The sequence below is a fragment of the Bacillus cereus group sp. BfR-BA-01492 genome, from assembly GCF_022662815.1.
In the GTDB taxonomy this organism is placed as follows: Bacteria; Bacillota; Bacilli; order Bacillales; family Bacillaceae_G; genus Bacillus_A; species Bacillus_A cereus_BD.
The window spans coordinates 1-56966 of record NZ_JAKUEH010000013.1; the positions used below are offsets into that span (position 1 = coordinate 1).

The window sequence follows — 56966 nt, forward strand, 5'->3', positions numbered from 1 at the left end:
TTGTCCCTGTGAGAGTAGGACGTTGCCAGGCAAATGGAGGATTAGCTCAGCTGGGAGAGCACCTGCCTTACAAGCAGGGGGTCGGCGGTTCGATCCCGTCATCCTCCACCACAATATGTCGGAGGGGTAGCGAAGTGGCTAAACGCGGCGGACTGTAAATCCGCTCCTTCGGGTTCGGCAGTTCGAATCTGCCCCCCTCCACCATTCTTAATTATTGGGCTATAGCCAAGCGGTAAGGCAACGGACTTTGACTCCGTCATGCGCTGGTTCGAATCCAGCTAGCCCAGCCATTTAAGAGCCATTAGCTCAGTTGGTAGAGCATCTGACTTTTAATCAGAGGGTCGAAGGTTCGAGTCCTTCATGGCTCACCATTTAAAAGAATATGCGGGTGTGGCGGAATTGGCAGACGCACCAGACTTAGGATCTGGCGCCTTTGGCGTGGGGGTTCGACTCCCTTCACCCGCACTTTTAATAAAATATTTATAACATGTCTTGCGGAAGTAGTTCAGTGGTAGAATACAACCTTGCCAAGGTTGGGGTCGCGGGTTCGAATCCCGTCTTCCGCTCCAAACATGACATGCCGGGGTGGCGGAACAGGCAGACGCACAGGACTTAAAATCCTGCGGTGGGTGACCACCGTGCGGGTTCGACTCCCGCCCTCGGCACCATGTGCGCCCGTAGCTCAATTGGATAGAGCGTTTGACTACGGATCAAGAGGTTAGGGGTTCGACTCCTCTCGGGCGCGTTTTCTTTCGGGAAGTGGCTCAGCTTGGTAGAGCACCTGGTTTGGGACCAGGGGGTCGCAGGTTCAAATCCTGTCTTCCCGATATTTTAAAATATTATGGGGCCTTAGCTCAGCTGGGAGAGCGCCTGCCTTGCACGCAGGAGGTCAGCGGTTCGATCCCGCTAGGCTCCACTTTTCTTATTATTGGAGGTATACCCAAGTCTGGCTGAAGGGATCGGTCTTGAAAACCGACAGGCGGTGAGAGCCGTGCGGGGGTTCGAATCCCTCTACCTCCTCCATTTTATTGTTATTGAAATGGAATCATTAATAGTTTATAAAGATTATTATATAATGTATATTACCTTCATGGAGGTATACCCAAGTCTGGCTGAAGGGATCGGTCTTGAAAACCGACAGGCGGCGAGAGTCGCGCGGGGGTTCGAATCCCTCTACCTCCTTATTTTTAAAATTTATATTGTCGCGGGGTGGAGCAGTCTGGTAGCTCGTCGGGCTCATAACCCGAAGGTCGCAGGTTCAAATCCTGTCCCCGCAACCAAATGGTCCCGTGGTGTAGTGGTTAACATGCCTGCCTGTCACGCAGGAGATCGCCGGTTCGACCCCGGTCGGGACCGCCATTACATAAGGCTCGGTAGCTCAGTCGGTAGAGCAGAGGACTGAAAATCCTCGTGTCGGCGGTTCGATTCCGTCCCGAGCCATTATTTTGAATTAGCGAGCCGGCTTAGCTCAATTGGTAGAGCAACTGACTTGTAATCAGTAGGTTGGGGGTTCAAGTCCTCTAGCCGGCATCGTTTAGGGGCATAGTTTAACGGTAGAACAGAGGTCTCCAAAACCTCCGGTGTGGGTTCGATTCCTACTGCCCCTGTTTAGAAATATGGGCCTATAGCTCAGCTGGTTAGAGCGCACGCCTGATAAGCGTGAGGTCGATGGTTCGAGTCCATTTAGGCCCATCATCATATTCCGCAGTAGCTCAGTGGTAGAGCTATCGGCTGTTAACCGATCGGTCGTAGGTTCGAGTCCTACCTGCGGAGCCATGGCCCGTTGGTCAAGTGGTTAAGACACCGCCCTTTCACGGCGGTAACACGGGTTCGAATCCCGTACGGGTCATAAAAAGAGTCAGCATAATTGCTGACTCTTTTTTCTTATGTTACGTATACTTTCTCCTTTTACATACGATGTTGTAAATCTAAACAAATATGAAGTTGAAGTATTTGAAATAAATAAAGGGATTTTGGGAAAACTATGGTATGTATTAAAAGGAGGGAACAAATAATATGCCATTTGTAAGAGATCTGATGAGTACAAATATTGTACAATGTACGCCTTTAGATAATGTGTATGAAGCAGCTGTTAAAATGAAAGAAGAAGAAATTGGTATGATTCCGGTCGTCGATAACAATCAAGTTGTTGGTCTTGTTACAGATCGCGATTTAGTTGTTCGTGGAATTGCCGAGAAGCATCCAGGGTCTAATAAAATTACAAATGTGATGACCACAAATATTGTTTCAGTAGCACCTAACGACCCGGTTGAGAAGGCAACAGAGTTAATGGCAAGACATCAAGTGAGAAGATTGCCAGTAGTAGAGAACGGGATACTCGTTGGAATGTTAGCGTTAGGAGATTTAGCAACAGTAGAAGCAGCTGATGATCAAGCTGGTTTTGCCTTAGGTGAAATATCAGAGCATACAAAAGGATCACACGAACTTTAAGATAATTATGGAAACTTTGGTGAATGAAAAATGAGAATCAGATACATTATTCTTGCAATTAGAATGAAAAGGAATTGTGAGTGTAATGTATCTGAAATAAAATTCAAAGATCATTGCTATATTTGAAAAGTTTTTTAAAATTTTTATTCTTAATTTTTATCACGATAAAAAATGATATACTAATAGATATAAGGGTTATGAGTGATTTTGAATATAGCAATATTTGTTGAGTTTTTATTATTAACAAACTTTAGCGTGTTTATATAGAAAGGAAAACTGGAAGGGGAGTTATATGAAAGCTGTGCAGGGCAATCCGAATTGGAATTTGGTGATTGATACATATGTGGAACCAAAAGATTTTGCTGATTTATTTTCTTTACTTGTACCTTGTCGTCCGAAAGGTGAGGAGAAAGAGAGAACACTTCTAGTATGGAAAGAAAAAGAGTTTTACAAAGAAGAAAATTTAATTCCATTCATTTTATATGGAATGAACAAAGTAAAAGAATTACCTCAATTTCATAAAGATGAGATTCCTACATTGGTGCGTATCGTTCGTTTATGCCAAGAGATTGGTTGGTATCAAGAAGCATATACATTTATGGTAAATCAAAGGTTAGATGAATTTGTACATACTTCAATGGAGTATGAAACGTGGGATTCTATAACACAAATTGTTGCTTTAAACTATTTAATTATTAAGTACCGTGTTGGGGAATTAAAAAATGAAGATGCAGTGATTTGGAAAAGAGTAAAATTTAATGAAAAATGTATAGAAGAATATCGAGAATTAGTATCTCATAAAGAAGTTTTAGAGTTCACATTCTTTTACCTATGTAAACAAGCAAAATCTCTTTCTAAAAAAGAACTAAATGATGATATGATGAATCTAGCAATATATTGCAATACATATTTAGGTGATTTATACACATTTGATTTATTAAGAAAATATCGTAAATGCACAGATTTTCTTTCGTACTATGGTCCTAATCATGCTGTTATTGCATGTCAAAGAGCTGTCATTTCACAAATATCAGATCGGCTTGACCCATTAAAAACAACACATGTCGATGATTATTTATATGTTATGAAAGAAATGATGGAACATATGACAATAGAGATTATGAACCGCTATGGACACTTTATTGGTAAGCTATTATCTTACATACCATTCTTTGAAATGATTCAAGTTCCTCAGCATGCATATTATTATGAAGAACTCTTGCATGTATGTAAAGGGATTGAATATAAGGAAGAAATCTTACGGAATTATATTTTTATACAGTTACATGATTGTTTACCATCATTCTTTAAGGTGTTTTTAAAGAACAAACGTTATGCAACTATCCATGATATTTTATTTTACTGGTGTGACGATGAACAGAGAATGAGTCTAGAGAAAAAGTATAACTTAAGCTTCATTTATGAGAAATATGCGTGTGGCTAAAATAAAGTGAAACTTTAATTAGTGGGTGGTTCTTCATCCCCCACTGATTATGAGCCCTCACCAATCGGGCTGCCCGTTAATGCGGGATAAATATATAAGCAAAAAGGATCTCAATTTACATGAGATCCTTTTTGCTTAGTAGTATGAACTAGCAGCCTGTATTTTCTTATACATCAAAGAAAGTGAGTTGTCTCCTCTTTCTAGATTCCTTGATGCTTTTGTTTTTCTTGTTTCTTTTGTTTATCAGGAACATTAATATATTGGGACACAACTAGTAAGACTCCTAAGAAGAACACAGGGAATATGGAAGATAGATAAAAGCCACCACTTACTACGTTTGTTATAAAAGCACTTAAAAGAAAAAGTATAACGTAAATATGAGCAATTTTTTGTTTCAGACGAATTTGAAATGCTTCCATCATAATTTCTAAAATAACAAAAGTAATAATAATAGATAAAAATACAATACTTGTATTATAAATAATTAAACAACAAATTAAGCCAAAGAAGGCTATAGATTCAATCATGAATGGGATATTGCGTGGCATAGTATTTACCTAACTAAATATGGCAGTGGATCAACTGCATTCGTTTTTTCAAAATTCCATTCTCCATTATGTAATTCAAAATGAAGATGTTGTCCAAAGGAATGTCCTGTATTTCCCATATGTCCTAATAGTTGTCCAACTTGTACTGTGTCTCCGATTTTTACAGCGCGATCTTTCATATGAGCATAAACGGTTGTATACAATTTTCCATTGATCCGATGAGCAACGAAAACAACATTACCATAACTCGCTGAATAATAAGACTTCACAACTTTTCCTGAAGCAGCTGCATGAATAGAAACATTCCCTTGTGCAGCAATATCTACTCCATAGTGCATTTGTTCCCAGCGCATATCAAACGTTGAACTAATTTTTCCTTGTGTCGGAAATTTAAAAACAGCTGGGATAGAAGGATTTGTCTTTTTGTTTTGCGCTTGATTTTGGATGATATAATGTTTGGCTACATAGCCATACGCTGTGCCGAAGCGAATTTTATACCAAGTTCCGACTGTTTCTACAACCTGAACTTGTGTACCGTTTTGTAAAGAGCCGATAATCGTACTATTCGATCCTGCATTACTACGTACGTTCAGTTTTGGAGTAGCAACGGTATAGGTAGGTTTGTTTTGCACGGTAATTCCTTTTACTAAAGGTTTTGAACCGCTAGATACAAAATCTTTTTGTACATATCCAATTTGGCCGTTGTGAAAAATTTTATACCAATTTCCTTCTGTTCCTTGAACTGCAACGAACTTACCATTCGGTAATACGTCAAGAATAGAAGATTCTGTATTCGGTTCAGAACGAACATTTAACGCATTTGCATGTACAATATATTGCTCGTTTTGCTTACTAGATTTTGTAAATGTAATAGCATCTTTTTTTATGTAACCGATCTGATTATGAATATTTACTTTATACCAGTCGTGAACTGCTTCAAGAATGGTAACAGGAGTGTTATAGGGGATGCTACCGATTGAATCATTGTTAACATTTGTAGTTGGATATAAGTCTACTTTATCTACTTTCACATAGCCAGTCTTTGCTTTTGATGTTTGCTGTGCAGCAGCTGTCTGCGTATCTACTTCTGTTACAGAAGGAAGTAAGGAAGCAATTGCGACAGTAGTTGCTGTTAAAGCTGTAGCTCTCAAGTTCATATAATCAAGGCCTCCTCTAGATGTAATACTGTACCTTTTATTATAGTATAAAGATAGAATCGAGTGGGGCTTATTCACATAAATGTAATATGAAATCAATAGAAAAATAATGTTAAGTGTATGGAAGTTTGCTTTTTAATGAGAAAATTGTGCGATGCCATGTGAAATCAAAAAAGAGGAGAATAATAACAGGGATGGAGAACCTCAACTGATTTATGTTTCTAGCAACAGTATATTAAGTAGATAATTAAGAAAATTAAAATAGTTGCTGAAGCTTGATGACGGTGTTATACTGACAATGGTAATTTTATATTGTGCTAGGAGAGTTGGTGTTGCCAACTGAGAGTAAGGCCGTAAGTCTTTGATCCTTTTATTACCTGATCTAGGTTATGCTAGCGTAGGGAAGCAATTTGGACGAAAGTATAAGTCCCCGTTTCTTTGCGCATGGAAACGGGGCTTTTTTATTTTATAATTTCATAACGGATACCACTAGGGGTGCTTGATAGGCTGAGAGAGGAATGAACCTTAACCCTTATGGACCTGATCTAGGTAATACTAGCGAAGGGAAGTGGAGCAATGCATATGTATATTTTTATTTGCTATAGCCACTTCTTATATAGGAGTGGTTTTTTATTTGGATAAAAAGATATAAAGGAAGGGGAAATATATATGAAATTTTGTGACAGATTATTTGAAGCAGTGCAGCCTGTTTGGGAAAAAAGTCATAATCATCCTTTTGTAACGGGGATGGGAGATGGCACGTTACAAAAGGATAAGTTCCAATATTACATCATACAAGATTATTTATATTTGCTAGATTATGCAAAAATTTATGCAATTGGTGTTGTAAAAGCAACGAATCCACAAGTGATGGCAAAATTTGCGGAACAAATCGATGGCATTTTAAATGGAGAAATGACAATTCATAAACAGTATGCAAAGCGTCTTGGAATTTCTATAGAAGAGATAGAAGCAGCGAAGCCATCAGCTAAAAACTTAGCGTACACAAACTATATGATGTCAGTATCGCAAAATGGTACATTGGCTGAGCTTATTGCAGCGCTGCTTCCGTGTATGTGGAGTTATTGGGAAATTGGAAAACGTTTAAATGATATTCCAGGAGCAAGAGATCATGAGTTCTTTGGGGAATGGATTCAAGGGTATAGCTCAGAAGAGTATGGGAATCTTTGCATTTGGTTAATCGATTTATTAAACGAACTAGCTGAAGGAAAAACAGAACAAGAATTATCCCGCTTAGAAGAGATTTTCCTATATTCCAGCCGCTTTGAATATTTATTCTGGGATATGGCATATCGCAAGGAGATGTGGGGTTTTGAAGACAAAGAGCATACTACAGTTTCATAATGTTTCCTTTCATTATGATGAAAAGCCTATTATAAAGGACTTAGATGCTTCCATCAAGGAACAAGAATTTGTTAGCATCATCGGGCCGAGTGGTTGTGGCAAAAGTACATTATTTCGCTTAATTACAGGATTAGAAGATGCAGCGGCTGGAACAATTCAACTGATGGAAACAAAGAGTCATCCTGTAGGATATATGCCACAAAAAGATATGCTCTTGCCATGGAGAACGATTATTGAAAATGCAGCCCTTCCTTTAGAATGTCAAGGAATTAAGAAAACAGAAGCTGAAAGAAGAGCGAAAGAACTTTTAGAGCAATTTGGATTACAAGGATACGCACAAAAGTACCCGAAAGACTTGTCGGGAGGAATGCGACAACGAGTATCGTTTATTCGAACATTACTAACAGGTGGAGATATTTTATTGTTAGATGAACCTTTTAGTGCGCTGGATGCATTAACAAAGGCAACATTGCAAGAATGGTTATTTGAACAATGGAAACAGTGGGAAAAAACAATTTTATTTATTACACACGATGTAGAGGAGGCGCTGTTTCTTTCGAATCGAATCTTCATTGTGACAACGCAGCCCCTTACAACGTTAACAGAGCGTGTTGTTCCACTTGAGAAAGACCGGACAAGAAAAGACTTACACAGGCCAGAGGTACTAGCGTTAAAGGATGAACTACTTAGCATGTTAAAAGGGCAGGTGCTCATATGAAGAAAATGAGAGAGCTACTGCCTGCATGTATATTAAGTGGCATATTGCTCGTAAGTTGGGAAGTGGGAGCTAGAATTGTAGATGAAATGTATATTTTGCCAGCACCGACTGCAATTATAGCGAAAATGTGGGCGCTGCGTGACATACTCTTTACGGTTCATTTACCAGCAACGTTGTATGTCGTTTTTATCGGTGTCGCAATTTCTGTTGTCCTTGGTGTTGGGCTTGCAATGGCAATGAATGCGAGTAAATGGATGGAAAGAGCTTTTTATCCGTTACTCGTTGCCTCACAAACAATACCGATTACCGCTTTGGCCCCATTATTTGTTTTATGGTTTGGATATTCTATTTGGAGCAAAGTTGTTGTGACGGTTTTAATTACCTTTTTCCCGATTGCGGTCAATATGTACGATGGATTGCGCAGTACGAAAAAGGATTGGGAAGAGCTGTTAGTTACATACGGCGCAACGAAAAAAGATATTTTTTTAAAATTAAAGTTGCCATCTGCACTTCCTTATTTTTTCTCAGCGCTTAAGATTGCTGTTCCGCTTAGCGTTATCGGTGCAGCAATTGGTGAGTGGCTTGGAGCGCAAGCTGGCTTAGGCTACTTTAGTAAGCGAATGATGACGCAGTTAGATGGGGCGGGAGTCTTTGCGCCAATTGTCCTTTTATCATTACTTGCTATTTTATTTGTCCTACTTGTTTCTATATTAGAAAAGAAATTTATTAGTTGGAGGAAACATTCATGAAATTATTCAAATACATCTTTGTGTTTACTTTATTCATTGCAATGATTGCGGGATGTTCTACTGATTCATCGTCAGATAAGCAAAAAAAGGAGAAAGAAGTTACGGTGATGCTCGATTGGTATCCAAATGCGGTGCATAGTTTTATCTATGCAGCAATCGAGAAGGGGTATTTTAAAGAAGAAGGTGTAAAAGTAAATATAAAATTCCCTTCTAATCCAACTGATCCTTTAACATTACCAGCAACAGGAAAAGTGACAGTGGGCTTATATTATCAACCAGATGTAATTATTGCAAAGGCAAATGAACAAATTCCTGTGAAATCAATTGGGGCGGTTGTTCGCTCACCGTTAAACCATATTGTTTCATTAAAGTCAGCAGGTATTCAGTCACCAAAAGATTTAGCGGGAAAAACAGTTGGTTATTCTGGAACACCTTTAAGTGAAGCGTATTTAAAAGCAATGGTAAAAGAAGATGGTGGGAATCCGGGCGATGTAAAAGTAGTCGATGTAGGATTTGATTTAGTACCAGCATTAATTACGAAAAAAGTAGATGCTGTCACAGGGGCATATATTAACCATGAAGTTCCTGTCATGCGTCATCAAGGTCACGAGCCAGCATACTTTAATCCAGCTGACTACGGCGTGCCAAATTATCATGAGCTTGTGTTTGTTACAGGAGAGAAAACGTTGAAAAAGGATAAAGAAGCTCTGCAAGCTTTCTTACGTGGTACGAAAAAAGGATATGAATTTATGAAAAAAAATCCAGATGAGGCTCTTAACATTTTATTAGATCATCAAGAAAAGGAAAACTTCCCACTCGTCCCTGAAGTTGAGAAGGAGAGCATGAAAATTTTATTAGAAAAAATGGGAACAAAAGATGAGCCATTTTTATCAGATTCAAAAGAGTCATGGGAAAAACAAAATAAATGGTTGAAAGAAAAAGGAATGACAAAAGAGATTGTTCCAGCTGATGAATTATTTGAAAACATTTTAAAGTAGGCGAATGTGTATGAAAAATGAACTTCATGTCATTTCAAATGGTCAAATGACATTTGAAGAGCTGACGAATGTAGCGATGCAAATGGAGAGTGAGATTGATTATTTGCATATTCGTGAACGGGAGAAAAGTACGAAAGAGTTGTATGAAGGTGTGGAAGGTCTCTTAAAAAGAGGCTTTCCCGCATCTAAACTGGTAATCAATGACCGAATTGATATTGCAATTTTATTACATATTCCGCGCGTACAATTAGGATACCGCAGCGCAGATGTGAAATCTGTGAAAGAGAAATTTTCTTATTTGCATGTTGGTTATTCTGTACATTCTTTAGAAGAAGCAATCGTAGCGTTCAAAAATGGAGCGGATTCACTTGTTTATGGTCATGTATTTCCAACGAGCTGTAAGAAAGGCGTTCCAGCAAGAGGACTCGAAGAAATTTCAGATATGGCAAGGCGGTTAACAATACCGATTACAGCTATTGGAGGAATAACACCTGAAAATACAGCAAAAGTTCTTAAATCTGGCGTGAGTGGTATTGCAGTTATGTCTGGAATTGTAAGCGATCGTAATCCATACGAGAAAGCAAGATTGTACAAGGAAATCATAAGAAAGTGGGCGGAAAATCATGAATAAGAAGTATGATGTAGCTATTATTGGCGGTGGTGTAATTGGTAGTTCAATTGCACATTTTCTAGCAGAAAGAGGTTACGAAGTTGCAATTGTTGAGAAGCAAAGAATTGCTTCGGAAGCATCAAAAGCAGCGGCAGGACTTCTTGGGGTACAGGCGGAATGGGATGCATACGATCCGCTCTTTGAACTTGCTAGAGAAAGCCGTGCAATATTTCCGCAACTTGCAAAGGCTTTACGAGAAAAAACGGGAATTGATATTGGATATGAAGAGAAAGGGATATATCGGATTGCTCAAAATGAAGAGGAGAAAACGAGAATACGAAATATAATGAACTGGCAACAAGAAACAGGTGAGGAATCTTATTTTCTAACAGGAGATGAGCTTCGCCAAAAGGAACCGTTTCTTTCTTCCTCCATTATCGGCGCTGTCTACTATCCAAAAGATGGTCATGTGATTGCGCCAGAACTAACGAAAGCGTTCACACACTCTGCGGCCATTTCTGGTGCTGATATATATGAACAAACAGAAGTACTTGATATTCAAGTTGACAAAAATAGAGTGTCTGGAATTGTTACGAGCGAGGGCTTTATTTCATGTGAAAAAGTAGTCATTGCAGGTGGTTCATGGAGTACAAAACTACTTCAATATTTTCATAGAGATTGGGGTACTTATCCTGTAAAAGGGGAAGTAGTCGCAGTAAAAAGTCAGAAGCCATTAGTAAGGGCTCCGGTTTTCCAAGAAAGATTTTACATCGCGCCAAAACGTGGTGGTCGCTATGTAATTGGAGCAACAATGAAACCTTATACATTTAACAAATCTGTACAATCAGAAAGTATCACTTCGATATTAGAACGTGCTTATTCAATTTTACCAGCTTTAAAAGATGCGGAGTGGGAAACCACATGGGCAGGGCTTCGTCCGCAATCAAATCATGACGTTCCTTATATGGGGGAGCATGAGGAAATAAAAGGATTATATGCTTGTACAGGTCATTACCGAAATGGGATTTTATTAAGTCCTATTTCTGGACAATATATGGCCGATATCATAGAAGGAAAACAAAATAATCATTTGTTAGATTCATTGCTTTCAAAGTCAGTTTAGAAGGGGGATGGAAGCGTGTATTTGAAAATTAATGGTAGGCAAGTAGAGGTGCCAGAACATATTAAAACGGTAGCAGAATTGCTTACTCACTTAGGATTGGATACAAAGATTGTTGTGGTAGAGCGCAATAAAGATATTCTGCAAAAAGAAGACCATCAAGACACTTCCGTTTTTGATGGCGATCAAATTGAGATTGTAACTTTCGTAGGAGGCGGTTGATTATGTTAAACATTGGACCATTCACATTCAAATCTAGACTTTTATTAGGAACAGGAAAATTTTCTGATTATGACGTGCAAAGAAAAGCAATCGAAGTATCAGAAGCGGAAATTTTAACATTTGCAGTGCGCCGGATGGATATATTTGATGCACAGCAACCGAATTTATTAGAAAAAATTGATGTAAAAAACTACACATTACTTCCAAATACAGCAGGGGCAAAAACGGCTGAAGAAGCGGTTCGTATTGCAAAGTTAGCAAAAGCGTCAGGTCTATGTGACATGGTAAAAGTAGAAGTGATTGGTGATGATAAAACGTTATTGCCAGATCCAGTAGAGACGTTAAAAGCATCTGAAATGCTTCTTGAAGAAGGATTTATCGTTCTTCCTTATACATCAGATGATGTTGTATTAGCTCGCAAACTACAAGAACTTGGTGTTCATGCGATTATGCCTGGTGCGTCACCAATTGGTTCAGGACTTGGTATTGTAAATCCATTAAATATAAGTTTTATTATTGAACAAGCAACTGTACCCGTTATTGTAGATGCAGGTGTTGGGAGTCCAGCTGACGCAGCATTTGCGATGGAATTAGGGGCAGACGGTGTGTTATTAAATACAGCTGTATCTGGTGCGAAAGATCCTATTAAAATGGCGGAAGCAATGAAACTAGGTATTCATGCAGGACGTTTAGGATTTGAAGCAGGACGTATTGCACGGAAACGCTTTGCAACAGCAAGCAGTCCTTTAGAAGGAATGAGTGTAGTTGAATAATCGATATTCTCGTCAAGAGCTATTCTCCTCAATTGGAGAAAAGGGGCAACAAAAGATAGGAGAAAAGCATGTATTCATTATCGGTGCAGGAGCACTTGGTAGCGCCAATGCAGAAATGCTTGTAAGAGCGGGGGTTGGCAAGGTAACGATTGTGGACCGCGATTATATTGATTGGAGTAATTTGCAAAGGCAGCAACTATACGCTGAAGAAGATGTGAAGAACCATCTTCCGAAAGCTGTCGCGGCAAAACAGCGTTTGAAAGCGATTAATAGTAGTGTAGTGGTAGAAGCTTTTGTCAAAGATGTAACTGCAGAAGAGCTAGAAGAACTTGTCACAAATGTCGATGTCATCATTGATGCGACTGATAATTTTGAAACACGTTTTATTGTAAATGATATATCACAAAAATATTCGATCCCATGGATTTATGGTGCTTGTGTAGGGAGTTATGGTCTTTCTTATACTATTTTGCCCGGAAAGACACCGTGTTTATCTTGCTTACTACAATCCATCCCACTTGGCGGAGCAACATGTGATACAGCAGGTATTATTTCACCTGCTGTATCGATCGTTGTTTCGCATCAAGTAACAGAAACTCTTAAACTTTTAGTAGAAGATTATAAAGCGCTTCGGGACGGTCTCGTGTCATTTGATGTATGGAAAAATGAATATTCCTGTATGAATGTACAGAAGTTGAAAAAGGATCATTGTCCATCTTGTGGTGAGAAAGCAATCTATCCATATTTAAATAAAGAGAATACGTCAAAAACGGCTGTTTTATGCGGTAGAAATACAGTTCAAATTCGTCCGCCTCATAAAGAACAGCTTGATTTTCATAGATATAAAGAACTGTTACATGACCGCGTAGCTGATTTAACAGTGAACCCATATTTATTATCATTTCGTGCAGACGGAAAGCGGCTTGTTGCTTTTCAAGACGGGCGCGTTCTTGTGCACGGAACGAAAGAGATAGCAGAAGCGAAAACAATCTATCATCGTTATTTTGGATAAAAGGAGTGAATGAGATGAAAGTAAATAAAGCATTAACTATTGCTGGATCTGATAGCGGTGGCGGTGCCGGAATTCAAGCGGATTTGAAAACGTTCCAAGAGCTTGGTGTGTACGGAATGACGGCGATTACAGCCATTACTGCTCAAAATACACTCGGTGTTCAAGGGGTATATCCTGTTTCGCTTGAAGGAATTATAGAGCAATTGAATTCAATTGGTGACGATTTAACACCAGATGCAGTGAAACTTGGAATGTTATTTAGTGGTAAAATTATTCAAGTTGTTGCAGAGCATATTAAAAAATTCGGCTGGAATAATATTGTTCTAGATCCTGTTATGATTGCAAAAGGCGGAGCTTCACTATTACAGCAAGAAGCGGTCAATGCATTGAAAGAACATTTACTACCGATCGCCACTGTTATAACGCCAAATGTACCAGAAGCAGAAGTGTTAACAGGTATTAAGATTCATAATATAGAAGATAGCAAAGAGGCTGCAAAAGTATTGCATACATTAGGTGCTCAGTATGTTCTTATGAAAGGTGGACATGCAGAGTATCAAGGAAGTGAAGTTATTGATTTCTTATTCGATGGCGAGCAATTCATTGAATTTAAAAGCGAAAGAATTGCTTCAAAACAAACACACGGTAGCGGTTGCACATTTGCCTCTGCTGTAACGGCAGGACTCGCCAAAGGATACGATATGAAAGATGCCGTTCAAGAAGCGAAACAATTTATTAGTAGTGCCATTGCAGAGCCATTAAACATTGGCAACGGTCATGGACCAACGAACCATTTTGCATATAAACGTCGAGAAGTACGCATGTAAATATTTCAGATGAGAGTGCTAGAAAACAGGAGCTAATTGGTTCCTGTTTTTTTATGATGACGAATAACTTTTGTTAAATAATATATTAAAAAATTTTATTTGTTTTCGAGGATATTCAGAACATCGTTCACTATTTTTAATTGTTTACAATTTCCATATTTAGGAGTATGATATCAGCCAAAATCTGTTTTTGTAACGCTGAGTCCAATGATTTGGAGCGGAGGGAGCGGAAATGAAAGTATTATTACTTGCCGATATAGCAAATCGCTGGGCGGTATCATTAGAGAGAATTCAAGAATTAGCTGCGCTAGATCCTCTTTTTCCAAGGCCGTATATGATATTGCTATCAAGAGATAATTTGTATTTAGAGAAGGATATTATCGAATATGAGCAGTTACATGCAGAATTGTCACAAGTTTATATTCGAGGGAGAAGTTTACGAGCATTTTTATGGAGTAAATAAAGGGTTGAGCGACTATAAAGTGTCTTTATAGTCGCTCTTTTCTTTTTTATGTAACAAGCTATTTTCACGAAAAAGAAAGAAAAGATAAGAAAACAGATGATAAAATAATCATATTAAGTAATGTAAACGCTTAAATGATAAGAAATTTTACTATTTTCAGTAATTTCGTCCTTTACAAGTCAAAAATAGAGGAGTATATTTACTCTCATAAATTATTTATAAAAATTTCCAAAAACAACCTTATATCGCTGAGTCCAATGATTTGGAGCGGGGGAACCAATTTTGTGCATTGTCACTTGGGGTGAATCTTTCTTTATGAAAGTAGGGCTACTCTTTAGGCCCGAATCCGACAGCTAACTTCGTAAGCGTTTGGAGAGGAGGTTTACTTTTGTGTTGTTCATTTTTGAACACTGAGTAGAGCCTCAGTGTTCTTTTTTGATGATTTAATGGTAAAAAAATACATTTTGTGAGGGATAAACATGTTAGATATTCTGATAATTGGATTTTGTATTCTACTCGTATTCTCCATGATTGGTCTAGCAAAATGGTCGGATAAAGTTGTGAAAGAAGGGAAATCGAAATGACGATTATACTTTCGGCCGTAGTACTTTTTATTACAGGTTACTTAGTTTATGCGTTATTAAATCCAGAAAAGTTCTAAGCTAGGAGGAAGAAGTAATGGTAACATGGGTTGCAGCTATCGTAACGATAGTATTGTTTATACTACTTGCAAAGCCAATGGGAACATATGTAGAAAAGGCGTTTCAAGGGAATAGAACGTTAGAGAAAGTGTTTGGTCCGATAGAGGGTATCATCTTTAAAGTAGGTGGCATTCAGAAAAAGAATCAAACTTGGATCCAATACGTATTTGCGATGTTATTTACGAATGCTTGTATGATTTTGTTTGTATATCTTGTTTTTAGGTTGCAAGGCATTCTTCCATTAAACCCAAGTAAAGTAGAGGGAATGGAACCGACACTTGCATTTCATACAGCGATTAGCTTTATGACGAATACGAATTTACAGCATTATAGCGGTGAAAGTGGATTATCATACTTAGCGCAGATGATTGGGATTACGTTCATGATGTTTACAGCGCCAGCGACAACATTGGCATTTGCAATTGCATTTATTCGAGGGTTAGCTGGAAAAGAAGTAGGAAACTTCTTTGTTGATTTTGTTCGAGCGATTATAAGGGTGTTAATGCCACTTGCATTTATTATGGCACTTATATTCGTCGCGCAAGGAATGCCGCAAACATTGAGCGGCAGCGCAGTTGCTCAAACGATTGAAGGAGCAAAGCAAGTGATTCCGAGAGGACCAATTGCTTCATTAGAATCTATAAAAATGCTAGGAAATAATGGTGGTGGATTTTTTGGAGTAAACTCTGCACATCCTTTTGAAAATCCAACAGCAATTACGAATGTGTTACAGATGATGCTTATGATGCTTATTACAACATCACTGCCATTCACATATGGAAGAATGATTGGTAGTAAGAAGCAAGGAAGAATTTTATTTGTATCAATGCTCATGATGTTTGTCATTGGATTTGGTATGGTTGTTACAACTGAATTACAAGGAAACCCCGTTTTAAATCAAGTTGGCATGAATCATGAACAAGGCAATATGGAAGGAAAAGAAGTTCGATTCGGTACAATCATGACAGCACTCTTTGCAACGGTTACGACAGCATCGGAAACAGGTGGTGTGAACGCGATGCATGATACGTTTACCCCGCTTGGAGGGATGCTTACACTTGTGAACATGCTTTTAAATACGGTGTTTGGCGGCGTTGGAGCAGGATTTATTAACGTGATGATGTATGCGATGATTGCTGTCTTTATTTCAGGGTTGATGGTTGGACGTACGCCAGAGTTTCTTGGGAAAAAGCTAGAGGGAAAAGAGATGAAACTTATTGCTGTTACATTATTATTTCAACCGTTATTAATTCTTGGGGCATCGGCAGTTGCGTTTTCTACCCATTTTGGTACAGAAGCGATTACAAATTCAGGATTTCATGGTATTACACAAGTAATCTATGAATTTACTTCATCAGCAGCAAATAATGGTTCTGGTTTTGAAGGGTTGGCAGATAATACACCATTTTGGAATATTTCAACTGGACTTGTGATGTATGGAGCACGTTTCTTCAGCTTAATAACAATGCTCGCTGTTTCGGTATCTTTAAAAGAAAAAACAGTTGTACCAGAAACAGTCGGAACATTCAGAACGGATAATGGGTTATTTGGAGGGATTTTTGTTGGCACAATCTTTATCGTCGGTGCGTTAACGTTCTTTCCAATATTCGTTTTAGGACCAATTGCAGAGTTTCTGACTCTATAAGAACGAAGCGAGGGGAATCAATATGAGGCCAGTGATAGCAAAAGGGAAGCATGTACAGGTTATGCCATCTTCAAAAAGAGAAGATGGTGAAGTAAGGAGTGCGAAAACAATGGATCGTGATATTGTATTAAATGCTTTCAAACAAGCAGTTTTGAAATTAAATCCAAAGCAAATGATAAAGAATCCAATTATGTTTGTTGTCGAAATCGGATTTTTTATTACACTTCTTTTATCGGTTGTACCGAGTTTATCAACAAATGTTCCGTTATGGTTCAATATAACAGTTACATTTGTCCTTTTATTCACAGTTCTTTTTGCAAATTTTGCAGAAGCATTGGCAGAAGGACGCGGGAAAGCGCAAGCGGATTCATTAAAGCAATCGAAAAAGGATGTTTATGCGAATGTCGTAAAGGAAAATGGGGAAATTACTCGGGTTTCAGCATCTCGTTTAAAAAAAGGTGATATCGTTCTTGTAAAACAAGGAGAAATGATTCCAGGTGATGGGGAAGTTATTCGTGGTTTAGCATCTGTAGATGAATCGGCAATTACAGGTGAATCAGCACCAGTAATGAAGGAAGCGGGCGGTGATTTTTGCTCTGTGACAGGCGGTACGATGGTTGTGAGTGATGAAATTACGATTCAAATTACAAGTAATCCTGGCGAATCTTTCTTAGATAAAATGATTTCATTAGTAGAAGGGGCAACGCGTCAAAAAGCGCCGAATGAAATAGCATTAAATACAGTATTAATAAGTTTAACATTCATCTTTCTCATTGTAGTTGTAACGCTTCCATTATTTACAAATTATTTAGGATTTCAAATTGATACTTCCATTCTTGTTGCGTTACTCGTTTGTTTAATTCCAACAACAATAGGCGGACTATTATCCGCAATTGGGATTGCTGGCATGGATCGTGTAACAAAGTTTAATGTACTCGCAATGAGCGGAAAAGCAGTGGAAGCAGCAGGGGATATTAATACAATCATTTTAGATAAGACAGGTACGATTACATTTGGGAACCGGATGGCACATGCTTTACTGCCTGTCGGAAATGAGACAATGGAACAATTAGCGAAATGGGCGGCACTTAGCTCGGTGTTAGATGAAACACCGGAAGGACGTTCCGTTATGGATTACGTACAATCAAAAGGAATTTCTTACAATGCATCTGAGGCAGAGACAGGAGAATTTGTTCCTTTTAAAGCTGAAACGAGGATGAGCGGCATGGATCTAAATAGCGGGGAAAAAGTAAGAAAAGGGGCAGTTGGGGCCGTTATTGAGTGGGTGCAGTCTCAAGGAGGAAAGGTTCCAAACGATTTACATCAAAAAGCAGATGTAATCGCCAAAGAGGGTGGTACACCACTTGTAGTTGCAGTGGGAAATCGAATTTTCGGTTTAATCTATTTAAAAGATACTGTGAAACCTGGTATGCGTGAACGTTTTGAACAGCTTCGACAAATGGGGATAAAAACGGTGATGTGTACGGGGGATAATCCGTTAACAGCGGCAACGATTGCAAAAGAAGCAGGGGTAGATGAATTTGTGGCTGAATGTAAACCGGAGGATAAAATAGCTGTTATTAAAGCAGAGCAAAAATTAGGTAAATTAGTTGCGATGACAGGTGATGGGACAAATGATGCACCAGCGCTCGCACAAGCGGATGTTGGTCTTGCAATGAATAGCGGTACCGCAGCAGCAAAAGAAGCGGCAAATATGATTGATTTAGATTCTAATCCAACAAAAATTATTGAAGTGGTTGCGATTGGAAAACAGTTATTAATGACGCGCGGTGCATTAACGACATTTAGTATTGCAAATGATGTAGCAAAATACTTTGCGATTATTCCAGCGATGTTTACAGTTGCGATTCCGCAAATGGAGGCACTTAATATAATGGGACTGCACTCACCGCTTTCTGCCATTCTGTCAGCGCTCATTTTTAACGCAATCATCATTCCGATGTTGATTCCACTCGCAATGAAAGGAATTGCATATAAACCGATGAGCTCCAATACGCTACTTTTTCGTAATTTATTTATGTATGGTTTTGGTGGTGTGCTTGTACCATTTATCGGGATTAAATTGATTGATTTAGTCGTCGGACGATTCATTTCATAGAGAAGGGGGTATACACATGACTGAGAAACAAAATGTATTTGGTCCTGTTGTTCGCTTAACTGGAGTGCTTGTTGTTCTATGTGGTTTGATTTATCCAGCTATGGTAACTGGAATTGCACAAGGGGTAATGAAGGATAACGCAGATGGAAGTTTAATATATGAGAAAGGGGAAATCATTGGCTCTAAACTAATCGGACAGGAGTTTACCTCCGCAAAATATTTTCATGGACGTATATCAAGTATTGCCTATAAAGCGGAAGGGTCTGGGTCAAATAACTATGCGCCTTCTAATCCAGAGTTACGACAACGTACAGAAGAAAGTATTGAGAAATGGAAGAAAGATAATCCTTCTGTCCCAGTAAGAGAAGTACCAATAGATTTCGTAACAAATTCAGGTTCAGGGCTGGATCCGGATATTAGTCCTAAAGCGGCATACGCACAAGTAGATCGCGTTGCAAAAGAAACGAAAATTTCGAAAGAGAAGTTAAAAGATATCATTGCTTCGCATACAGAAGGTCGTGCATTTGGATTATATGGGGAAGAGCGTGTGAATGTTTTACAGTTAAATATGGAAGTCAAAAAACGAATACAATAAAAAATAGACTACCTCAATCCGATTTGATTGAGGTAGCTTCCTTTTGTAAAGGAGTGAAAATATGTACGCTGAAGAATATGAGCCAAAATTTCAAAGAAGGTCGCCAAAAGATTATTTAGAAGAAATACGGCGAATGAATAGAGGGAAACTAAAATTATACGTCGGGGCAGCACCTGGTGTTGGGAAAACTTATAAAATGCTGCTTGATGCACATGAAATGAAGAAAGAGGGGCTAGATGTTGTTATTGGACTGGTTGAAACACATGGGAGAAAAGAAACGGAAGCGGCCATTTTAGATTTAGAAATGATTCCTTTACAAGAAATAGAGTATAAAAGAAAGCGATTTTATGAGCTGAATGTAGAGAAAATTATAAAGCGAGCACCGCAAGTAGTCGTGGTAGATGAACTTGCTCATAGCAATATTCCAGGAGCGAAACATAAAAAAAGGTATATGGATGTAGAAGAACTATTAGAGGCAGGAATATCAGTATTATCTGCATTTAATATTCAACATTTAGAAAGTGTTCATGATATTGTAGAACAGATTACAAACATAAAAGTAAGAGAGCGTATTCCTGATTGTATTTTACAAAAAGCAAATGAGATTCAACTTGTTGATGTCACGCCAGAAGTGTTACGGAAAAGGTTAAGAGATGGAAAGATATATAAGGAAGAAAAAATTAAGCAAAGCTTGCAACATTTTTTTACTATTAATAATTTGGGAGCTTTACGGGAATTATCGCTGAGAGAAATTGCTGATGATATGGATGAGAAAATGAGCCAATCGCTCATGGAACCGATTGGTGTAAAAGAAAAGATTCTCGTTTGTGTGCAATATAGTTTGGCGGCAGAAAAATTAATTCGACGTGGATGGCGGATGGCGAATCGGTTAAATGCTGAATTATTTGTATTAAATGTAGAAAGAGGCAATATAGCATCTATTTCAGCGGGAAGAGGACAAATCATTGCTGAATGGAAAGCATTGACGAAACAGTTTGAGGCAACATTTCTACTAGAAGAGGCAAAGGGGAGAAAGCCAGCTGCTGTTATGATTGATGTCGCAAAACGATTACAAGTTACACAAATTGTGCTTGGACAATCTGCAAGAACGAGGTGGGAAGAAATTTGCAAAGGTTCGATTGTGAATGAAATCATGAGGGAAACGAAGTATATCGATATTCATATTGTTGCTGATCAAAGAAAGTAAAAAAAGAGAATGTTCAGTAGTAGTGAGACATGTTATCCCGCTATTTTAGGGCAGTAAGACTCCCATCTCAAGATTCAGAGAGAAGCAAGGAAGATAGGTGGGAGATTAATAGCCCGATTGGTGAGGGCTATTAATCAGTGGGGGATGAAGAAAACTCCCACTGATTAAAGTTTCACTTTATTTGAACATTCCTTTTATGTTATATTTCGTTATTTCTCGTTAGTTGCTTCCTTACATATAAGGCGATGATGAGAAATAGCATTGCTCCTGTGAAGAAAATCCAAAAGTAATTTTGCGGAAAAAATAAAAACCCACCAATTATGGGACCTGTGCTCATTCCGATATACCGAATGAAATTGTACATCCCAATTGCAGTTGCCCGCTCCTTTATAAATTCTTCTGTTAATAAAGTTGTGTGAGTGGGCAGCGATATCCCCATGCTAAAACCGTATAGGGATATAGTAATAAGAAGAATGAGGATATTTATATCATATGTGAAGGAGAATAAGAGAATACATAGGATATTGAAAAAGCTAGTAATTAGTAAAGCTTGTTTTGGCGAGAGCCATCTTTGGAAAAACTTATAGCAATAACTTCCTAACATCATGCATAAAGCCATCGGTACAAACATCATTCCAATTTCATGCACATTTAGATGGAATACATTTGTGAGTATGCTAGGTAGAAAAACGAGAAAACAAAAATATATACAAAATTGCATAAAGCCAATGAGTGCAATAGAGAGACCAATTTTATGTTTGAAAAGATCCCAATAAAGACTGATTTTTTTAGTTGTTGTAAGTATAGATGGTTTTGTTTCAGGAAGTAGTATGATATTGGCAACGGATAAAAATATGCCAGTTATAGATAAAAATAGAAAAACAGATACATGCCCATTTATGTTCCCAAGATAGCCACCGACCAGTGGACCGATAGTGGGAGCGAGGGTAAGGATCGTTTGATAAAGGCTCATCGCTTTTCCGCGTTCTGTCCCTTCAAATAAGTCACCAATAATGGTGGCCGCTACAATCGGAATGGCAGCAATTCCGATCGCTTGGATTATTCTAAATATAAGGAATACATAAATGTTTGTTGCAAAAGAACAGCCGATTGCGCCAATGGTTCCGATGCATAGACTAGGAATTAGAATATATTTTTTGCCTTTCATATCAATGAGTGGACCATAAATGAGTTGCATCACTGCGAGAATGAAAGTGAAAATTGAAACGGTTAAATGAACAAGGGAGAGCGAAGTGTGAAAGGTAGTTTGAATGATTGGTAAAATAGGTGTATAAATATTTTGAGCCAAAGATCCTAATAGAGCACTAAAACAAACAGTGTATAAAATAGATTGTAATTGTATTGAAGATAACGCCTGTTTCATAGTAGAACCTCCTTATTTAGTTTCCTTGGAAACTAAATATATTGTATCATGATTTTATTCCTTGTAAAGATGAAAAAATAAATTTAAAATAATATAGAGTTAAATTGTTTCTATGGAAACATATATAATATAACGGAGGCGAATCGATTGGATCGTGCAGCAAAGCAAAGGGAAATACTTTCGGACATTCGGACACTTTTTCATAAAAAAGAAGAACATATGAAAGAAAATCATACCCGCTTTCTTCAGGAGACAGGTGTGGGGGAGATGTCGTTATCCGAACTACATGTTATCGAATGTATCGGAAAAAAAGGTTTAATGAATGTAACAGCGATTACGGAAGAAATGGGAATGACAAAAGGAGCCATTTCTAAAATTTGTACCAAATTATTTAACAAACAGTATGTTGAAAAGATGAAGATGCTAGAGAATCAAAAAGAACTATTCTTTCGTTTGACAGAGAGTGGAAAGGAAATCTATAGAGCTCATGAGAAGTTGCATCAACAAGCTGAGGAGAAATGGCTCTTTCTTCTCAATCAGTATACAGAAGAAGAATTGTCGTTCATTCAAAGGTTTGTAAGAGATGTCGGAACACAGTTAGAGACGAGTGAAAAATAAAGAATACTGCTATTTGAGCTGTCATGTGAAGAGGAAAAGAGGACTAAGTCTTTTGAATATGTTTTTTTACACCTACTCATATATAATAGAAAGAGATACTTAACAATATGAATAATTAAATAGTCTAGGCATATAAAGAGGAGAGGAAGAAATGCTTGAAAATACGGGGTTAGTATTAGAAGGCGGCGGTATGCGCGGCGTATATACTGGTGGGATACTTGAATACTTTATGGAACAAGATTTATATTTTCCGTATGTCATTGGTGTTTCCGCTGGTGCTTGTCATGCAGCGTCGTATCTTTCTAGACAAAGAAATCGAAATAAGGTAGTAAATATTGATTACGCACAACATCCAAGATATTTATCATATAAGAACCTTTTAAAAAAGCGTCAACTATTTGATATGGATTTCATTTTTCATGAAATTCCAAAGAAGCACGTCCCTTTTGATTTTGAAACATATTTTAATAGTCCAGAACGTTTCATTGTTGGAACGACTGATTGTGAAACAGGACAGCCTGTTTATTTTGAAAAAGAAGGAACGAACGAAGATGCATTAAACTTATTACAAGCGTCTAGTTCTTTGCCATTTATTGCACGGATTGTAAACTATCGTGGCAAGCAACTATTAGATGGAGGAATCTCTGATCCAATTCCAGTTCGTAAAGCACAGGAAGATGGATATAAAAAGTCAGTTGTGATTTTAACAAGAAATCATGGATATACAAAGAAAAAATCAAAGTTTGGCTGGGTTGCAGCTAGAGCCTATAAAAAATACCCGCACCTTGTTCGTGCGATGCTTACTCGTTATGAATTATATAATGAAACACTTCATTATATTGAAAAAGAAGAGGCAGCAGGTAATTTATTTGTCATTCGCCCTGAGATGCCATTGCAAGTAGATCGTATGGAAAAAGATGTGACAAAACTACAAGGCTTATATGAGCAAGGATATGAAGACGCAAAGAGAAAATTTGCAGATTTACAAGCATTTTTGCAAAACTAAATGTAGTTGTAATGATTTTTTCGCATCAGTGAGATGACGAAAATTATTAGTTGTTGGATAAGTCATTAAACTTGATAAGGAAATGAAGAATAATAAAAACCCTTAGCTCACAATTTTGTGTGCTAAGGGTTTTTCATTAATGTGGTAAGAAAACTAATTGATAAGCAAATAAAATTCCGAATATATATACAAGCGGGTGAACAGCACTGAATTTACCTTTTGCCATTTTCATAAGTGGGTATGAAATAAATCCAAGGGCAATCCCCGTTGAGATACTAGATGTAAGTGGCATGCTTAAAATAACTAAAAATGCTGGGAATGCTTCATCAAATACATCCCAATCAATGTTACGTACAGCACCCATCATTAGGCTACCAACGATAATTAATGATGGTGATGTGATTGCTGAAACGCCTGATACAGCACTTACTAAAGGACCGAAGAATGCTGCAGCTGCAAACAATACAGCAACTGTAATTGTTGTTAAACCAGTGCGTCCACCAGCTGCTACGCCCGCAGAGGATTCAATGTATGCTGTTGATGGTGTTGTTCCAAACATAGAACCAATTGTTGCTGAGAAAGAATCTGATAGAAGAGCTCGTCCTGATTTTGGCAGTTTGCCATCTTTCATAAATCCACCTTGCTGAGCTACGCCAAGTAATGTACCTGTTGTATCGAACAATGTAACAAGGAAGAATGAAAAGACAACGCCATACAAACCGTATTGGATCACATCAGAAACAGCAGTAATTGGATTGGAAACAATAATTCCTTCAGGTAATCCAGGCATGGATGTAATACCGTTTGAGAATGTTAATTGTCCCGTGAAGTAAGCAATGATTCCCGTTAATAACATTCCGATAAAAATAGCACCATTTATATTTAAGGACATAAGAATAAGCGTAATTCCAAGACCTGCTAATGCTAGTAACACAGGAGCAGAGTGAAGGTCACCAAGTCCTACTAAGTTAGATTCATGTTTTGTTACGATTCCTGTCATACGTAAGCCGATAAAAGCAATAAATAAGCCAATGCCAGCAGTGATTGCATGTTTTAAGTTATCAGGAATTACTTCCATTAATTTTGTACGGAAAGATGTGAATGATAATAAAATTAAAATCATACCTGCTACAAATACAGCAGAGAATGCAATTGCAAATGTCATGCCTTCATGTGCTTTTACTACCGAGTATGAGAAGTAAGCATTTAGTCCCATACCTGGAGCAATTGCAATTGGTAAGTTGGTAAAGATGGCCATAAACAATGTTCCGACAATAGCAGCAATAATTGTTGCTGTAAATGCTTGTTCAAAAGGAACACCCGCATCTCCAAGAATAACAGGGTTTACGACAATAATATATGCCATTGTTAAAAAGGTGATAATACCTGCCATAAATTCAGTTTTAATAGAAGTTTTATGTTTTGAAAGGTTAAACATATAAACATCCTTTCTGTTTACGAATGATTTCCACAACAGTTATATATAATATTCGTTTTTTATGTTTTTTGCAAGAGTTTTGTACAAAAAAGTTTATACCATTTTGTATTTTATGTTTTGATGTCGAATATTAGTCATAAATCTATGTTTTATCTTGCTATTTCTAACTTCAAAATCATATGTTTCATAATTACTTTTAGTGGGTATGTACATGATAAGAGAGAAAGAATAAGAAGGAGTTGAAAGAACAGATGACGCAGCAGAAAACATTTTTAACATTGCCACCGCAACATCAAAATAAACAACCGGGAGTAGAGTCTCTTATGAATCCACTTCCTCAATATGATAATCCGCACTATACAGGAAGCGGGAAATTAAACGGAAAGTGTGTACTTATTACAGGGGGAGACAGTGGCATTGGAAGAGCGGTATCAGTTGCTTTTGCAAAAGAAGGGGCAAATATCGCAATTGCTTATTTAGATGAACATGAAGATGCAAATGAGACAAAAAAGTTAGTAGAGAAACATGGTGCAAAGTGTATATTGCTTCCAGGAGATGTAAGTGATGAACAACATTGTGAGCAAATTGTGCAAGAAACTGTTTCTCAATTAGGTGATCTCAATATTCTTGTCAACAATGTCGCGCAGCAATATCCGCAGCAAAGTTTAGAATATATTACTGCGCAGCAGCTTGAAAAAACATTTCGTATTAATATCTTTTCTTATTTTCATGTTACAAAAGCGGCGTTAGTACATTTAAAACAGGGCGATGCTATTATTAATACAGCATCTATTGTTGCATATGAAGGAAACGAGCAACTTATTGATTATTCGGCGACAAAGGGAGCGATTGTTGCTTTTACAAGGTCGCTTGCAAAGTCATTAATGCAAAAAGGAATTCGGGTAAATGGTGTCGCACCAGGTCCTATTTGGACACCGCTTATTCCATCAAGTTTTGATAAAAAGAAAGTAGCTGAATTTGGAAGCGATGTCCCCATGAAAAGACCTGGACAGCCGTATGAATTGGCACCAGCTTACGTATATTTAGCTTCAGAAGATTCAACTTATGTTTCAGGACAAATGATTCATGTCAATGGTGGAGCGATTGTAAGTGGATAAAGTGAAACTATTGCTCTAACATAGCGGATAAAGAAAGATGAAAGAAGAGTATGCATGTTTTATTCATAAGAATCGGCAGTATAGCAAAAGCTAATGGTACCATTGTATATGGTGGTACTGGGGGGATATAGATGAAAAAATTATGGCTAGCAGTCATCCTCTTTTTCGGCCTGCCGATTCATACGTTTGCTGAGACAGATTATCTCATATTGATTAATTTGACGACCAATCAATTATCTTTTTTTGAAAATGGGAATTACGTAAGAACATTTCCGGTAACAACAGGAAGTCCTCGTACACCAACTCCTGAAGGAAGCTTTTGCATCATTAATAAATATAAAAATAAAGAGTATCATCGAAAAAAAATTCCAGGCGGTGCCCCTAATAATCCACTTGGAACAAGATGGCTCGGTTTAAATGAAAAGGAATATGCGATTCATGGAACAAATCGTGAAGGCACGATTGGAAGGCGAGAATCCAATGGATGCATTCGCATGCATGACCGCGATATACAATGGTTATATGATCGCGTATCTGTACAGACAAAGGTCATTATCTCAAGCTTTCATGCATCTCCAGAACATGTAGCTCATACGCATGGGTACCGCGTTGTAAGTTGGAATGGTCGCAAAGTAGAAGAAGATCAAATTGGAATGTTGACGCTTGTAGATCGCATGAATCTATATTGGCAAGAACCAAATGGGCAATTGACAAAAGTGAAGATGGTGTTGCCGAATGAGCGATATCCGGTCTATTCTCAACGAAAAAAAGGGTACTATTATATAGGGAATAATTTTTATATGATAGATGAATCAGGAGAGAAGGCTCGCTATGAACAATTACCTCATTCCGTTTTAAGCAATATATATAAACGAAAATATAATGTTCCATAATAGCTACCGTAAATTTTCGGTAGCTTATTTAGAATGTTTTCCCAATCTGTCATATGTTGAATATAATACAGTACAGATTGGGGGGAGCGGATGTATGAAAAAAGGAAATAGTGAATTTGCTTTTAAAATTTTTTTAATTACAACTGGTTTATTTGTTGTGTATTTATATGTATTGTTGTTCTTTTTCCTGTATGTACCATATATTGATTTCATTTTAATGATAGGTTTTATTTGGGTTTTTATTGAAGCACGAGATGGCGAGGAAGGAAAATATCGAGAAATTACTTTGTGGGGAACAGTTGTGATTGTAATCTTATACATGGTACTCATGCATGATGCTTGGAAATATGGGATAATTATGATATGAAATCGTGCAGAAGAAAACCCCTCATCTTTCATACGATGAAGGGTTTTGATTTAATATTTTGGTTTAAAGGTTTGGCAACATGTTTCCACACTTGCCATTACTTCACTTTCAAATGTTTCACCTGTTAAAGCTGCATTTGTATAGGAATGATCTCCTGGTTGATTTGCATTTTGGTCATCAGGCTGAACAAAGATTGCAGTTGCTTGACAAAAGTTGCCTTGTCCCCAAAAGGAACAATTGGAAACAGAGCAGCGTACTTCTGGCATAAAACCCCCTCCTTATATAGTAGTGTGGGATTTTATATCCATTTCATGTATAGCGTAAGTTTCCTTTTCTTGTTACTTTTTCGTTTCTTTCAACCATTTATGAAAAGTTTCTTTGTCTTTTTCGCCACTGATGCGACTTACTTCTTTACCTTCTTTATAATGAATGATTGTTGGAGTTCCTTTAATGTTGAACTCGTCCCAAACAGCATCAGGTTCTTTTTCAATATCGATTACTTTCATATCAACATTCAAATCTTTCGCAAGGGGGACAACGACAGGAGACACCTTTTGACAATGTACACAGTTTGTTTGATAAAAGTAAATGGTCTGGTCTTTTTTGTCTGTAATATTTTTACGAAGATCTTCAAGCGTAATCTTATTTGCATAGTAATCTTTTTTACTATTATCTTCCATAAATCTTACACCTAAAAGGGCCGCAAATAAAACGATAATAATACCGCCAAATATAAGCAGTTTTTTCATGATTTCATCTCCTTATTTATTTTTTATGATGATAAAGCTACAAATAATAATTGTCATAAATCCAATTAAAGCTAGAAATGGAATCGTGATGAAACCAAACCAGTTTATATATTCTCCCGTACAAGGAACACGCCCGCAAACTGCTCCAGCTTCGGAAAGAGCTGAGATTTTTTGGATTCCATAGTGATATAAAGAAATGCAAGCACCAATACTTGCGATTGGCAAGGAATAGGAAGCGATGCGATAGTCTTTTTTCGCTATAGCTATACCAAGCCATAAAACAAATGGATACATAAAAATACGTTGATACCAGCAAAGCACACAAGGTTCGAACTTCATAATTTCAGAAAAATATAAGCTTCCAAGTGTAGCGATAAAAGAAGCTCCCCAAGCAGTCAATAAAGCGTATTCTTGTTTTTTTTCACGGTCCATGTTTTTACCTCTCTTATAATAGTTACATACTAAATTATAGTATGAAGAGGGCATGAAAATAAAGAAAAAATATTTTTATCAAGAAAATTTATAGGAGTAAAATCAAAAAACAAGGTATATAACCTTGTTTTTATGAGTTATTGACAGCTTTTGTGACGTTGAAAAAACGTTGAAGAGCTTCTTTATTTTTTTCGGGATGAATTTGTAATATGGAGCCTGCATGCTCAATAAAAGCATGATTATACTCATTCTCAAGAGGAATGCGCATTGTTTCTATTTTGGGTGCTGATAATAGACTATTGCGGAGTGCAAATAGCGTTTGTACATCTAAATTTGTTTGGATGTCTGGTGCGATTTTTTGTGTCATTACTGGTACATCAAGCATTCCATCTAGAGAATGCATCTTATGAGTCAATGTTTGTTTAACTGCTTGCAGTACTTCTTGTTGTCGTCTTACACGGCCAAAATCACTCTCTTTATCGTGACGAAAACGAGCATATTTTAATAATTCTTTTCCATGAAGGGGCTGCATCCCTGGCTTTACAGGTAATTTCATGTCATCAATCATGGATTGTGTGACATGTACTTCAATTCCCTCTGGTGCGATTGTATCTACAATGTTAACAAACGCTTGAAAATCGATTGTTACGTAATGGGAAGTATCAATTCCGAAATTGTGATGAATTGTTTTACGTAACAATTCTGGACCACCATAGTAGTAGGAAGCGTTAATTTTATTATATTTTTTTTCATAGGTAGGAATTTCTACATAGCTATCGCGCATAATAGAAGCGAGTTTGGCCGTATGCTCTTTTTTATTATATTGAGCAATCATAATTGTATCCGCACGCGCATGTTGCTCGCCGCGTGAATCACTGCCGATAATGAGAATATTGTATGTATCTTTATCTTGTTTCCTTCCATGAAATGAATCCATGTCTTTCTTTGTTTGGCAACCGGTTAAGACTGTAATGATACAAAGGAATATGTATAATAGTTTCCGCAAAGTTATCACGTCCAATTCACAATCATATATGTATTATGAACATAAATGTGGAAAAATATTCAAAAAGGTGGTGGTTTCGACATGAGATAGCAACTAGCCGACAAATCTCGCTACTTCACTGTTAGTAAAATCAATACTTGTAAAAAGAGCCCATCCAAAAATAATCCTTTTTGGACAGGCACTTTCGTTACATTTGTAACTGCTCAATTTCTTCTATATAGGACTTTTGTGAGGCGTGGTCAATATATTGGAATAACAGTTGTAGTTGTTTATCTACTTCAGATAATTGTTTTCCATATTGATACGCATGTAAAAAGCGTTCAATTCGTTTTGAAAATAATTGATCTTTTGTTTGTACCATTAAAACAAGCAACTTATCCCAATTACAACAATATGTGTAATAGAGCGCTTTGTCGTAGTCGTTGTAGGTGTTCATTGTGTACCTCCTTACCGAGGAGTTACATATAGTGTGTGAAAGATAAGTGGAAATACACGTGAAAGAATTTGCTAATAAAAAACGAGGAGATTCCTCGTTTTTAAGCTTTTGGCATTGGTGTAGGCGTCGGTTTTGCATAGCCTTCTTTATATGTATTGTCGATGTAATTTCTAATTTCAAGTGGCGACTTTCCGTTTTGTTGCATAGATGCAGATTTGACTGCAATTTCTAAACAGTTTACACATGTTGTTGCGTGAGAATCCCAAACAACTTCTCCATTTTGTTTTATTTCTTTAATAAAACAGTTTTTATTGCTTTTATGTCCCGCATTTTCGCCACATCCACAGTAACAAGGAATCCAGCTTAATAATTCGGCATTGTTTCCTGCGACTGTATAGATATCTTTTAGTTGTGGATCTAGCTTGTCTAGAAAGGTTGGGAGTGTTTCTATTCCTTTTGTTTTTTCTTGCACGTCACCTTGTGCCGTGTGAGAAGCATGATCTTCTTTTGACCCTGAAACGTTTTTGTTATTTGCACTACTACATCCAGCGAGGAGTAGACTTATGATGACAAGTAGAGAGAAAATATATTTTTTTATATGCTTATCCCCCTTTAGCTACGTATTAATTGAATTGTATCAAACTCTTCACTATTATGGAGAAGTTTTTTTCTTTTGCCATCGCCAGCGAATGGAGTGCCATATAGAAAGTAACGGAATATATGTATATACGATATACATACCAGTTTCAGATAGAATATTGTTTAATGTGTTGATACTTTCCCGGTTTGTAAAAAATAAAGAGGCGATGAATATAATTATAATAAAAAAAGGGAGTGTAATATTAAATGAGATATGGAAAGAACGCTTTACAGAACGACAAGCTGACCAAATCGTTAAGCATAGGTTTGGTAAAATAATCAGTAACCAAATAAAAATAATAATGTATTCAAATCGTTGAATAAAGGGAACTTTAATAATTTTTAACATTGTTAATGTTGGCCAAATCGTATGGTTTAGTAAGCCTTCACTAAAATACATAATAGAAACGACTGCTAACACTACATATACAATGGTCGTAAATAAAATACCACCATGAGCCCATTTTTTTAATGATTTTCCTTTTTCAATAAATGGATAAAAAATAAGTACGGCTTCAAATCCTAAAAATTCTAATGAAGAATCTTTAACTGATTTTAGAATCTCAATAGGTGAGTGTATGAAAATGGGTAATATGTTACGAACATGAGCATATTGTAGTGGGAAAACTAAAAAAAGAACAACGAAAATGGGTAATATGATTCCCCAAAAGCATATTCCGGTTACAGAACGGAATCCTCCTTTTAATGCATAGTAAGTAACAAGTAAAAAAAGTAAAGTCAACGTCCATCCTTTTATAGTAGGGAAGACCCAAACTTGAATCACTTCAATATATGTCCGCAGAACAGTAAGACAAAATAATAGAAAATAAAAAGTGAAACATAAAGTTAAGAAAGATCCAATCCATTTTCCAAAGCATGTTGTATGGATTTGAACTAAATCACCATCTTTCTCTAACATTTTTAACATACAAAATAATACAATATGAGTTGCAACGCCAGCTATAATGATAGCAATCCATGCGTCATGACCAGAGTGCTTTATAATAATTCGTTGATAGCCGAGAATACCTACTCCAATTTGTAAGGAATGTAGTAAAAAAAATATGAAATAAGGAGAAACGGTCTTTGTTTTTTCTGTGCTTTTCGTATTCATCTTATCACCTCACTACTCTCCAATGCCAGATTGTACAATATTCACATTTACATCAACAGGAATATCTATGGAAGGGTATATCTCTCTAATTTCTTTTATGCTCCATTTCCTTGTCCGACTTCTCATTTCATCACATATACCTAATGGATCTATGTTTTTTTGTTGGAATTCTTGAATGAGTTGTTCTATATGTTTTTTTAGTGTATTTTCTACCTGTTTTCGAATGTATGAAATATTCTCTTCATGTGTTAAGTTCAGCCAATTAGGAGAGCTTTTAATTAATCCATTTAACTTTAAACGAATGCGTGCTTTCGCTGTATGATCAATATCGTTAACTTGGTAGGTGCTTTTGCCGGATAAATTTTGAATCACGACGAGCCCTTTATGTTTTCCTTTTCGAATAGGTACTTCATAGCGTCCATTTTTTGTTGGATTAATAAGAAGTTTGACTAAAAAGGACCCTTGGTTATCCGTATACATAACGACTTTATCTTGTTTTAAAAAGGCAAGTCCTTTCACAGAAACTGCTTGATCTTTATCGATTGAAATATACGGTAAAAAGGGGTCGCGTACTTTTGAGTAATAGTCATATAAAAATAAATTTAAAGCTGTACGAGGAATCGTTTCATTTCGTACATTTTGTTCCAGTAATTCAGCAAGATATAAGGAACTGTGTGTTTTTACGTACTGCAAAAGCTTTTTAGATGAACCATCAACAAGAGCGAGTTGTACATCGCGACCAACGTTCGGATCGCGCTGTAAATTATTCACCATTTCGCCAATTCCATATGTGCCAAAAGACTTTCCAAATAAGACGACACGCATTTGTCCAACTACAATATTATGCGGAGACTTTGCGTTCAAACGAGATGCAATCGTTTCAAGTGAATTTGCTGTCGTTGTTTGCGTTTTCGGTTTCGTATTTACACCATGGGTATATTCGGGATATAAAATAGTTCCTTGAAACTTCTGTTTTTTTGGCATATCAAATCCAACTGCATGAATCATTCTTTGTGTGTCTACTGTATACATTTGTGCACATCCGAATTGGGAACATAGCAAAATAATGACTAAAAAAGATAAAATATTTCTCATGTTTTTTCACCATCATGTTTTTGTTTTGCTTTTTTAGCGTCATAACGCCACTGCGATCTTGGACGTAAAAAAGAAGGTCGATTTGCCGTTTGACTAAATGGAAAGCGAAGAAATCCTTCCGCTGTGCTTAAACTACGAAATGGATATAATGGCAATAAATAAGGCGACCCAAGTGATTTTAAATGAAGTAAATGAGTTAAAATGAATACAAATCCGATAATGAGACCGAGCCCTCCCAATGCACCAGCTAAAAGAATAAGTGGGAATCGGAGCAATCGAATTGTAGATGACATTTTGACAGTTGGCGTTGTGAAAGAGGCAAGAGCTGACAAAGCGACTGCAATTAATAAGATGGTACTTGTTAAAGCTGCTTCAACAGAAGCTTGCCCAATGACAATCCCGCCAACAATTCCAATGGTTTGTCCGACTTTTGTTGGTAAACGCGCACCTGCTTCACGTAATAACTCAATTGTAATTTCTAAAAAAAGTGCTTCTAAAATTGGTGGGAAAGGTACATTTGCTCGAGAAAAAATAATCGGACCTAATAAATCTGCCGGAATCATTTGATAATGATACGTTAATACTGCTGTATAAATCGCAGAAGAAAATAAAGAGAAAATCGCGCCAAAAAAACGTATCATCCGAAAAAAAGAGCCGATAAGCCACGGTAAATAATAGTCTTCCGGTGAAATAAAGAAGTCTAATAAAGTTGTTGGACCAGCTAATGCATAAGGCGATCCATTTGTTAAAATAAGCACTTGTCCATTGATTAAAGCAAATACAGATCGATCAAGTCGCTCTGTCGGTAGTAGAACGGGAAATGGCGAATTACTATTATCACTAATAAATTGCTCAATCATTGTTGCGTCGAAAGGAACATCAAAATCAATGTCCTCTAAGCGCTGAATAGCAGTATGAATATGTTGTTTATTTGTAATGCCTTCTATATAAGCGACGGCAACTTTTGTTTTAGACAGAGATCCGACAGTAATTTCTTTGAAAATTAATTGTTCTGTTACAATGTTTTGGCGTAGTAAGTGAATATTGATATCAATATTTTCAACAAGTCCGATTTTAGGTCCAATGACGCTGTACTCATTTTCTGTATCGTTATATGTACGGGCCCCTATCGATGTATTCTCTACGCGTATAAGGGCATATTGCTTTGAATGATTTTGCATTTGAATAAGAACATATCCGGCTAATAATTTTTCACGAATATCATCAATAGAAGGAGAGACGACAATGTCTTCAAGTGAGATGCTATTTGCTACATCCGTTATATTTTCCAGCTTATTTAACTGCTTTTTGAGCGGTGTTAAAATAAACTGCTCAATGAGGAGTGCATCAACTACTGTTTTGTAATAAAAGAGACAGAGTGTTCCGTCCTGTATAATAGGGTAGGAAACAAAATCAAGAGATTCTTTCATCGTATGAATAAATTCAGGAATAGAACAAGGCGTCTTTTTCTTTGCCGATTCTTGCTTTTTTGATGAAAATTTGAACATCATATCCACCTCTTTTCCTTTATAAGTTGCTTTCGTTAGTTTTTGGGGATAGCGAAATATTATACGGTAGAACAGAGAGAATTTTTATTCATAATAACTCTCGCTATTTTAGGGTAGGGTTTTGACAGTTTTCCAACATAAAACATTGATTAATGATAGAAAACTAAGTTATAATCGAAATTGAAAATCACTATCAATAATAAACTTATACATATAGAGTAAAATGAGGGAGAGAACGATATGACTACATATACTTCCATTGCAAATGTTATGAAAGAAAGGCGATCGATTCGTACATTTACAGATAAAACTGTCGAGAAAGAGCTGTTAATTGAATTATTAAATGATGCAACATGGGCACCAAACCATAAATATCGTGAGCCATGGAATTGTAAATTATTTATCGGAGAAGGGCGCAAAAAACTAGTAGAGGCCGTATTAAATTCTTTCACAGAAGAAGAAAGAGCAAAGCGCGGTAAAATTTTATCCGATCGTTTCTTAAGCACACCAGCTCAAATCGTTGTTTATATGGATGAAGATCCACGTCAAATTCAGCGCGACGAAGATTACGCAGCAACATGTGCATTTATACAAAACTTTCAATTGCTTGCGTGGGAACGCGGTTTAGGCTCTGTTTGGAAAACAGGTGGATTAATTTATAATCCATTATTTATAGAAGGAATTGGACTAACAAAGGGGCAACGCATCGTTGGTATTCTTCATGTCGGTTATTTCGATAAAACGCCAGAAGGAAAAGCACGCACACCAATTACGGAGAAACTTGATATTATTGAAGAGTAATAAGGATAGAAAAAGCGACACTTCACATTGATAGTGTCGCTTTTTCTATCTTATTTTGAAATCGAATTGTTTTGTAATTTGGGGCACTTTTTTTGCAATTGGGCAATAAAGGCTTCTTCATTTTGCGGTGAAAGTTTCACACTGCAAAAAAACTTCCTTTTAGAATCATAGTGAATCTCAATTCCTTCTAGCGCTGCAGCTAACCGAAAACCGATCATCATGTCATTTGTTTTATTGGCCTTTGTAATATGGGTATACGGAATGTTGCATCGGAATGGCCCACAGCGTGCGTAAAGAGTTTCTTCTCTAAATTCATATTGAATATCAAACATAATCCAGAGCAAAAAGAAATTAACTAGTAAAATTAATGAGAACAAAATAATAAAGTCAACGGAAGTTAGTGTAGAATCTAGGAATAGTGGAAGTACTAGCAATAAATTAGGTAGTAGTAGTCCAAGTCCCAAAGCAATATAGAAAAAGCTTCGTTCTCGGCGCACAGCCCACTTCATATCATCAACTCCTTTATGCATACAGATGGAATGGGATTCTGTATATTTTAATATTCTATATTCTAGTGGGAATTCCCTCTTAAAGTTAGGAAACGAAATGATTCCGATTCGCATGAGAATTTTGTTTAGTTTTCATGAAAGCTTGTTTTCCTTCATACACTTTCTTAAGGGAGAGTGTAAGGAGGGAAAAGAATGAGAGCGAGTGATGATAAAGCACTGCAATATGCGATTGCTGAAATTACAGAGATTGCGACTGGGTTTGGACTAGATTTTTATCCGATGCGTTATGAAGTATGCCCAGCGGAAATTATTTATACATTTGGTGCGTATGGCATGCCAACACGTTTTTCACATTGGAGCTTTGGAAAACAGTTCTTCAAAATGAAGCTGCATTATGATTTGGGGCTTAGTAAAATATATGAACTTGTGATTAACTCGAATCCATGTTATGCATTTTTATTAGATACGAATTCTTTAATTCAAAATAAATTAATTGTAGCGCACGTATTAGCGCATTGTGATTTCTTTAAAAATAACATTCGCTTTTCGAATACGAAGCGCGATATGGTGGAAAGTATGGCTGCGACTGCTGATCGTGTGAAAGCGTATGAGCATAAATATGGAAAAGAAGAGGTCGAAAAATTTTTAGATGCTGTACTTGCAATTCAAGAGCATATTGATCCATCGCTTATGCGACCAAAATTAGCATGGAGCATCGAGGATGTGGAAGAGGAAGAAGTAGAAAAGAAACGAGTTTCAGAATACGATGATTTATGGAGATTAGATGAACGAAATAAAAAGAAAGAACCAGTGCGAATAAGAAAAAAGAAAAAAATTCCACCAAGACCTGAAAAAGACTTGCTTTTATTTATCGAAGAGTATAGCCGCGAACTAGAAGAATGGCAGCGCGATATTTTAACGATGATGAGGGAAGAAATGCTTTATTTTTGGCCGCAGCTGGAAACGAAAATCATGAACGAAGGCTGGGCTTCGTATTGGCACCAACGCATACTTCGCGAAATGGACTTAACGTCTGATGAATCGATTGAATTTGCGAAATTAAATGCAGGCGTTGTGCAACCTTCTAAAACGAACATTAATCCGTACTACCTCGGTATTAAAGTGTTTGAGGATATTGAAGAGCGCTATAATAACCCGACAGAAGAGATGAAGCGTCGCGGGGTGAAGCCTGGGTCAGGGCGTGAAAAAATCTTTGAAGTACGGGAAATTGAATGGGACGTATCATTTTTAAGAAACTATTTAAATAAGGACTTAGTGATGAGAGAAGATATGTACTTATTCCAGCGCCAAGGGAAAGAGTATAAAGTAGTGGATAAAGAGTGGGAACACGTTCGCGATCAGCTTGTAAATATGCGGACAAATGGCGGATTTCCATATTTAGTCGTAGAAAATGGAGATTATTTAAAGAATGGCGAGCTATATATTAAGCATTGTTATGAAGGAATTGAGCTCGATTTAAAATATTTAGAGAAGGTACTGCCATATATTTATCAATTATGGGGAAGAACGGTTCATATGGAGTCGGTTGTAGAGGGTAAAGGCGTTGTCTTTTCATATGATGGGAAGATGGTGCATCGGAAGTATGTGTGAGGGCATTTATAGTTAAGTATTAATTAAAGTAAAATAGGTGATTTGAAAAATAACGGGGAAGATTCCCCGTTATTTTTATCTATTAAATCAAGCCCATATTAACTTCATGAAAGTTTGGTATTCTTTATCCGCGCAATTATATAATCCGAAAAGATGTTTCATTATTAATGAAGGGTCGAAATTAGTTTCAGAAAAGTCTAAAGGAATTGAAATAGTAATAGAATTCGAGTTTTCAATTGTAAATTTTGCAAATCTATAATCCGTATTCAAGTCATTTAGCAGTGTTAGTATAGCGTCTTTTTTTAGAGGATTATTAACCTGTGCGACGTTAAAACAATACATATCTACGCTAGTATAATCGTTGCTAAATGCAACCACTAGACGTATATTTGCCCCGCTATCTGTTCTTTGATCTGTAGAAAAGAAAATAGAGCCATCATTATTTGTGTTTTCCATCATATGGAAATTTTCTGCTTGTAAATGGTTTCTAAATGCATTAATATTTTGTGTAACTGCAGTTATTGTCATTATATTCTCCTCCGAAAAAATGGATATCTGTTTATAAAGATAATTATATTACAATTTGTTAGTTTTAGGAATATATTTCTAAAACTAACAAATCAGTGTAAACACTAGAATAAATTTTACAGTTTTCGCTAATATGAACTTTACACTTTTATCCACATTTGTCGCCCACTTTATTTGGAGAAGCAGGTATAATAGCCTTGTAAAATCAGCTGTGGTTCTTTTATTAACAAGGCTTCAAGGCTGTTTATCATACCTGTAGAGGCTCCATGTCAAGTGGGCTATGCGTAATCTAAAGTGTAAAAGGAAACTTAGCAGAAAGTGTAAAATTCACCTTGGCGTTTACAATCAGATCCTTTTAAAAAATTTTGTTAACTTTTTATTAAACTAAGCCAATGAGTACTTTAGTTTAATGGAGTTAGTATAGTCATATGGACACATGTACGAGATCAGCCAGTAAACATAGGAAAAAATGGTGATTTACCATATTTAATAGTTGAAGATGGAGATTACCTAAAAACTGGTGAGCTATACTTAAAGCATTATTATGAAGGGATTGAACTTGATTTGAAGTATTTGGAGAAAGTATTGTCTTATATGTATCAACTGTGGGGAAGAACAGTGCATATGGAATCTGTTGTGGAGAATAAGGGCGTTGTCTTTTCATATGATGGGAAGATGGTGCATCGGAAGTATGTGTAAAGAATAGGTATATAATGAAAAGAATGGACAAAGAATGTTACTACATTATTTGTCCATTCTTGTTCAGTTATATGAATCATAAGTAATATTGGCGATTTGACATGAATCGATACATCTCGCTGTTTGAAACAGATAAATAGAGACTGCTTCTGCATAAATTTGTTTAGCTCCAAATTACTTTCATGATCTTTTCATACTCATCATTCGCCAATTGATATAGCATTCTCGTATGTTCGAAGACGAGCGCTGGGTTAAAATGTGGCTCTGAAAAGGTGAGGGAAGTGGAGATATCGATAATATTTCTATTGTTTAGTGTAAACTTTGCAAATCTATATGTTGTGTTCAGGTCGTTCAGCATATATAAAATGTCGCTTTTAGATGTTGAATCAGCTAATTGTGCAACATTGAAGCAATATATATCTACAGTTGGATAGTCATTATGGAAGGCGGCGATTAGGTTTATTTTTGCGCCACTTTCTGTCGTTAAGTTTACTGCGAAATGTACGGAACCATCATTTTCATCAACGATTTCTTCCATATATATATCATTGGACTTTAAGTAGTCTTTAAAGTCGGAAATATTATGTTTTACGGCTGCTTTCATTTGGATGTGCCCCCTGTTAATTAAAATGGTCTGCTATTTGTTATTATAATTTAAAGATATAAAAATTGATAGTTAAAAAAGTTTTAATTTTAGGAATTCTCGGATTGATAGATATATAGAAACCCAGCTCTATCTCCAGAGAGCTGGGTTTTTGATTAATTATCATTAGATTCTGTTTCTGTATCTTCTTCATTGTTATTATGATTTGAACCTTGATTGTCTTCTGTTTCAGGATTAGATTGCTTTTTCTTATCTGACTCTTTCTTTGTATGTGCAGGTAATCCAAGATGTTCACGAAGCTCATTTGTTAAGCTTTTTAAATTCTTTTCATCTGGTTTATAGTAATACGTTCTACCACCACCAGCAGATTTGCTGCATGTGTCGTCACCTTTAGCCATGTAGCAGTCTGTTCCTTCAATTTGTAGTTTTTCAAGTGTAGAATCAGAACCGTATTTATAAAATGATAACATATCATCAAATGTTAAGTTCGTAACGAATTGTCCGTTAATATCATCAATAATATTTCCTACTTTTGTAACGGAACCAACGCTTGTTAGTTTCTTTAAAATGGCTTCAATCACAAGTTGTTGGCGCTGTCCGCGCATTGCGTCGCTATCGATATGACGCGTTCTAGCAAGTGCAAGTGCTTCCTCACTATTTAATTTTTGAACACCTTTTTTCAAGTGAATTGCATCTGGATTATCGTTACTATCTTGTTCTGTGAATTCAACAGGAACGTCCACTTTAATGCCACCTAAATCATCAACAATTTTCATAAAGGATTTGAAATTGAATTTGACAAAGTAATCGACAGGAACATGTAGTAATTTTTCTACGGCATCGATACTTGCTTGTGGTCCGCCATTTTTTCCGTTTTTCGTTGAACCGTATGCATGTGCATGTGTAATTTTATCTTTTTTCTTTTCTACTGGAATATATGTGTATGTGTCGCGCGGGATGCTCAATAGCTTGACCGTTTTACTATCTTTATTAAAAGTTGCTAGTAATAGGGCATCGGTACGGATTGCATTCCCGTATTCTTTTCCGCGGACATCGCTTTCATCAACACCCATTATTAATACAGATACATTATTTGTAATAGGTTTTACAGCTTTATCACGTAAATCTGATTTATTACCGCGCGCTAAATCGTGAGCGGCGTTTCGAACAGCAGAAGATGCTTTATTGACTAAAAACCAAGTATAACCTCCTCCTATTATTAAAAATAATAAAAGGGCGCTTATAATAATTTTTGTTTTTTTCTTTCCTTTTTTCTTTGTATTACTACGTGTATTTTCTTGTAAAGATGGGTTTTGATCCATTTCATGTACTCCTTTATTTGGATTGAAATACGAAACTCATATCAACTAATTATAATGAAATTTAATATAAAAGAACATTACAAATTATTTACATTTCGCAAAAATTCATTTTATTTTATGAAAAGTCAGATTTATACAGCATGTCATTATTGTGTTTTATGAATATATGACAAGTATAATAGGTTTTATGTGAAATGAAAATATGTAATGTGAGAAAAGCGTAGAAACGTCAGATTTGTTGAAATATGTGCAAGAAGAGGGTTTACATAATTAGGTAGGAAAGCGACTTTAGTAAAGATAAAAGAGACGCCTGATTCAAGCGTCTCTTTTATCTTTATAATGTTTGTCTTAATGAGAATTTTCCTTGTTCTCCTAACACGCCATCTGCAATATTGACAGCATGGTCACCGATACGTTCTAAATTACTTACCATATCGACAAAGATAATGCTCGCATCACCGGAGCAACTGCGCTCATTTAGGCGCATAACGTGGCGTTTACGCAATACACGTTCCATTTGATCAATTTTACGTTCTTTCGTAATGACTGTTTGAGCCAGTTCGGTGTCAAAGTTTGTTAAAGCATGAATCGCATCTTGTAAGGTAGAAACTGTTAACTCTAGCATTTCATTTAGTTCTGCCATGGCTTCAGTAGATAGTGTAATTCGATTGGAAATTTGAGAGTCTACAAGCTCGATTAAATTTTCAACGTGATCTCCAATGCGTTCGATATCTCCGACAACAGATGATAGCGCGGAATGTTTTTCAGAATCTATTGGCGAAAGAGGCTTTTCAGACAGCAATACTAAATAGTCGGTAATTTTTCGATCTAAATTATTAATCGCTCCTTCTACTTGAGCTGCCATATTCGCGTGCTTCTTCTCTTTCGTATTTAAAAAGCAGCTTGCTTCTTTTAGTCCATGTAATGCAAATTCTGCCATGCGAATCGTTTCTTTTTGTGCTTCTGTTAAAGCGATAGCAGGAGATTGCTCAATGAAAATAGGATTTAAGTGCTGCGGTTTAAAGTCGATAGCAGCATCATTTCCACGAATGATTTTTGTTACAATCCAAGCTAAGACAGCGATGAATGGGAACTGAATGATTGTATTTGTCACGTTAAAGGTTCCGTGTGCAAATGCAATTGTCATTTCAGGATTTAAGTTTAATGATGTTTGGAAATATTGAATTAAACTTGTAAAAGGTATTAATAAGATTGTAAAGATAATGGTTCCAACGATATTAAAGATAACATGTACGAGTGCCGCACGTCTCGCTGCGATAGAAGTACCAATTGCTGCTAAAACAGCGGTAATCGTCGTTCCGATATTATCACCAAATAATACAGGAAGGGCAGCTTTTAAATCAATTGCTCCTTGCCCGAATAATTCTTGCAAGATTCCAATCGTTGCACTTGAACTTTGTACAATTAAAGTAAATACAGTACCAACAATCACACCTAAAATAGGATTATTACTCATACTTACTGTTAGTTCTTGGAATGATTCTAAAGAACGGAGTGGCTTCATACCCGTACTCATTAATTCTAAACCGAAGAATAACATCCCAAATCCGAATACGACTTGTCCGAGAGATTGTACTTTTTTATTTTTAAAGAAGAATAGTAAGATTGCTCCGATTGCCATAATAGGAAGAGCATATTCTCCAATTTTAATTCCAATAATAAATGCTGTAACAGTTGTTCCGATATTTGCCCCCATAATGACGCCAATGGCTTGGCGTAACGTCATAAATCCAGCACTTACAAGTCCAACTGTTAAAGCGGTTGTACCAGAACTAGATTGAATGAGCACAGTAACTAACATACCAGCTAGTACACCCATCAGTGGATTTGTTGTGAAGCGATCGAGAATATCACGGAGACGATCTCCAGCTGCTTGTTGCAGTCCATCTCCCATGTATTTAATTCCGAATAAGAAAATACCTAATCCCCCAATAAATTGGAAGAGCATATCTTGAATATTAAATTCCACGAATTCCACTCCTTATATTTCATGTACGGTGTAATTATTAACTAAACATCGAGTGACTGTAAACGGATTATCGTTAAAATTTACACTAAATTTACAAAGGAATAAAAAGTTTACATTTATTTAAAGAATCTCCTGGATTTAGTTGGTTTTAATGGTAAATTTGTAAAAAATAATGATGAAGAAGCGTTATATATATTGTGAGGTCAATATACGAAAAATATGCAGATTATGAAGAGGATATGAATTAATAAGTAATATATAAATATATTGTTACACAATGGTATAATATGAAAAGATAAGAGGGTAATAAACTTTTTGTCATCCTATTAAAAACGAGTTAAATGGGGGAAAGTGTATGAAGCATGTAAGTCAGCTCTTCATGCTAGTATTTATGTTGTGTGGAGTGCTTTTGGCAGGTTGTGCAGACAAAGATCAGCCAGTTGATACAAAAGTAAAAAAGGAAGAGAATAAGACAACGGAAGAAAAGTTTGAGGAAGTTCCAGTACAAGCATCGATTACTGCTGATGATCCAATGGAAATTGATTTAAAGAAAAACATTGATCCAGGGACAGTGACGCCTGAATCTGTTTATGTTATGGACGAGGAGAATGCTAAAGTAGATACAAAATTGAAAATTGATGGGACGAAACTGGTTGTTGAATCGAAAGATAAAGAAAAGAAACAAGGGACATATACTGTATTTGTAACGAAAAAAGTAAAAGCAACAGATGGATCAAATATAGGAAAGTCGCTGAAAGTTGTCTTCAAATTAAAAGAAAAACAACAGGAAAGTGTAGCCGAGAAGCCTAAAGAACAATCTGAGCCAAAGAAACCTGAGCCAGTACAAGTAAAGGACTTCACATCTTATAGTGGAACATGGACAGACTCAGATGATTATTGTGGGAATGGAATTTTTGCAACTCTTCAATTTAGCGAGAAAAATGTAGCGAGAATTCAATTAGGTGCACAAATGCATGGGCAAAAATCGAGAGATTGTGAAAATGCAAAGCCTGATGGATCTCAAGATGAGACAATGATAACGTTTGATAATAACGGGATTGGGACATTTTCATTTAAAAATATTAGAAGTAATGTACTGCAAAAGGGCACAATTCAATTGGCTGGAGATAAAGTAATATTAACAACGAAGGTTGTTGCTGCAGGTGCGTATGGAATAGAGACCTATTTCGGTGATAACGTAACAACAAAATTAAAATATCGTCGTAATGAATAAGAAAAGCTGCTGGAATCGTCATCCAGCAGCTTTTTCGTGTCTTTTCCCTAATCGTTTTTCTTTTCTTACATTTGTTATGTAAATAAAAAGGAATACGATAAGCAAGACGGATGAGTAACGATATACAGTTGCATAATCTGTAAAATGGGCAATAAATCCGAACAGAATTGCCCCAGCGCCGATGCCAAGGTCAAAGGCAGAGAAGAATGTTGCAGTAGCGACACCTCGTCTGTGCGGAGAAACCCGGTCAATCATCCATGCCTGCAAGGCCGGTTGAATGGCCCCAAATCCACTACCATAACAACTAGCAGCAATCATTAAACTTGGTATCGTTGTTGTATATGATAGAAGAATAATTCCTGCAAGAGTTAGGAGAACACCAGGAATTATTACAAATATATGCCCTTTCGCATCATATAACTTTCCAGAAAATGGACGAGTTACAGCGATTGCGAGTGCGTTAAATAAGAAGAAAAGGCTAATATCAGTAATTCCGACTTGTGCAGCAAATAATGTAATAAAGCTACCAATTCCTCCATACATAAGGGTAATACATAAAATTAACAATGAAGGAAGTAAAGCTTTTTTCTCAATAAAACCATCTAAAAATGTCTCAGGTTTTTGGAGAGATGGCTTTGCCATTGCTTTCATTTTTAATAGTTTTGTTAAAATTAAAGAAACGACAGTGCAAGATAGTGCACATAAAAAAAGAATAGTAAAGTTATAGTTTTGCATAACCCATAATCCAATGAGAGGACCAAGTGCCATTGCCATCGTTCCAGATAGACCAAAATATCCCATTCCTTCACCGCGGCGAGCAGGTGGAATTAAGTCAGAGACAATCGTCCCATATGTAGTGGTTGTCATACCGAAACCAGTGCCGTGTAAAATACGGACAGCTAGCAGAAGAAATACTGTTGAAGCAAACAAATAACTACCCATAGCTAGCAAACAAATGGCAGTTCCAGTCATTAAAATAATTTTTTTATCAAACTTCTGCAATGCATTTCCCGTTAAGGGGCGAATAAAAAGTGCTGCAACAGTAAATATGCCGACAACAAAACCAATATTAGAACTTGAGCCACCAATTTCTTTTACGTAAACAGGAAGCGTTGGAATTAACATTTGAAAACCTAAGAACATACATAAATTAGCGAAAATTAGCGCGATAAATTCTTTTGTCCATAAGGGTTCTCGCTCTATAAGTACAGCTTCTCCCATACATTCATCTCCTATATTATAATTTTTCTCTGTTCCTTCGAGTATATGTATTGGCCAATGTAACAGTCAAGAAAGTTGAACTGAAGTGGGGGGGAATCATTTTTTAGATGAAAAAGATTTACAAATTTGTGTAAAGGCTACACAATTCTTAAAAAAAGAGTTAAAGTATAGATGTATAGTCTGCCAGTTGTTATGATTGATAGAAGTTTTTCGAAAAGAAAGCGGATTCAAAAGTGTAGGAAATGGTTAGGGGATATAGGTTATTCATCTACATTTATTTGTAAAGGTTTACAATTATGATGAAGAAAGAGGCGTATACTTTATGAGACAATTAGGTATTTCTATTTATCCAGAACATTCTACAGTAGAGAAAGATAAGGAATATTTAACATTAGCACATCAGTATGGATTTACACGAGTGTTTACATGTTTATTATCCGTTGATGGAGACAAAGAAACAATTATTAAAGAATTCAAGGAAACGATTTCTCATGCAAATGAATTAGGTTTTCAAGTGCTCGTTGATATAAGTCCAGCCGTGTTTGAGCAGCTTGGTATTTCTTATAATGATTTGTCATTTTTCCATAAATTAGGTGCGTATGGTATTCGTCTAGATGTTGGTTTTTCAGGATTAGAAGAATCTATTATGACATATAATCCATATGGGCTAAAAATCGAGATTAATATGAGCAATGGTACAAAATATGTTGATAATATTATGAGTCATCGTCCGAACAAAGAAAATTTAATTGGTTGTCATAATTTCTATCCACATCGCTATTCGGGTCTTTCTTATGAGCACTTTATGAAATGCACGAAACAATTTAAAGAGTATGGAATGAGAACGGCAGCGTTTGTTACATCTTTTGATGCAACATATGGTCCGTGGCCGGTAACGGAAGGGGTATGTACAATCGAACAACATCGTGAATTACCAATTACAACACAAGCGAAGCATTTATTTGCAACAGGGGTCATTGATGATGTCATTATTGCAAATGCATACGCATCAGAAGCTGAGCTAAAAGTACTTGGGGCAATCAATAAAGAAAAGCAAATATTTGATGTGGAAATTTATGATACAACAACAGAGTTAGAGAGAAAGATTATATTGGAAGAACCGCATTTCTATCGTGGGGACGTATCAGAATATATGATTCGCTCAACACAAAGTCGCGTGAAATATAAAAAAGAAGAATTTAAACCGCATCATACAAGAGCGATTAAACGAGGGGATATTTTAATCGATAATGAAGAGTACGGTCAGTATAAAGGTGAATTACAAATTGCCTTAAAAGATATGGAGAATACAGGAAAGACAAACGTAGTGGGTCATATCGTGGAAGAAGAAATCTTCTTACTGGATTACTTACAAGCATGGGATAAATTTGGATTTACATGGAAGAAATGATCATGCAAAAAAACGGTAGAGAACATCTTCTCTACCGTTTTTTTATTCATAACGTAAACACTCGATTGGATCAAGTTTTGCCGCTTTATTAGCTGGTAGTAAACCAAATAGAATCCCAATGAGCATAGAAAGTGCGACAGAAATAATTCCTAATTTTACGGAAACGACAAGTGGCCATCCAGCAAACATAGCAACAATCCAAGCGAAGAAAATACCGAGTAGAAATCCAATGAATCCGCCTAATGCTGTTAGAATGCAAGATTCAATAAGGAATTGCAGTAATATTTTTCCACGCGTCGCCCCAATTGCTTTTCGGATTCCAATTTCACGCGTTCGCTCTGTTACAGATACGAGCATAATATTCATAACACCAATGCCGCCAACAAGTAATGAAATGGCTGCAATACCACCGAATACACTTTTTAATATACCTGTAAAGTTATCAATTTCTTTTAAAGCTTCTTGTGGATCTTGTACTTTAAATTTCCCTGTATACTCAGGTTTTTTGGCATCATTTAATGATTTTACAACCGCATCTTGCACAGTTTTTTTATCTTGAGATGGATCAATTTTTACTGTAATGCCATCATAATTATTTTTTCCAAATAGGACAGGCCAATTTTCAACAGAAATGATACCTTCTTTGAATTTTATGCCGCCCATCATGGATTCTTTAGAATATACACCAACTACTTTGTAAGGTGTACCTTTTATGTCTATATATAAGTTTGGTTTCCATGAGGAAAATAATTTATGAAATGCTTCTTTATTTAACACAATTGAATGTTCTGGTCGATCTAAATCAGCAGCTGTTAAAAACCTTCCGTGCTCGAGATGGAATTTGGAGGAATCTTCAAAATAGTCACCTTTTGCCCCGATGATATCAAGATTTAATTCTTCTTTTCCTGCATATACTTTTTCTTTTCCACTTACATCAGGGTATACATCTTGAACTCCGCTGATTTTTAATACATTGTCATACATGCTTGCTGATATTTTTCCATCCATATCCGAGTAATCTTCCGTTATATAGTTTACGGAGAATTGGTCTTTCTTTTCTTTTCCAATTTGCTCACGGAACTTTTCATTTGTTCCGTCCCCGATTGAGATGATTGTAATGATGGCACTAACCCCAATAATAATCCCAAGCATCGTTAAAATGGATCGCATTTTATGAGCGAAGATAGAGGAAAGGGCCATACGTATATTTTCATTTGTGTTCAACGTTAACCTCTCCAATCTTGAACGATATTTCCGTCACGAATTACAATTTGGCGCGCAGCTGCTTCTCCAATCTCTCTATCATGAGTAATCATAATGATGGTTGAACCTTGTTTGTTTAATTCGTAAAAGAGATCCATAATTTGTTTGCTCGTTTTTGTATCAAGCGCACCGGTTGGTTCATCGGCTAGAATGAACTTCGGATTATTTACAATAGCACGGGCAACGGCTACACGTTGTTTTTGCCCACCGGATAATTCATTTGGTAAATGTGTGGCACGTTCTGCTAAACCAACTTTTGTGAGAGCTGCCAATGCACGTTCTCGGCGTTCTTTTTTATCTACTCCCGCGTAAATGAGAGGCAGTTCTACATTTTGTAGAGCACTGAGACGTGGGAGTAACATGAAGTTTTGAAATACAAATCCAATCTCTTTATTGCGAACGTGGGCAAGCTCTGTTTCAGACATATTTGAGATGTTGTGACCGGCTAATAAATACGTACCTGTTGTTGGTTTATCTAAGCAGCCGATTACATTCATTAACGTTGACTTACCAGAACCGGACGGTCCCATAATAGAAGTAAACTCACCTTGGTTAAGCGTGATATCAATACCGTGCAAAACTTGAACGGATTCGGCGCCGTTTTGAAAAGATTTCGTGATGTCTTTTAATTCAATCATTGGGCATTGACCTCCATGCCATCTTTTAAGTCTTTATCAGGTTTAGAAACGATTTGTTCTCCTTTTTTCACACCGGAAACTTTTGCTTCACTATCTGTTTCGAATTCAACAGTGATTGGTTGTTCTTTTACCTTTCCATCTTTCATAACAAAGACAACGTTTTTGTCCCCTTTCTTCACAATGCTACTTTTTGGGATAACAGTGCCAGTTGCTGCACCGGATGTATTTGTTACATATACATGGAATCCATTTTGCAAGTCTTCGCTATTATTTAATGTAACAATAAATTGGTAATTAGAAACAGTTTTGTTTTCATCCATGCTTTTGATCGGTGTTGAAGTGATTTCTGTTACTTTTCCAGTCCATTTTTTTCCTGGTACTGTTTTGGAAGTAATAGTTACTTCTTGCCCGACCTTTACATGAGCTAATTCGAACTCTGACAGTTGTCCTTTTACTTTTAATGGACCAGTGTGACGAATTGTAATCCCATTTAGACCTATTTTTTCATCCGTATTTTTCGTAATTTCATCAATGAAACCATCTACAGGGCTTGTTACCGAAAGGGTAGTTAATTTTTCTTTGTTTGCTTTTATCATTTGCTCCGCTTTTTCCACTTCAAATTTTTTCATTTCCAGTTGTGACTCAAGCTGCTGTACTTCTGTTTCTGCCGCTTTTTGCATTTCTTGAGGTGCTCCAGCGTTTTTGTTTTTTTGTAATGTTTGTTTTGCTGTATCAATTTGTTTCTTTAATAATGTTACTTCTTTTTCAGCTAATTTCTTTTGCATTTCTGCCTCTGTAACACCTAATTTCATCGTAGGGTCATTGTACTTGAAAAGAAGTTGCCCTTTTTTCACTTCATCGCCTTTTTGGACAGCTAGTTCATAAGTTCCTTTTGATGGATCGAATGCAATTGTCTCCATCCCATTTGGAATGACTTCACCGCCGAATTTTTGTGTGTTTTCAATTTGCTTTTCAGTTACTTTGTAACCACTATAGGCGATTGCTACATCAGAAGAGCCTCCAGTAAAAGCAAAATAGGAACCTGCTGCAATTCCAATTGCTACTACACTCGTAATGAATACCTTATTTTTCTTTTTCATTTATTTATCACCTTTTTGTTCGTTTTTATATCTATCTTCAGTATAGAAGGGAGGGAAAAAATGACAAATCGTTTTAGCTTACAATAACATTACAATTTTGTAAGGTTTATGGATGGCTGTGAATTGGGCTGAGAAATAAGACTAAAGAAGGGGGAAAGACAAATTGATTGACGGCGTTTTTCTTTCTTACAATAATATTAGGTGGAAGAGAATATCATAAGTAGCGGTCGGTGTCTTTTTTGCTTTCATAAATTAGAGTGTATATGTCTAGAGTAGAATCTATATATATGAATGAAAGGGAGGGTAGAGATGTGGAAACTTATTTTCGAGGAGCGCCACTCGCTCCGTTTGTTCCTTATTCAAAACAACATGTAGTTGTCCTTGTTTTGATCTGTGTGGGGATCTATTTTCTCTATCAATATCAAGATTTACTTCGTCAAAAGAAATGGAATAGGATTGTTCGATATACGATTGCTTTTTTATTGATTGGGAGTGAAATTGGATTAGATATATGGCAAGTAAAGGCGGGGATCTTTAATTTGCGCACGTCTTTACCTTTTGAGTTATGTACGATAAGTTTACTACTAGCAACGGTTATGGTCATTACAAAAAGTTATAAGTTATATGAAATTCTCTTTTTCACAGGGATTATCGGAGCATCACAAGCCATTTTAACTCCAAATTTGCAGTATGCTTTTCCGCATTTTCGCTTTATTGAATATTTTCTGGCGCACGTTTTACTCATATGGGCACCGCTCTTTATGACCTGGGTGGAAGGGTATAGACCAACATTTCGCTCTATTAAACGCACAATGGTCTTTTTAAATGCATTCATTCCAATCGTTTCATTTGTGAATTATAAAACAGGTGGAAATTATATGTTTTTAGCACATAAACCAGAAACAGCTTCCTTACTTGATATGTTAGGACCGCATCCATATTATATTCTTTCATTAGAAGTTGTAGCGTTTATTGGGTGTTTCATTTTGTATATGCCATTTGTGAAACAAGACGATAGAATACGAAAAGAATCACTAGGTTCATAATCTAGTGATTTTTTTCATAGCGGCAAGGTGAAGAAATGGGTCTAATTTACTCATTTCTTGTATGTTTGTACTTATGTTGCACGAGGTAAAAATAAAAACCTGTCACCAAATGATCAATTTTTATGACCGTTTGGTACAGGCTTTTATTTCGTGGAAACTTCACCTTCCATTTGCGTTTGCGGAATGAAATAACCAACAATTCCACCAAGGATTGCTGGGACGATCCAACCAACTCCTAATTTATAAAAAGGAATTGTGCTGACAATCGATGTAATAGCCTCTGGAATCATTCCAATATTATCAAGGGCGTTCATACAGCTAATGAGAAACGCTGCAACCATTGCTCCGATATAAACAGATGGTTTTCGTTTTGTATATTTATCAATAAATGATACGAAAATTAAAATGATTGTAATTGGATATAAAATAATTAATACAGGTAATGTAATTTTAATAAGCAAACTTAAGCCTAAATTTGAAACAACAAAGCTAAAGATGCAAACAGATAGAACGAGTTTTTTGTAAGAAACGTTCGTTAATACGTTTGTAAAATAGTTAGCAAATGCACTTACGACACCGATTGCTGTTGTTAAACAAGCGAATATAATAGCGATGCTTAGTAAAATATTACCGCTTGTCCCAAATAAGTGATACATCACAGTAGCTAACAATTGACCGCCATTTTCAAACTGGCCAAGGTTCCCGTGTGATGCCCCGATATAGCCAAGTAAGAAATAAACAATTGTTAAAAAGAATGCTGCAATGCTTCCGCAAATAATGGTGTACTTCGCAATCGATGTTTTTTCGTTAACGCCATTTTGGCGAATGGCATTTACAACAATTGTTGATAAAACAAGAGCTCCGATTGCATCGAGTGTTAAAAATCCTTCCAGAAATCCTTTGAAAAATGGCATTTCCTTATAGTCACCGATAGGTGCTACGAAAGAGCCGGGTGTAAGAATAGCTTTTATTGCCATAACCGCAATGATTCCAAGTAAAACAGGCGTTAATATTTTTCCAATATGATCAACTAGCTTGGATGGATTTAAGGATAAAAAGTAGACGATCGTAAAGAAAATAAAACTAAAAACAAGCATAGAATACCAATGATCTTGAAAAATGGGTGCGATCCCAATTTCATAAGAAACAGAACTTGTTCTTGGAATTACAAATAGCGGGCCGATTGAAAGATAAATAATAATAGCTAATATTGCTGCGAATTTTGGATGAACACGGCTTGCTAAATTTTTAAAACTGCCGCCTGCAAGAGCAACAGCGACAATTGCTAATAATGATAAACCTACATCTGTAATGATAAATCCTGAAATAGACACCCACATATTTTTTCCAGAAGAAAGTCCGAGCAGGGGTGGGAAAATCATATTGCCAGCGCCAAAGAAAACTGCAAATAGCAATAAGCTAATGGAGAGAATTTGCGATGGCTTTAACGTATTACGCATATATAGAAAATCCTCCTAAGGTTTTTGTCGAAAATTCAAATAATTTGTCGAGTAACTGTTATTATTTTAAAGGTCTGATGACTAGAAAGCAATAGGAAATTTTTAAAAAATAAAAATTAATACGTTAAATTGAATAATTATACTGTTTCTGAGGAGGTTGTTTCTTTTCATAAAAAATACACATACCAGTAGAGTATGTGTATGGAATACGTTAAAAATAAATTTTCCGATCACGCTCTTCTTTTAGAATTTCTACAGCTTCACGGAAGCGTTGTGAATGGACAATTTCGCGTTCTCGTAAAAAGCGTAAGCTATCATTTATATCCGGGTCATCTGATAAGTTAATGAGCCATTGATATGTCGCTCTTGCTTTTTCTTCGGCTGCAATGTCTTCATATAAATCTGCGATTGGATCCCCTTTAGCCTGAATATAAGTTGCGGTAAAAGGCACACCAGCTGCATTATGATAATGTAAAGCGCTATCATGATCTGCATAATGTGGATCAAGGCCAGCAGCTTTCATTTGCTCAGGCGATGCGTCTTTTGTTAGTTTATAAACCATTGTAGCAATCATTTCAAGATGAGCAAATTCCTCTGTACCGATATCTGTCAGTAACCCAATTACTTTATCTGGAATCGTATAGCGCTGATTCAAATAGCGAAGCGCAGCAGCTAGTTCACCATCAGCACCACCATATTGCTCAATTAATAATTTGGCAAGTGCAGGATTACAAGTACTTACTTTTACAGGATATTGTAATTTTTTCTCATAAATCCACATAGTCTCTCTCCTTTATATTTGCCATGGCCAAGGGCCTTTGCTCCATTCCCACGGAGCATTTGAGTAACTATTTCCAAATTGCTGAAGAGGGCCATATTTCTTTTCTATTTTTTGTTGTTGCAAGCGTCTTTTGTAAGACAAATCATTAAATTGTTCAATCGCTGCAACATCATCTGGATGTGTATCTAAATACAATGTCAGTTCAACGAGAGCAAAATCCAGTGCTTGCAGTTCTTCAAGCCACTCATAATATTCTTTTGGTAATGATTCAGCCACGATTATGCTCACCGTCCTTTTTCATATGGATTTTTGTAATAATCATAAAAAACAGGCCATAAAGTCCCTTTTTTTAAAGCTTCTTGCGGAGCAAACTGTGGTAAATTGGGTGGCTGAAATCCTAAATATAGATTAGGAGGAGTGGAGTAATATTTCTTTCCAATAGGAGGGCAAGGATCTTGAGGACTATGATAGGGAACATAAGATTTCATATATTTGTTCATGATAGAACCTCCTTCTATAAAACTAAAAAACTCATCATTACATAATGTATTCAGACATAATCCCCTTTTATGACACATATAGAAAAAAGGAAGGAGTACAGGAGGGAGAGAGTTGTGGAGCAAATTATAAATGTTGTTTTATTAGAAGTAAGAAATTTAAAAGATACATTATATTTTTATGAAGGAATTTTAGGTCTAAAGCCTAATTCAGAGAGGCCACAATTAGATGTTACGGGTGTATGGTATGATGTCGGTCCAACGAGAATTTGTATTATGACGAGTAAAAATCGAACGCATAGAACAAATGAAGAGCAGATTACGCCTAAAGAGATACGGATTGCCATTTCTGATATAGAAAAGGTGAAGAAAAAGCTAGCTTTTTATCAAATATCGTTTTCTGAAAAACATAATCCGAATGGAACGGTTATTATCGTTCATGATCCTGATCAACATGAACTATACATTGAATCAAAAATAAGTTAGCTTTCATGTGAATATTTTTGGGCTAATGGTGTGTGAAATATAGTGTGGGAGGGGAATGAAATATGGATCGAACTTATGAAGAAAGCGCATTATTTGAACATAAATTTTGGTTAAGAGTGCTTGGAGATCATGCTCAATTTCTTTTAGATGCGCTAGCTCCAAAAGAAAAAGGTGACATTGATAAGGCGAAGTATTTTGTTTCGAAGTTTGAAAAGTATTTGAGTGAAATTCATACTGTAAATTTAGTTGCATTTGCAAAAGAGGCGAAGCAAGCAGCTGAGGAAATGAGAACATTTAAGTTAAGTATTGTGCAGAAGCAGTTGGAAGGAAAAATCACAATTCATTTTACTCCTACTTTTATTAATCATATGGTAAATGAAGTCGAAGAATATATAACGGTATTAGAATATTTAATAAAAGGTGAGGTGCCGCCTATTTTTCATGAATTGCATTATCACCTTGTTTGGTTAACAGATGCGGCTGGTCATGCGGGATCGATTGCAGGGGAACTTGATTTGGTGGAGAAACGTTTGAAAGAAAAGAGCGAGGAATATGCGATGCATTTTGAACAATTTTATTTAAAAGCTGTTGAAATGACGGGGTATTTACGTACAGAACTTCATCATTTTCCAGCCTTGAAAAAATTTACGAAAGATGTTTCGTTAGAGCTCAATCTTTTCTCGCATTTTCTTCATGAACTAGAAGAATTAGAGTTATCCGAGCAAATACTCAGCTCACTATCCGCAAGAATGGCAGATCATATGGCAAGGGAAGAATGTTATTATTTATTGAAATTAGCCCAATCATCTGGTTTAGAGATGCCAAAATGTAACCCGCTTTAAGAATGCTTAGAAAAGCCACTTCATCGCGTGGCTTTTTATTTATGTTTTTATCATTTAAGGGAATGCTAAGCAGGCATAAAAGGAAAGGATGTATCAAATATTTGAAGGGATTTTTATAATATTTTCTATATAAAGGGGAGAAACTCTTGTTTTTTATTTTTTAGACCTTTGTCATATTTGATAAAGGTTTTTTTATACAAAAAGGAGGTCGTATCGATGAAAAAAATGATGAACAGATTTCGATTTATCTTTCATTTTCGCCGTTTTGGTCCATTTCTATATGAATTTTTCACTTCAAAAGACGTTGCTCTTTCCAAGAAAGTATTAACCGTCGCTCTTCTAGTTGGATACGTAGTCTTTCCGTTTGATATTATCCCGGATTTTCTACTTGTATTTGGTGTATTAGATGACATTGCTGTTGTGGCTTTTATTTTACAGTTTATTGTAAAAATAGCACCGCCACATTTACAAGATAAATACAATATGAAGAAAGGGTAGAAGGTGGTTTGGATTGTTTGTTACTCAAACCTACATATGATGAACGTTTTCTTATGTTTTGAAAATAGATGAATCATACAGGCAAATGGATGAAGAGGGCATACATATATAGGGAATATAGTAAGAGAGAGGAGATAGAGAAACTATGGCTTGTGATTGCTCTGTAACTGCTTTAACTTGTTGTCCAGATGAAAGTAGCAATTTTGTGCAAGATAAAGTCTGTAATCCTTGGTCTAGTGCGGAAGCTAGTACGTTTACAGTCTATGGGAATAATATTAACCAAAATATCGTAGGGACTGGTTATCTAACATATGACGTTGGACCTGGAGTTAGTCCTGCGAATGCGATTACGGTGAATGTATTGGATTCAGGTGGAGGAATTATTCAAACGTTTACAGTGACAGAAGGAATGAGCGTTGCTTTTACGTTCCGTCGCTTTGATGTGATTCAAATTGTAACGCCAGCAACGCCAGTGGGTACGTATCAAGGAGAGTTTTGTATTACAACGCGCTATGTCATGTCATAGAGGGGGATTTAAAATGAAAAATTATAGTGCAAATCTTTCGTGTTGTGCAAATTCGCAAAAAAATATTGTACAAGATAAAGTGTGTATAAATTGGACGGCAACAGCGGCACCTGCGATTATTTATGCTGATAATATTGCGCAAGACATTTATGCATCAGGTTACTTGAAAGTAGATACAGGAACAGGTCCTGTTACGCTCGTTTTCTATAGTGGTGGTATAGGCGGAACGGCTGTAGAAACGATTACAGTGGCTACTGGAAGCGGTGCATCCTTTACAGTGAGACGTTTTGATACTGTGACAATTTTAGGAACAGCAGCAGCGGAAACCGGCGAATTTTGTATGACAATCCGATATACTTTAATTTAGCGAAATATAGAAAAAATCGTGTGAACAAAGAAGATGTTCGCACGATTTTTTTGTAAAATATGGGATGCACTTACATGCAATCATTTTTGAATTTACAGTATGTAATTTGACAACAATAGCGGCCTTCTATATAGATAGAAGGATCATTTCGTATATCGATAATGGAAACAGATTGTAATCCTGAACCGGTATATGAAACCGTATTACCTGGCAAGGCGGTTAACGTATTTGTCGTTTCACCTACAATTTGTACAGTAATTGCATTTGTACTGTTTCGATTATTATATACAGAAATACTACCTGATAATGACGATAGTCCATCTCCTTTCCAAAGTTCGAAAGTGGAGTCTGATTGTTTGAATTGATTTGTTTCAGGAAGAAACGTGTCATTTGTAATTAGGAAATTCCCCGCAAATTCATTTGTAACGAATTCAGCGTTTGATATAGGAGGGGCGGGAGGACATGGGACTTCACATATAATAGATAAAGGGGCAAAACAGCCTATTTTTTTATGTTTTTGCATCGACATTCCCTCCTTATATGATTTGTTCTTACTACTATTAAATGTTGGACTATAGTTGTCTTATTAATAAAGATTCATCAATTCCTCGTCTTCTGTTTAAAAAAGAAGACGAGGATGTGTAACTACATATAGAAATGACACTCTATTTACAGTATTGTAATATCCTTCACAAACAGTTCGATTTAGATTAATATGCTTTCGTTACAATAATCCTTGTATTGTATAAAGCAAACGAGGAGGAGTTAAATTGAGTAGGAAATTTGCATGGAAGCTAAGAAGTTTAATCAGCGTATTCGCAGTATTTGTATTCGCACTTATATCATTTCTATGGAATCCTTCGGTTCAAGCAGAGGAGAAGAAGGAAGTGAAAAAAACAGAGGGGAAAAAGCTAGTATTTCCAGTTGTAAGTGATGTGCATATCAAAAATAGTGGTACAGATGATATATTTCGCTGGAAGCGAGCGATTGAGCAATTGAATACGC

At 36.4% G+C, this 56966-nt stretch carries 61 protein-coding genes, 20 tRNA genes, 2 pseudogenes and 3 riboswitches (1 of these 86 running past the window's edge); of the genes and pseudogenes, 56 read left to right on the forward strand and 27 right to left on the reverse strand.

Annotated elements, in window-relative coordinates:
* Window positions 1–35: 35 nt before the first annotated feature.
* The 22 genes from MR063_RS15615 to MR063_RS15720 all read left to right on the forward strand — a co-directional run bounded on the left by MR063_RS15615 (window position 36) and on the right by MR063_RS15720 (window position 3895).
* Window positions 36–111, forward strand: a tRNA-Val gene (locus MR063_RS15615).
* A gap of 9 nt (window positions 112–120) precedes the next feature.
* Window positions 121–204: transfer RNA gene (locus MR063_RS15620), tRNA-Tyr, on the forward strand.
* A gap of 11 nt (window positions 205–215) precedes the next feature.
* A tRNA-Gln gene (locus MR063_RS15625) sits at window positions 216–290 on the forward strand.
* 5 nt (window positions 291–295) lie between these two features.
* A tRNA-Lys gene (locus MR063_RS15630) sits at window positions 296–371 on the forward strand.
* A 13-nt stretch (window positions 372–384) separates the two neighbouring features.
* A tRNA-Leu gene (locus MR063_RS15635) sits at window positions 385–465 on the forward strand.
* A 29-nt stretch (window positions 466–494) separates the two neighbouring features.
* Window positions 495–569: transfer RNA gene (locus tag MR063_RS15640), tRNA-Gly, on the forward strand.
* A 10-nt stretch (window positions 570–579) separates the two neighbouring features.
* A tRNA-Leu gene (locus MR063_RS15645) sits at window positions 580–668 on the forward strand.
* Between the two features lie 3 nt (window positions 669–671).
* Window positions 672–745, forward strand: a tRNA-Arg gene (locus MR063_RS15650).
* A gap of 8 nt (window positions 746–753) precedes the next feature.
* A tRNA-Pro gene (locus MR063_RS15655) sits at window positions 754–827 on the forward strand.
* Window positions 828–843: 16 nt separating this feature from the next.
* Window positions 844–916, forward strand: a tRNA-Ala gene (locus MR063_RS15660).
* Window positions 917–930: 14 nt separating this feature from the next.
* A tRNA-Ser gene (locus MR063_RS15665) sits at window positions 931–1023 on the forward strand.
* Between the two features lie 69 nt (window positions 1024–1092).
* Window positions 1093–1182: transfer RNA gene (locus MR063_RS15670), tRNA-Ser, on the forward strand.
* A 21-nt stretch (window positions 1183–1203) separates the two neighbouring features.
* Window positions 1204–1280, forward strand: a tRNA-Met gene (locus MR063_RS15675).
* 3 nt (window positions 1281–1283) lie between these two features.
* A tRNA-Asp gene (locus tag MR063_RS15680) sits at window positions 1284–1359 on the forward strand.
* A gap of 8 nt (window positions 1360–1367) precedes the next feature.
* Window positions 1368–1440, forward strand: a tRNA-Phe gene (locus tag MR063_RS15685).
* Between the two features lie 17 nt (window positions 1441–1457).
* Window positions 1458–1530: transfer RNA gene (locus MR063_RS15690), tRNA-Thr, on the forward strand.
* Window positions 1531–1536: 6 nt separating this feature from the next.
* A tRNA-Trp gene (locus MR063_RS15695) sits at window positions 1537–1607 on the forward strand.
* Between the two features lie 11 nt (window positions 1608–1618).
* Window positions 1619–1692 (forward strand) — tRNA-Ile (locus MR063_RS15700).
* Window positions 1693–1701: 9 nt separating this feature from the next.
* Window positions 1702–1776, forward strand: a tRNA-Asn gene (locus MR063_RS15705).
* A gap of 1 nt (window position 1777) precedes the next feature.
* Window positions 1778–1849, forward strand: a tRNA-Glu gene (locus MR063_RS15710).
* Window positions 1850–2016: 167 nt separating this feature from the next.
* Complete coding sequence (locus tag MR063_RS15715; RefSeq protein WP_242199204.1) at window positions 2017–2451, forward strand: CBS domain-containing protein; 435 nt, start codon at window positions 2017–2019, stop codon at window positions 2449–2451.
* Between the two features lie 292 nt (window positions 2452–2743).
* Entirely contained in the window at window positions 2744–3895 is a 1152-nt protein-coding gene (locus tag MR063_RS15720; protein WP_242199207.1) for a DUF3965 domain-containing protein, read from the forward strand.
* 200 nt (window positions 3896–4095) lie between these two features.
* Here the strand turns inward: MR063_RS15720 and MR063_RS15725 are convergent, their stop codons facing one another.
* Both MR063_RS15725 and MR063_RS15730 read right to left on the reverse strand, forming a co-directional pair.
* Entirely contained in the window at window positions 4096–4443 is a 348-nt protein-coding gene (locus tag MR063_RS15725) for a hypothetical protein (protein WP_242199210.1), read from the reverse strand.
* 5 nt (window positions 4444–4448) lie between these two features.
* Entirely contained in the window at window positions 4449–5600 is a 1152-nt protein-coding gene (locus tag MR063_RS15730) for an SH3 domain-containing protein (protein WP_242199214.1), read from the reverse strand.
* A 309-nt stretch (window positions 5601–5909) separates the two neighbouring features.
* Window positions 5910–6021, forward strand: a riboswitch (TPP riboswitch).
* A gap of 60 nt (window positions 6022–6081) precedes the next feature.
* Window positions 6082–6184: riboswitch (TPP riboswitch) on the forward strand.
* Between the two features lie 85 nt (window positions 6185–6269).
* On the opposite strand from MR063_RS15730, the gene tenA reads away from it, so the two are divergent.
* From tenA to kdpDN, 17 genes are all read left to right on the forward strand, one after another.
* Window positions 6270–6965, forward strand: a complete 696-nt coding sequence (gene tenA, locus MR063_RS15735; RefSeq protein ID WP_242199215.1) for a thiaminase II — start codon at window positions 6270–6272, stop codon at window positions 6963–6965.
* Window positions 6934–7683: an ABC transporter ATP-binding protein gene (locus tag MR063_RS15740; protein WP_242199218.1), complete on the forward strand. Its 750-nt coding sequence runs from the start codon at window positions 6934–6936 to the stop codon at window positions 7681–7683. Before tenA ends, MR063_RS15740 begins: the two co-directional genes overlap by 32 nt.
* Window positions 7680–8432 (forward strand): ABC transporter permease, encoded by a 753-nt coding sequence (locus tag MR063_RS15745; protein WP_242199248.1) that lies wholly within the window; start codon window positions 7680–7682, stop codon window positions 8430–8432. Before MR063_RS15740 ends, MR063_RS15745 begins: the two co-directional genes overlap by 4 nt.
* Complete coding sequence (locus MR063_RS15750; RefSeq protein ID WP_242199252.1) at window positions 8429–9430, forward strand: ABC transporter substrate-binding protein; 1002 nt, start codon at window positions 8429–8431, stop codon at window positions 9428–9430. Before MR063_RS15745 ends, MR063_RS15750 begins: the two co-directional genes overlap by 4 nt.
* A gap of 10 nt (window positions 9431–9440) precedes the next feature.
* Window positions 9441–10061, forward strand: a complete 621-nt coding sequence (gene tenI, locus MR063_RS15755; RefSeq protein ID WP_242199255.1) for a thiazole tautomerase TenI — start codon at window positions 9441–9443, stop codon at window positions 10059–10061.
* Window positions 10054–11163 (forward strand): glycine oxidase ThiO, encoded by a 1110-nt coding sequence (gene thiO, locus MR063_RS15760; RefSeq protein WP_242199266.1) that lies wholly within the window; start codon window positions 10054–10056, stop codon window positions 11161–11163. Before tenI ends, thiO begins: the two co-directional genes overlap by 8 nt.
* A 15-nt stretch (window positions 11164–11178) precedes the next feature.
* Window positions 11179–11382 (forward strand): sulfur carrier protein ThiS, encoded by a 204-nt coding sequence (thiS, locus tag MR063_RS15765; RefSeq protein ID WP_242199269.1) that lies wholly within the window; start codon window positions 11179–11181, stop codon window positions 11380–11382.
* A gap of 2 nt (window positions 11383–11384) precedes the next feature.
* Window positions 11385–12155, forward strand: a complete 771-nt coding sequence (locus MR063_RS15770) for a thiazole synthase (protein ID WP_242199280.1) — start codon at window positions 11385–11387, stop codon at window positions 12153–12155.
* Window positions 12148–13167, forward strand: a complete 1020-nt coding sequence (locus MR063_RS15775; protein ID WP_242199282.1) for a thiazole biosynthesis adenylyltransferase ThiF — start codon at window positions 12148–12150, stop codon at window positions 13165–13167. Before MR063_RS15770 ends, MR063_RS15775 begins: the two co-directional genes overlap by 8 nt.
* A 14-nt stretch (window positions 13168–13181) precedes the next feature.
* On the forward strand, window positions 13182–13994 hold the full coding sequence (thiD, locus tag MR063_RS15780; RefSeq protein ID WP_242199285.1) for a bifunctional hydroxymethylpyrimidine kinase/phosphomethylpyrimidine kinase: 813 nt from the start codon (window positions 13182–13184) through the stop codon (window positions 13992–13994).
* A 232-nt stretch (window positions 13995–14226) separates the two neighbouring features.
* Window positions 14227–14457, forward strand: a complete 231-nt coding sequence (locus MR063_RS15785) for a hypothetical protein (RefSeq protein WP_242199288.1) — start codon at window positions 14227–14229, stop codon at window positions 14455–14457.
* A gap of 236 nt (window positions 14458–14693) precedes the next feature.
* Window positions 14694–14839: riboswitch (cyclic di-AMP (ydaO/yuaA leader) on the forward strand.
* Window positions 14840–14936: 97 nt separating this feature from the next.
* Window positions 14937–15041: a hypothetical protein gene (locus MR063_RS15790; protein ID WP_048721397.1), complete on the forward strand. Its 105-nt coding sequence runs from the start codon at window positions 14937–14939 to the stop codon at window positions 15039–15041.
* Window positions 15038–15118 (forward strand): K(+)-transporting ATPase subunit F, encoded by an 81-nt coding sequence (gene kdpF, locus MR063_RS22210; RefSeq protein ID WP_048721399.1) that lies wholly within the window; start codon window positions 15038–15040, stop codon window positions 15116–15118. Before MR063_RS15790 ends, kdpF begins: the two co-directional genes overlap by 4 nt.
* Before the next feature lie 17 nt (window positions 15119–15135).
* Window positions 15136–16803, forward strand: coding sequence for a potassium-transporting ATPase subunit KdpA (gene kdpA / locus MR063_RS15795; protein ID WP_048721402.1), 1668 nt, complete (start codon window positions 15136–15138; stop codon window positions 16801–16803).
* 22 nt (window positions 16804–16825) lie between these two features.
* Window positions 16826–18922 (forward strand): potassium-transporting ATPase subunit KdpB, encoded by a 2097-nt coding sequence (gene kdpB, locus MR063_RS15800; protein WP_242141816.1) that lies wholly within the window; start codon window positions 16826–16828, stop codon window positions 18920–18922.
* Between the two features lie 16 nt (window positions 18923–18938).
* Window positions 18939–19517, forward strand: a complete 579-nt coding sequence (kdpC, locus tag MR063_RS15805) for a K(+)-transporting ATPase subunit C (protein ID WP_242199299.1) — start codon at window positions 18939–18941, stop codon at window positions 19515–19517.
* Window positions 19518–19578: 61 nt separating this feature from the next.
* Window positions 19579–20724, forward strand: a complete 1146-nt coding sequence (gene kdpDN / locus MR063_RS15810; protein ID WP_242199308.1) for a KdpD-like non-kinase potassium sensor — start codon at window positions 19579–19581, stop codon at window positions 20722–20724.
* Window positions 20725–20923: 199 nt separating this feature from the next.
* On the opposite strand, the gene MR063_RS15815 is transcribed toward kdpDN, so the two are convergent.
* Window positions 20924–22108, reverse strand: a complete 1185-nt coding sequence (locus MR063_RS15815; RefSeq protein WP_242199310.1) for an MFS transporter — start codon at window positions 22106–22108, stop codon at window positions 20924–20926.
* A gap of 147 nt (window positions 22109–22255) precedes the next feature.
* Between MR063_RS15815 and MR063_RS15820 the strand changes: the two genes are divergently transcribed.
* Window positions 22256–22726 carry a MarR family transcriptional regulator gene (locus MR063_RS15820; RefSeq protein WP_242199311.1) on the forward strand — a complete coding sequence of 157 codons (471 nt, stop codon included), beginning with the start codon at window positions 22256–22258 and terminating at the stop codon, window positions 22724–22726.
* Window positions 22727–22877: 151 nt separating this feature from the next.
* On the forward strand, window positions 22878–23732 hold the full coding sequence (locus MR063_RS15825) for a patatin-like phospholipase family protein (RefSeq protein ID WP_242199313.1): 855 nt from the start codon (window positions 22878–22880) through the stop codon (window positions 23730–23732).
* A 136-nt stretch (window positions 23733–23868) separates the two neighbouring features.
* Here MR063_RS15825 and MR063_RS15830 read toward each other — a convergent pair whose 3' ends face one another.
* A complete protein-coding gene (locus MR063_RS15830; RefSeq protein WP_242199315.1) occupies window positions 23869–25170 on the reverse strand; it encodes an NCS2 family permease in 1302 nt (433 codons plus the stop codon).
* Window positions 25171–25421: 251 nt separating this feature from the next.
* Here MR063_RS15830 and MR063_RS15835 point away from each other — a divergent pair, with 251 nt between their 5' ends.
* The 3 genes from MR063_RS15835 to MR063_RS15845 all read left to right on the forward strand — a co-directional run bounded on the left by MR063_RS15835 (window position 25422) and on the right by MR063_RS15845 (window position 27548).
* On the forward strand, window positions 25422–26288 hold the full coding sequence (locus MR063_RS15835; protein ID WP_242199317.1) for an SDR family oxidoreductase: 867 nt from the start codon (window positions 25422–25424) through the stop codon (window positions 26286–26288).
* Window positions 26289–26419: 131 nt separating this feature from the next.
* A complete protein-coding gene (locus MR063_RS15840; protein WP_048721428.1) occupies window positions 26420–27181 on the forward strand; it encodes a L,D-transpeptidase in 762 nt (253 codons plus the stop codon).
* Between the two features lie 94 nt (window positions 27182–27275).
* Window positions 27276–27548, forward strand: a complete 273-nt coding sequence (locus MR063_RS15845; protein ID WP_048721432.1) for a hypothetical protein — start codon at window positions 27276–27278, stop codon at window positions 27546–27548.
* A 50-nt stretch (window positions 27549–27598) separates the two neighbouring features.
* Here the strand turns inward: MR063_RS15845 and MR063_RS15850 are convergent, their stop codons facing one another.
* From MR063_RS15850 to MR063_RS15890, 9 genes are all read right to left on the reverse strand, one after another.
* Window positions 27599–27814, reverse strand: coding sequence for a DUF1540 domain-containing protein (locus MR063_RS15850; RefSeq protein ID WP_048721435.1), 216 nt, complete (start codon window positions 27812–27814; stop codon window positions 27599–27601).
* A gap of 72 nt (window positions 27815–27886) precedes the next feature.
* Window positions 27887–28297, reverse strand: a complete 411-nt coding sequence (locus MR063_RS15855; protein WP_048721438.1) for a thioredoxin family protein — start codon at window positions 28295–28297, stop codon at window positions 27887–27889.
* A gap of 12 nt (window positions 28298–28309) precedes the next feature.
* On the reverse strand, window positions 28310–28729 hold the full coding sequence (locus MR063_RS15860; protein ID WP_048721441.1) for a disulfide formation protein C: 420 nt from the start codon (window positions 28727–28729) through the stop codon (window positions 28310–28312).
* A gap of 130 nt (window positions 28730–28859) precedes the next feature.
* Window positions 28860–29666, reverse strand: a complete 807-nt coding sequence (locus MR063_RS15865; protein ID WP_242199320.1) for an LCP family protein — start codon at window positions 29664–29666, stop codon at window positions 28860–28862.
* A 256-nt stretch (window positions 29667–29922) separates the two neighbouring features.
* Window positions 29923–30171: a YhdB family protein gene (locus MR063_RS15870; protein ID WP_048721448.1), complete on the reverse strand. Its 249-nt coding sequence runs from the start codon at window positions 30169–30171 to the stop codon at window positions 29923–29925.
* Between the two features lie 100 nt (window positions 30172–30271).
* Window positions 30272–30769, reverse strand: coding sequence for a PCYCGC domain-containing protein (locus MR063_RS15875; RefSeq protein ID WP_242199499.1), 498 nt, complete (start codon window positions 30767–30769; stop codon window positions 30272–30274).
* A 54-nt stretch (window positions 30770–30823) separates the two neighbouring features.
* Entirely contained in the window at window positions 30824–31924 is a 1101-nt protein-coding gene (locus MR063_RS15880; RefSeq protein WP_087097786.1) for a GerAB/ArcD/ProY family transporter, read from the reverse strand.
* Between the two features lie 12 nt (window positions 31925–31936).
* Window positions 31937–33019, reverse strand: coding sequence for a Ger(x)C family spore germination protein (locus MR063_RS15885; RefSeq protein ID WP_242199323.1), 1083 nt, complete (start codon window positions 33017–33019; stop codon window positions 31937–31939).
* On the reverse strand, window positions 33016–34527 hold the full coding sequence (locus MR063_RS15890; RefSeq protein ID WP_242199325.1) for a spore germination protein: 1512 nt from the start codon (window positions 34525–34527) through the stop codon (window positions 33016–33018). The genes MR063_RS15885 and MR063_RS15890 overlap by 4 nt, the downstream gene beginning before the upstream one ends.
* A 240-nt stretch (window positions 34528–34767) precedes the next feature.
* Here MR063_RS15890 and MR063_RS15895 point away from each other — a divergent pair, with 240 nt between their 5' ends.
* Entirely contained in the window at window positions 34768–35328 is a 561-nt protein-coding gene (locus MR063_RS15895; RefSeq protein WP_048721462.1) for a nitroreductase family protein, read from the forward strand.
* Between the two features lie 50 nt (window positions 35329–35378).
* On the opposite strand, the gene MR063_RS15900 is transcribed toward MR063_RS15895, so the two are convergent.
* Window positions 35379–35837, reverse strand: a complete 459-nt coding sequence (locus MR063_RS15900) for a PH domain-containing protein (protein ID WP_048721464.1) — start codon at window positions 35835–35837, stop codon at window positions 35379–35381.
* 192 nt (window positions 35838–36029) lie between these two features.
* Between MR063_RS15900 and MR063_RS15905 the strand changes: the two genes are divergently transcribed.
* Window positions 36030–37448, forward strand: coding sequence for a SpoVR family protein (locus MR063_RS15905; RefSeq protein ID WP_087097792.1), 1419 nt, complete (start codon window positions 36030–36032; stop codon window positions 37446–37448).
* Between the two features lie 87 nt (window positions 37449–37535).
* Here MR063_RS15905 and MR063_RS15910 read toward each other — a convergent pair whose 3' ends face one another.
* Window positions 37536–37976: a YbjN domain-containing protein gene (locus MR063_RS15910; protein ID WP_242199328.1), complete on the reverse strand. Its 441-nt coding sequence runs from the start codon at window positions 37974–37976 to the stop codon at window positions 37536–37538.
* Between the two features lie 429 nt (window positions 37977–38405).
* Here MR063_RS15910 and MR063_RS15915 point away from each other — a divergent pair.
* A pseudogene (locus MR063_RS15915) lies at window positions 38406–38675 on the forward strand (stage V sporulation protein R); the annotation flags it as partial.
* Window positions 38676–38838: 163 nt separating this feature from the next.
* Here the strand turns inward: MR063_RS15915 and MR063_RS15920 are convergent.
* The 3 genes from MR063_RS15920 to MR063_RS15930 all read right to left on the reverse strand — a co-directional run bounded on the left by MR063_RS15920 (window position 38839) and on the right by MR063_RS15930 (window position 42591).
* Window positions 38839–39279 carry a hypothetical protein gene (locus tag MR063_RS15920; protein WP_087097796.1) on the reverse strand — a complete coding sequence of 147 codons (441 nt, stop codon included), beginning with the start codon at window positions 39277–39279 and terminating at the stop codon, window positions 38839–38841.
* 155 nt (window positions 39280–39434) lie between these two features.
* Complete coding sequence (locus MR063_RS15925; protein WP_087097798.1) at window positions 39435–40601, reverse strand: LCP family protein; 1167 nt, start codon at window positions 40599–40601, stop codon at window positions 39435–39437.
* Window positions 40602–40935: 334 nt separating this feature from the next.
* Entirely contained in the window at window positions 40936–42591 is a 1656-nt protein-coding gene (locus MR063_RS15930; protein ID WP_087097799.1) for a Na/Pi cotransporter family protein, read from the reverse strand.
* 355 nt (window positions 42592–42946) lie between these two features.
* Between MR063_RS15930 and MR063_RS15935 the strand changes: the two genes are divergently transcribed.
* Window positions 42947–43825 (forward strand): Ig-like domain-containing domain, encoded by an 879-nt coding sequence (locus tag MR063_RS15935; RefSeq protein ID WP_242199330.1) that lies wholly within the window; start codon window positions 42947–42949, stop codon window positions 43823–43825.
* An 18-nt stretch (window positions 43826–43843) separates the two neighbouring features.
* Here the strand turns inward: MR063_RS15935 and MR063_RS15940 are convergent, their stop codons facing one another.
* The gene (locus tag MR063_RS15940) at window positions 43844–45046 is read right to left on the reverse strand and encodes an MFS transporter (protein ID WP_210370664.1); all 1203 of its coding nucleotides are present in this window, start codon (window positions 45044–45046) and stop codon (window positions 43844–43846) included.
* A 322-nt stretch (window positions 45047–45368) separates the two neighbouring features.
* Between MR063_RS15940 and MR063_RS15945 the strand changes: the two genes are divergently transcribed.
* A complete protein-coding gene (locus MR063_RS15945; RefSeq protein ID WP_242199332.1) occupies window positions 45369–46457 on the forward strand; it encodes a DUF871 domain-containing protein in 1089 nt (362 codons plus the stop codon).
* 42 nt (window positions 46458–46499) lie between these two features.
* Here the strand turns inward: MR063_RS15945 and MR063_RS15950 are convergent, their stop codons facing one another.
* Genes MR063_RS15950 through MR063_RS15960 form a run of 3 tightly spaced genes read right to left on the reverse strand, consistent with a single transcriptional unit; the run spans window position 46500 to window position 49458 of the window.
* Complete coding sequence (locus tag MR063_RS15950) at window positions 46500–47657, reverse strand: ABC transporter permease (protein WP_428040273.1); 1158 nt, start codon at window positions 47655–47657, stop codon at window positions 46500–46502.
* 26 nt (window positions 47658–47683) lie between these two features.
* Entirely contained in the window at window positions 47684–48358 is a 675-nt protein-coding gene (locus MR063_RS15955; protein WP_210370667.1) for an ABC transporter ATP-binding protein, read from the reverse strand.
* Window positions 48355–49458: an efflux RND transporter periplasmic adaptor subunit gene (locus tag MR063_RS15960; RefSeq protein ID WP_210370668.1), complete on the reverse strand. Its 1104-nt coding sequence runs from the start codon at window positions 49456–49458 to the stop codon at window positions 48355–48357. The genes MR063_RS15955 and MR063_RS15960 overlap by 4 nt, the downstream gene beginning before the upstream one ends.
* 311 nt (window positions 49459–49769) lie before the next feature.
* Here MR063_RS15960 and MR063_RS15965 point away from each other — a divergent pair, with 311 nt between their 5' ends.
* Window positions 49770–50504, forward strand: coding sequence for a YwaF family protein (locus MR063_RS15965; protein WP_242199341.1), 735 nt, complete (start codon window positions 49770–49772; stop codon window positions 50502–50504).
* A 143-nt stretch (window positions 50505–50647) separates the two neighbouring features.
* Here the strand turns inward: MR063_RS15965 and brnQ2 are convergent, their stop codons facing one another.
* From brnQ2 to MR063_RS15985, 4 genes are all read right to left on the reverse strand, one after another.
* On the reverse strand, window positions 50648–51964 hold the full coding sequence (gene brnQ2, locus MR063_RS15970) for a branched-chain amino acid transport system II carrier protein BrnQ2 (RefSeq protein ID WP_242199346.1): 1317 nt from the start codon (window positions 51962–51964) through the stop codon (window positions 50648–50650).
* Between the two features lie 211 nt (window positions 51965–52175).
* Window positions 52176–52745 carry a spore coat protein CotJC gene (gene cotJC, locus MR063_RS15975; RefSeq protein ID WP_011983759.1) on the reverse strand — a complete coding sequence of 190 codons (570 nt, stop codon included), beginning with the start codon at window positions 52743–52745 and terminating at the stop codon, window positions 52176–52178.
* Between the two features lie 12 nt (window positions 52746–52757).
* On the reverse strand, window positions 52758–53021 hold the full coding sequence (locus tag MR063_RS15980) for a spore coat protein CotJB (protein ID WP_140388392.1): 264 nt from the start codon (window positions 53019–53021) through the stop codon (window positions 52758–52760).
* Window positions 53022–53029: 8 nt separating this feature from the next.
* Window positions 53030–53245 carry a spore coat associated protein CotJA gene (locus MR063_RS15985; RefSeq protein WP_210370670.1) on the reverse strand — a complete coding sequence of 72 codons (216 nt, stop codon included), beginning with the start codon at window positions 53243–53245 and terminating at the stop codon, window positions 53030–53032.
* A gap of 114 nt (window positions 53246–53359) precedes the next feature.
* On the opposite strand from MR063_RS15985, the gene MR063_RS15990 reads away from it, so the two are divergent.
* From MR063_RS15990 to MR063_RS16010, 5 genes are all read left to right on the forward strand, one after another.
* Window positions 53360–53728, forward strand: coding sequence for a VOC family protein (locus tag MR063_RS15990; protein WP_242199350.1), 369 nt, complete (start codon window positions 53360–53362; stop codon window positions 53726–53728).
* Between the two features lie 62 nt (window positions 53729–53790).
* Window positions 53791–54570, forward strand: a complete 780-nt coding sequence (locus tag MR063_RS15995; RefSeq protein WP_210370671.1) for a DUF2935 domain-containing protein — start codon at window positions 53791–53793, stop codon at window positions 54568–54570.
* Between the two features lie 216 nt (window positions 54571–54786).
* The gene (locus tag MR063_RS16000; protein WP_087097829.1) at window positions 54787–55068 is read left to right on the forward strand and encodes a YkvA family protein; all 282 of its coding nucleotides are present in this window, start codon (window positions 54787–54789) and stop codon (window positions 55066–55068) included.
* A 145-nt stretch (window positions 55069–55213) separates the two neighbouring features.
* Window positions 55214–55594: a DUF3992 domain-containing protein gene (locus MR063_RS16005; RefSeq protein WP_087097831.1), complete on the forward strand. Its 381-nt coding sequence runs from the start codon at window positions 55214–55216 to the stop codon at window positions 55592–55594.
* A gap of 13 nt (window positions 55595–55607) precedes the next feature.
* Window positions 55608–55961, forward strand: coding sequence for a DUF3992 domain-containing protein (locus tag MR063_RS16010; protein ID WP_087097833.1), 354 nt, complete (start codon window positions 55608–55610; stop codon window positions 55959–55961).
* A gap of 70 nt (window positions 55962–56031) precedes the next feature.
* Here MR063_RS16010 and MR063_RS16015 read toward each other — a convergent pair whose 3' ends face one another.
* The gene (locus MR063_RS16015; protein WP_242199353.1) at window positions 56032–56484 is read right to left on the reverse strand and encodes an S-Ena type endospore appendage; all 453 of its coding nucleotides are present in this window, start codon (window positions 56482–56484) and stop codon (window positions 56032–56034) included.
* A 247-nt stretch (window positions 56485–56731) separates the two neighbouring features.
* On the opposite strand from MR063_RS16015, the pseudogene MR063_RS16020 reads away from it, so the two are divergent.
* Window positions 56732–56966 (forward strand): annotated as a pseudogene (locus tag MR063_RS16020) (LamG-like jellyroll fold domain-containing protein); it runs 2225 nt beyond the window's last position.

Coding starts and splice junctions, on each gene's coding strand:
- MR063_RS15835 (WP_242199317.1), top strand. CDS start 25,422: ATGACGCAGCAGAAAACATTTTTAACATTGCCACCGCAACATCAAAAT.
- thiD (WP_242199285.1), top strand. CDS start 13,182: ATGAAAGTAAATAAAGCATTAACTATTGCTGGATCTGATAGCGGTGGC.
- MR063_RS15880 (WP_087097786.1), bottom strand. CDS start 31,924: ATGAATACGAAAAGCACAGAAAAAACAAAGACCGTTTCTCCTTATTTC.
- MR063_RS15850 (WP_048721435.1), bottom strand. CDS start 27,814: ATGCCAGAAGTACGCTGCTCTGTTTCCAATTGTTCCTTTTGGGGACAA.
- MR063_RS15995 (WP_210370671.1), top strand. CDS start 53,791: ATGGATCGAACTTATGAAGAAAGCGCATTATTTGAACATAAATTTTGG.
- MR063_RS15910 (WP_242199328.1), bottom strand. CDS start 37,976: ATGACAATAACTGCAGTTACACAAAATATTAATGCATTTAGAAACCAT.
- MR063_RS15870 (WP_048721448.1), bottom strand. CDS start 30,171: ATGAACACCTACAACGACTACGACAAAGCGCTCTATTACACATATTGT.
- MR063_RS15750 (WP_242199252.1), top strand. CDS start 8,429: ATGAAATTATTCAAATACATCTTTGTGTTTACTTTATTCATTGCAATG.
- MR063_RS16010 (WP_087097833.1), top strand. CDS start 55,608: ATGAAAAATTATAGTGCAAATCTTTCGTGTTGTGCAAATTCGCAAAAA.
- MR063_RS15950 (WP_428040273.1), bottom strand. CDS start 47,657: ATGGCCCTTTCCTCTATCTTCGCTCATAAAATGCGATCCATTTTAACG.
- MR063_RS15840 (WP_048721428.1), top strand. CDS start 26,420: ATGAAAAAATTATGGCTAGCAGTCATCCTCTTTTTCGGCCTGCCGATT.
- kdpA (WP_048721402.1), top strand. CDS start 15,136: ATGGTAACATGGGTTGCAGCTATCGTAACGATAGTATTGTTTATACTA.
- MR063_RS15900 (WP_048721464.1), bottom strand. CDS start 35,837: ATGAAGTGGGCTGTGCGCCGAGAACGAAGCTTTTTCTATATTGCTTTG.
- MR063_RS16015 (WP_242199353.1), bottom strand. CDS start 56,484: ATGCAAAAACATAAAAAAATAGGCTGTTTTGCCCCTTTATCTATTATA.
- MR063_RS15785 (WP_242199288.1), top strand. CDS start 14,227: ATGAAAGTATTATTACTTGCCGATATAGCAAATCGCTGGGCGGTATCA.
- MR063_RS16005 (WP_087097831.1), top strand. CDS start 55,214: ATGGCTTGTGATTGCTCTGTAACTGCTTTAACTTGTTGTCCAGATGAA.
- MR063_RS16000 (WP_087097829.1), top strand. CDS start 54,787: ATGAAAAAAATGATGAACAGATTTCGATTTATCTTTCATTTTCGCCGT.
- MR063_RS15920 (WP_087097796.1), bottom strand. CDS start 39,279: ATGAAAGCAGCCGTAAAACATAATATTTCCGACTTTAAAGACTACTTA.
- tenI (WP_242199255.1), top strand. CDS start 9,441: ATGAAAAATGAACTTCATGTCATTTCAAATGGTCAAATGACATTTGAA.
- MR063_RS15830 (WP_242199315.1), bottom strand. CDS start 25,170: ATGTTTAACCTTTCAAAACATAAAACTTCTATTAAAACTGAATTTATG.
- MR063_RS15730 (WP_242199214.1), bottom strand. CDS start 5,600: ATGAACTTGAGAGCTACAGCTTTAACAGCAACTACTGTCGCAATTGCT.
- MR063_RS15985 (WP_210370670.1), bottom strand. CDS start 53,245: ATGAACAAATATATGAAATCTTATGTTCCCTATCATAGTCCTCAAGAT.
- MR063_RS15865 (WP_242199320.1), bottom strand. CDS start 29,666: ATGGATTCATTTCATGGAAGGAAACAAGATAAAGATACATACAATATT.
- MR063_RS15715 (WP_242199204.1), top strand. CDS start 2,017: ATGCCATTTGTAAGAGATCTGATGAGTACAAATATTGTACAATGTACG.
- MR063_RS15825 (WP_242199313.1), top strand. CDS start 22,878: ATGCTTGAAAATACGGGGTTAGTATTAGAAGGCGGCGGTATGCGCGGC.
- MR063_RS15790 (WP_048721397.1), top strand. CDS start 14,937: ATGTTAGATATTCTGATAATTGGATTTTGTATTCTACTCGTATTCTCC.
- MR063_RS15860 (WP_048721441.1), bottom strand. CDS start 28,729: ATGGACCGTGAAAAAAAACAAGAATACGCTTTATTGACTGCTTGGGGA.
- MR063_RS15945 (WP_242199332.1), top strand. CDS start 45,369: ATGAGACAATTAGGTATTTCTATTTATCCAGAACATTCTACAGTAGAG.
- thiO (WP_242199266.1), top strand. CDS start 10,054: ATGAATAAGAAGTATGATGTAGCTATTATTGGCGGTGGTGTAATTGGT.
- MR063_RS15770 (WP_242199280.1), top strand. CDS start 11,385: ATGTTAAACATTGGACCATTCACATTCAAATCTAGACTTTTATTAGGA.
- MR063_RS15815 (WP_242199310.1), bottom strand. CDS start 22,108: ATGAAACAGGCGTTATCTTCAATACAATTACAATCTATTTTATACACT.
- kdpF (WP_048721399.1), top strand. CDS start 15,038: ATGACGATTATACTTTCGGCCGTAGTACTTTTTATTACAGGTTACTTA.
- MR063_RS15955 (WP_210370667.1), bottom strand. CDS start 48,358: ATGATTGAATTAAAAGACATCACGAAATCTTTTCAAAACGGCGCCGAA.
- MR063_RS15845 (WP_048721432.1), top strand. CDS start 27,276: ATGAAAAAAGGAAATAGTGAATTTGCTTTTAAAATTTTTTTAATTACA.
- MR063_RS15745 (WP_242199248.1), top strand. CDS start 7,680: ATGAAGAAAATGAGAGAGCTACTGCCTGCATGTATATTAAGTGGCATA.
- MR063_RS15855 (WP_048721438.1), bottom strand. CDS start 28,297: ATGAAAAAACTGCTTATATTTGGCGGTATTATTATCGTTTTATTTGCG.
- MR063_RS15885 (WP_242199323.1), bottom strand. CDS start 33,019: ATGAGAAATATTTTATCTTTTTTAGTCATTATTTTGCTATGTTCCCAA.
- MR063_RS15925 (WP_087097798.1), bottom strand. CDS start 40,601: ATGGATCAAAACCCATCTTTACAAGAAAATACACGTAGTAATACAAAG.
- MR063_RS15935 (WP_242199330.1), top strand. CDS start 42,947: ATGAAGCATGTAAGTCAGCTCTTCATGCTAGTATTTATGTTGTGTGGA.
- MR063_RS15725 (WP_242199210.1), bottom strand. CDS start 4,443: ATGCCACGCAATATCCCATTCATGATTGAATCTATAGCCTTCTTTGGC.
- MR063_RS15905 (WP_087097792.1), top strand. CDS start 36,030: ATGAGAGCGAGTGATGATAAAGCACTGCAATATGCGATTGCTGAAATT.
- MR063_RS15720 (WP_242199207.1), top strand. CDS start 2,744: ATGAAAGCTGTGCAGGGCAATCCGAATTGGAATTTGGTGATTGATACA.
- brnQ2 (WP_242199346.1), bottom strand. CDS start 51,964: ATGCGTAATACGTTAAAGCCATCGCAAATTCTCTCCATTAGCTTATTG.
- MR063_RS15960 (WP_210370668.1), bottom strand. CDS start 49,458: ATGAAAAAGAAAAATAAGGTATTCATTACGAGTGTAGTAGCAATTGGA.
- MR063_RS15940 (WP_210370664.1), bottom strand. CDS start 45,046: ATGGGAGAAGCTGTACTTATAGAGCGAGAACCCTTATGGACAAAAGAA.
- tenA (WP_242199215.1), top strand. CDS start 6,270: ATGAAATTTTGTGACAGATTATTTGAAGCAGTGCAGCCTGTTTGGGAA.
- MR063_RS15890 (WP_242199325.1), bottom strand. CDS start 34,527: ATGTTCAAATTTTCATCAAAAAAGCAAGAATCGGCAAAGAAAAAGACG.
- kdpB (WP_242141816.1), top strand. CDS start 16,826: ATGAGGCCAGTGATAGCAAAAGGGAAGCATGTACAGGTTATGCCATCT.
- MR063_RS15895 (WP_048721462.1), top strand. CDS start 34,768: ATGACTACATATACTTCCATTGCAAATGTTATGAAAGAAAGGCGATCG.
- kdpDN (WP_242199308.1), top strand. CDS start 19,579: ATGTACGCTGAAGAATATGAGCCAAAATTTCAAAGAAGGTCGCCAAAA.
- cotJC (WP_011983759.1), bottom strand. CDS start 52,745: ATGTGGATTTATGAGAAAAAATTACAATATCCTGTAAAAGTAAGTACT.
- kdpC (WP_242199299.1), top strand. CDS start 18,939: ATGACTGAGAAACAAAATGTATTTGGTCCTGTTGTTCGCTTAACTGGA.